Annotated in this window: 53 protein-coding genes (1 of these 53 only partly in view); 24 read left to right on the plus strand and 29 right to left on the minus strand. The window is 60.4% G+C overall.

The window, feature by feature from the left end; genetic code table 11:
- The coding region (locus ACILSI_RS15165) for a hypothetical protein (protein ID WP_395722736.1) at window positions 1-268 on the plus strand (268 nt) is incomplete at its 5' end.
- A gap of 118 nt (window positions 269-386) precedes the next feature.
- Here ACILSI_RS15165 and ACILSI_RS15170 read toward each other — a convergent pair.
- The 7 genes from ACILSI_RS15170 to ACILSI_RS15200 form a co-directional block, all read right to left on the minus strand.
- Window positions 387-1,778: a hypothetical protein gene (locus ACILSI_RS15170; protein WP_395722737.1), complete on the minus strand. Its 1,392-nt coding sequence runs from the start codon at window positions 1,776-1,778 to the stop codon at window positions 387-389.
- The gene (locus tag ACILSI_RS15175) at window positions 1,775-3,502 is read right to left on the minus strand and encodes a hypothetical protein (RefSeq protein WP_395722738.1); all 1,728 of its coding nucleotides are present in this window, start codon (window positions 3,500-3,502) and stop codon (window positions 1,775-1,777) included. Before ACILSI_RS15175 ends, ACILSI_RS15170 begins: the two co-directional genes overlap by 4 nt.
- A gap of 85 nt (window positions 3,503-3,587) precedes the next feature.
- Complete coding sequence (locus ACILSI_RS15180) at window positions 3,588-5,042, minus strand: DUF3987 domain-containing protein (protein WP_395722739.1); 1,455 nt, start codon at window positions 5,040-5,042, stop codon at window positions 3,588-3,590.
- Window positions 5,039-6,049 carry a hypothetical protein gene (locus tag ACILSI_RS15185; RefSeq protein ID WP_395722740.1) on the minus strand — a complete coding sequence of 337 codons (1,011 nt, stop codon included), beginning with the start codon at window positions 6,047-6,049 and terminating at the stop codon, window positions 5,039-5,041. Before ACILSI_RS15185 ends, ACILSI_RS15180 begins: the two co-directional genes overlap by 4 nt.
- A gap of 97 nt (window positions 6,050-6,146) precedes the next feature.
- Complete coding sequence (locus tag ACILSI_RS15190; RefSeq protein ID WP_395722741.1) at window positions 6,147-6,335, minus strand: helix-turn-helix domain-containing protein; 189 nt, start codon at window positions 6,333-6,335, stop codon at window positions 6,147-6,149.
- A 188-nt stretch (window positions 6,336-6,523) separates the two neighbouring features.
- A complete protein-coding gene (locus ACILSI_RS15195) occupies window positions 6,524-7,345 on the minus strand; it encodes a hypothetical protein (RefSeq protein WP_395722742.1) in 822 nt (273 codons plus the stop codon).
- Between the two features lie 24 nt (window positions 7,346-7,369).
- Window positions 7,370-8,779, minus strand: a complete 1,410-nt coding sequence (locus tag ACILSI_RS15200; RefSeq protein WP_395722743.1) for a tyrosine-type recombinase/integrase — start codon at window positions 8,777-8,779, stop codon at window positions 7,370-7,372.
- A 492-nt stretch (window positions 8,780-9,271) separates the two neighbouring features.
- Here ACILSI_RS15200 and ACILSI_RS15205 point away from each other — a divergent pair, with 492 nt between their 5' ends.
- The 5 genes from ACILSI_RS15205 (at window position 9,272) to ACILSI_RS15225 (ending at window position 13,784) form a co-directional block, all read left to right on the plus strand.
- Complete coding sequence (locus ACILSI_RS15205) at window positions 9,272-9,712, plus strand: response regulator transcription factor (RefSeq protein WP_395722744.1); 441 nt, start codon at window positions 9,272-9,274, stop codon at window positions 9,710-9,712.
- Window positions 9,713-9,734: 22 nt separating this feature from the next.
- Complete coding sequence (locus tag ACILSI_RS15210; RefSeq protein WP_395722745.1) at window positions 9,735-11,081, plus strand: hypothetical protein; 1,347 nt, start codon at window positions 9,735-9,737, stop codon at window positions 11,079-11,081.
- 212 nt (window positions 11,082-11,293) lie between these two features.
- Window positions 11,294-11,956: a polyphenol oxidase family protein gene (locus ACILSI_RS15215; RefSeq protein WP_395722746.1), complete on the plus strand. Its 663-nt coding sequence runs from the start codon at window positions 11,294-11,296 to the stop codon at window positions 11,954-11,956.
- Complete coding sequence (gene ispE / locus ACILSI_RS15220; protein ID WP_395722747.1) at window positions 11,953-12,792, plus strand: 4-(cytidine 5'-diphospho)-2-C-methyl-D-erythritol kinase; 840 nt, start codon at window positions 11,953-11,955, stop codon at window positions 12,790-12,792. The genes ACILSI_RS15215 and ispE overlap by 4 nt, the downstream gene beginning before the upstream one ends.
- 245 nt (window positions 12,793-13,037) lie before the next feature.
- Entirely contained in the window at window positions 13,038-13,784 is a 747-nt protein-coding gene (locus ACILSI_RS15225; protein ID WP_395722748.1) for a HesA/MoeB/ThiF family protein, read from the plus strand.
- Between the two features lies 1 nt (window position 13,785).
- Here the strand turns inward: ACILSI_RS15225 and ACILSI_RS15230 are convergent, their stop codons facing one another.
- The 3 genes from ACILSI_RS15230 to ACILSI_RS15240 all read right to left on the minus strand — a co-directional run bounded on the left by ACILSI_RS15230 (window position 13,786) and on the right by ACILSI_RS15240 (window position 15,894).
- The gene (locus tag ACILSI_RS15230; protein WP_395722749.1) at window positions 13,786-14,157 is read right to left on the minus strand and encodes a Dabb family protein; all 372 of its coding nucleotides are present in this window, start codon (window positions 14,155-14,157) and stop codon (window positions 13,786-13,788) included.
- A gap of 61 nt (window positions 14,158-14,218) precedes the next feature.
- Complete coding sequence (locus ACILSI_RS15235; RefSeq protein ID WP_395722750.1) at window positions 14,219-15,394, minus strand: aminotransferase class I/II-fold pyridoxal phosphate-dependent enzyme; 1,176 nt, start codon at window positions 15,392-15,394, stop codon at window positions 14,219-14,221.
- Between the two features lie 20 nt (window positions 15,395-15,414).
- Window positions 15,415-15,894: an Lrp/AsnC family transcriptional regulator gene (locus tag ACILSI_RS15240; protein ID WP_395722751.1), complete on the minus strand. Its 480-nt coding sequence runs from the start codon at window positions 15,892-15,894 to the stop codon at window positions 15,415-15,417.
- Between the two features lie 97 nt (window positions 15,895-15,991).
- Between ACILSI_RS15240 and ACILSI_RS15245 the strand changes: the two genes are divergently transcribed.
- Together ACILSI_RS15245 and ACILSI_RS15250 are read left to right on the plus strand one after the other, a co-directional pair.
- The gene (locus tag ACILSI_RS15245; RefSeq protein ID WP_395722752.1) at window positions 15,992-17,329 is read left to right on the plus strand and encodes a CCA tRNA nucleotidyltransferase; all 1,338 of its coding nucleotides are present in this window, start codon (window positions 15,992-15,994) and stop codon (window positions 17,327-17,329) included.
- A gap of 141 nt (window positions 17,330-17,470) precedes the next feature.
- Window positions 17,471-18,961 carry a DUF1501 domain-containing protein gene (locus ACILSI_RS15250; RefSeq protein WP_395722753.1) on the plus strand — a complete coding sequence of 497 codons (1,491 nt, stop codon included), beginning with the start codon at window positions 17,471-17,473 and terminating at the stop codon, window positions 18,959-18,961.
- Between the two features lie 69 nt (window positions 18,962-19,030).
- Here ACILSI_RS15250 and ACILSI_RS15255 read toward each other — a convergent pair whose 3' ends face one another.
- On the minus strand, window positions 19,031-20,158 hold the full coding sequence (locus ACILSI_RS15255) for a Gfo/Idh/MocA family protein (protein ID WP_395722754.1): 1,128 nt from the start codon (window positions 20,156-20,158) through the stop codon (window positions 19,031-19,033).
- A 217-nt stretch (window positions 20,159-20,375) separates the two neighbouring features.
- On the opposite strand from ACILSI_RS15255, the gene queA reads away from it, so the two are divergent.
- Complete coding sequence (gene queA, locus ACILSI_RS15260; protein ID WP_395722755.1) at window positions 20,376-21,356, plus strand: tRNA preQ1(34) S-adenosylmethionine ribosyltransferase-isomerase QueA; 981 nt, start codon at window positions 20,376-20,378, stop codon at window positions 21,354-21,356.
- 9 nt (window positions 21,357-21,365) lie between these two features.
- Here the strand turns inward: queA and ACILSI_RS15265 are convergent, their stop codons facing one another.
- The 3 genes from ACILSI_RS15265 to ACILSI_RS15275 form a co-directional block, all read right to left on the minus strand.
- Entirely contained in the window at window positions 21,366-22,136 is a 771-nt protein-coding gene (locus tag ACILSI_RS15265) for an SDR family NAD(P)-dependent oxidoreductase (protein WP_395722756.1), read from the minus strand.
- A gap of 159 nt (window positions 22,137-22,295) precedes the next feature.
- On the minus strand, window positions 22,296-23,312 hold the full coding sequence (locus ACILSI_RS15270; protein WP_395722757.1) for a carbohydrate kinase family protein: 1,017 nt from the start codon (window positions 23,310-23,312) through the stop codon (window positions 22,296-22,298).
- Between the two features lie 4 nt (window positions 23,313-23,316).
- On the minus strand, window positions 23,317-25,152 hold the full coding sequence (locus ACILSI_RS15275) for a hypothetical protein (protein ID WP_395722758.1): 1,836 nt from the start codon (window positions 25,150-25,152) through the stop codon (window positions 23,317-23,319).
- Between the two features lie 247 nt (window positions 25,153-25,399).
- Here ACILSI_RS15275 and ACILSI_RS15280 point away from each other — a divergent pair, with 247 nt between their 5' ends.
- The gene (locus tag ACILSI_RS15280) at window positions 25,400-26,686 is read left to right on the plus strand and encodes a Y-family DNA polymerase (RefSeq protein ID WP_395722759.1); all 1,287 of its coding nucleotides are present in this window, start codon (window positions 25,400-25,402) and stop codon (window positions 26,684-26,686) included.
- A 30-nt stretch (window positions 26,687-26,716) separates the two neighbouring features.
- Here ACILSI_RS15280 and ACILSI_RS15285 read toward each other — a convergent pair whose 3' ends face one another.
- The 4 genes from ACILSI_RS15285 to ACILSI_RS15300 all read right to left on the minus strand — a co-directional run bounded on the left by ACILSI_RS15285 (window position 26,717) and on the right by ACILSI_RS15300 (window position 31,016).
- Window positions 26,717-27,442 (minus strand): PEP-CTERM sorting domain-containing protein, encoded by a 726-nt coding sequence (locus tag ACILSI_RS15285; protein WP_395722760.1) that lies wholly within the window; start codon window positions 27,440-27,442, stop codon window positions 26,717-26,719.
- Between the two features lie 354 nt (window positions 27,443-27,796).
- Window positions 27,797-29,869 carry a TonB-dependent receptor gene (locus tag ACILSI_RS15290; protein WP_395722761.1) on the minus strand — a complete coding sequence of 691 codons (2,073 nt, stop codon included), beginning with the start codon at window positions 29,867-29,869 and terminating at the stop codon, window positions 27,797-27,799.
- A gap of 90 nt (window positions 29,870-29,959) precedes the next feature.
- Complete coding sequence (locus tag ACILSI_RS15295) at window positions 29,960-30,577, minus strand: RNA polymerase sigma factor (RefSeq protein WP_395722762.1); 618 nt, start codon at window positions 30,575-30,577, stop codon at window positions 29,960-29,962.
- Window positions 30,552-31,016: a periplasmic heavy metal sensor gene (locus tag ACILSI_RS15300; RefSeq protein WP_395722763.1), complete on the minus strand. Its 465-nt coding sequence runs from the start codon at window positions 31,014-31,016 to the stop codon at window positions 30,552-30,554. The genes ACILSI_RS15295 and ACILSI_RS15300 overlap by 26 nt, the downstream gene beginning before the upstream one ends.
- Before the next feature lie 349 nt (window positions 31,017-31,365).
- Here ACILSI_RS15300 and ACILSI_RS15305 point away from each other — a divergent pair, with 349 nt between their 5' ends.
- The gene (locus ACILSI_RS15305) at window positions 31,366-32,007 is read left to right on the plus strand and encodes a response regulator (protein ID WP_395722764.1); all 642 of its coding nucleotides are present in this window, start codon (window positions 31,366-31,368) and stop codon (window positions 32,005-32,007) included.
- 6 nt (window positions 32,008-32,013) lie between these two features.
- The gene (locus ACILSI_RS15310) at window positions 32,014-33,327 is read left to right on the plus strand and encodes an ATP-binding protein (RefSeq protein ID WP_395722765.1); all 1,314 of its coding nucleotides are present in this window, start codon (window positions 32,014-32,016) and stop codon (window positions 33,325-33,327) included.
- Here the strand turns inward: ACILSI_RS15310 and ACILSI_RS15315 are convergent.
- From ACILSI_RS15315 to ACILSI_RS15345, 7 genes are all read right to left on the minus strand, one after another.
- Window positions 33,299-34,021 (minus strand): DUF2490 domain-containing protein, encoded by a 723-nt coding sequence (locus ACILSI_RS15315; RefSeq protein ID WP_395722766.1) that lies wholly within the window; start codon window positions 34,019-34,021, stop codon window positions 33,299-33,301. The genes ACILSI_RS15310 and ACILSI_RS15315 overlap by 29 nt on opposite strands.
- A 31-nt stretch (window positions 34,022-34,052) precedes the next feature.
- The gene (locus ACILSI_RS15320; protein WP_395722767.1) at window positions 34,053-34,739 is read right to left on the minus strand and encodes a carbonic anhydrase; all 687 of its coding nucleotides are present in this window, start codon (window positions 34,737-34,739) and stop codon (window positions 34,053-34,055) included.
- Between the two features lie 62 nt (window positions 34,740-34,801).
- Window positions 34,802-35,734, minus strand: coding sequence for an SPFH domain-containing protein (locus ACILSI_RS15325; protein ID WP_395722768.1), 933 nt, complete (start codon window positions 35,732-35,734; stop codon window positions 34,802-34,804).
- 52 nt (window positions 35,735-35,786) lie between these two features.
- Entirely contained in the window at window positions 35,787-37,622 is a 1,836-nt protein-coding gene (locus tag ACILSI_RS15330) for a SulP family inorganic anion transporter (protein ID WP_395722769.1), read from the minus strand.
- Window positions 37,623-37,677: 55 nt separating this feature from the next.
- Complete coding sequence (locus ACILSI_RS15335; protein WP_395722770.1) at window positions 37,678-39,360, minus strand: SulP family inorganic anion transporter; 1,683 nt, start codon at window positions 39,358-39,360, stop codon at window positions 37,678-37,680.
- A gap of 2 nt (window positions 39,361-39,362) precedes the next feature.
- Window positions 39,363-39,881: a hypothetical protein gene (locus ACILSI_RS15340; protein WP_395722771.1), complete on the minus strand. Its 519-nt coding sequence runs from the start codon at window positions 39,879-39,881 to the stop codon at window positions 39,363-39,365.
- On the minus strand, window positions 39,878-40,600 hold the full coding sequence (locus ACILSI_RS15345; protein ID WP_395722772.1) for a class I SAM-dependent methyltransferase: 723 nt from the start codon (window positions 40,598-40,600) through the stop codon (window positions 39,878-39,880). Before ACILSI_RS15345 ends, ACILSI_RS15340 begins: the two co-directional genes overlap by 4 nt.
- Before the next feature lie 171 nt (window positions 40,601-40,771).
- Between ACILSI_RS15345 and ACILSI_RS15350 the strand changes: the two genes are divergently transcribed.
- A complete protein-coding gene (locus tag ACILSI_RS15350; RefSeq protein ID WP_395722773.1) occupies window positions 40,772-42,166 on the plus strand; it encodes a sigma-54-dependent transcriptional regulator in 1,395 nt (464 codons plus the stop codon).
- 52 nt (window positions 42,167-42,218) lie between these two features.
- On the opposite strand, the gene ACILSI_RS15355 is transcribed toward ACILSI_RS15350, so the two are convergent.
- Together ACILSI_RS15355 and ACILSI_RS15360 are read right to left on the minus strand one after the other, a co-directional pair.
- On the minus strand, window positions 42,219-43,691 hold the full coding sequence (locus ACILSI_RS15355; RefSeq protein WP_395722774.1) for a SulP family inorganic anion transporter: 1,473 nt from the start codon (window positions 43,689-43,691) through the stop codon (window positions 42,219-42,221).
- A gap of 146 nt (window positions 43,692-43,837) precedes the next feature.
- Entirely contained in the window at window positions 43,838-44,758 is a 921-nt protein-coding gene (locus tag ACILSI_RS15360) for a LysR family transcriptional regulator (protein ID WP_395722775.1), read from the minus strand.
- Between the two features lie 76 nt (window positions 44,759-44,834).
- Between ACILSI_RS15360 and ACILSI_RS15365 the strand changes: the two genes are divergently transcribed.
- The 9 genes from ACILSI_RS15365 to ACILSI_RS15405 all read left to right on the plus strand — a co-directional run bounded on the left by ACILSI_RS15365 (window position 44,835) and on the right by ACILSI_RS15405 (window position 54,294).
- Window positions 44,835-47,039: a peptidase domain-containing ABC transporter gene (locus tag ACILSI_RS15365; protein ID WP_395722776.1), complete on the plus strand. Its 2,205-nt coding sequence runs from the start codon at window positions 44,835-44,837 to the stop codon at window positions 47,037-47,039.
- Window positions 47,036-48,316: an HlyD family secretion protein gene (locus ACILSI_RS15370; RefSeq protein ID WP_395722777.1), complete on the plus strand. Its 1,281-nt coding sequence runs from the start codon at window positions 47,036-47,038 to the stop codon at window positions 48,314-48,316. The genes ACILSI_RS15365 and ACILSI_RS15370 overlap by 4 nt, the downstream gene beginning before the upstream one ends.
- A 203-nt stretch (window positions 48,317-48,519) precedes the next feature.
- Window positions 48,520-49,875: a TolC family protein gene (locus tag ACILSI_RS15375; RefSeq protein ID WP_395722778.1), complete on the plus strand. Its 1,356-nt coding sequence runs from the start codon at window positions 48,520-48,522 to the stop codon at window positions 49,873-49,875.
- Between the two features lie 21 nt (window positions 49,876-49,896).
- The gene (locus tag ACILSI_RS15380; protein ID WP_395722779.1) at window positions 49,897-50,907 is read left to right on the plus strand and encodes a 2-hydroxyacid dehydrogenase; all 1,011 of its coding nucleotides are present in this window, start codon (window positions 49,897-49,899) and stop codon (window positions 50,905-50,907) included.
- 351 nt (window positions 50,908-51,258) lie between these two features.
- A complete protein-coding gene (locus ACILSI_RS15385) occupies window positions 51,259-51,492 on the plus strand; it encodes a hypothetical protein (RefSeq protein WP_395722780.1) in 234 nt (77 codons plus the stop codon).
- A gap of 47 nt (window positions 51,493-51,539) precedes the next feature.
- Complete coding sequence (locus tag ACILSI_RS15390) at window positions 51,540-51,857, plus strand: hypothetical protein (RefSeq protein ID WP_395722781.1); 318 nt, start codon at window positions 51,540-51,542, stop codon at window positions 51,855-51,857.
- On the plus strand, window positions 51,854-52,333 hold the full coding sequence (locus tag ACILSI_RS15395) for a hypothetical protein (RefSeq protein WP_395722782.1): 480 nt from the start codon (window positions 51,854-51,856) through the stop codon (window positions 52,331-52,333). The genes ACILSI_RS15390 and ACILSI_RS15395 overlap by 4 nt, the downstream gene beginning before the upstream one ends.
- Window positions 52,330-52,905 carry an RNA polymerase sigma factor gene (locus tag ACILSI_RS15400; RefSeq protein ID WP_395722783.1) on the plus strand — a complete coding sequence of 192 codons (576 nt, stop codon included), beginning with the start codon at window positions 52,330-52,332 and terminating at the stop codon, window positions 52,903-52,905. Before ACILSI_RS15395 ends, ACILSI_RS15400 begins: the two co-directional genes overlap by 4 nt.
- A 48-nt stretch (window positions 52,906-52,953) precedes the next feature.
- Window positions 52,954-54,294, plus strand: a complete 1,341-nt coding sequence (locus ACILSI_RS15405; RefSeq protein WP_395722784.1) for a hemolysin family protein — start codon at window positions 52,954-52,956, stop codon at window positions 54,292-54,294.
- 5 nt (window positions 54,295-54,299) lie between these two features.
- Here ACILSI_RS15405 and ACILSI_RS15410 read toward each other — a convergent pair whose 3' ends face one another.
- Both ACILSI_RS15410 and ACILSI_RS15415 read right to left on the minus strand, forming a co-directional pair.
- A complete protein-coding gene (locus ACILSI_RS15410; protein ID WP_395722785.1) occupies window positions 54,300-55,235 on the minus strand; it encodes a sodium:calcium antiporter in 936 nt (311 codons plus the stop codon).
- A gap of 21 nt (window positions 55,236-55,256) precedes the next feature.
- A complete protein-coding gene (locus tag ACILSI_RS15415) occupies window positions 55,257-55,697 on the minus strand; it encodes a universal stress protein (RefSeq protein WP_395722786.1) in 441 nt (146 codons plus the stop codon).
- 187 nt (window positions 55,698-55,884) lie between these two features.
- Between ACILSI_RS15415 and ACILSI_RS15420 the strand changes: the two genes are divergently transcribed.
- Both ACILSI_RS15420 and ACILSI_RS15425 read left to right on the plus strand, forming a co-directional pair.
- Window positions 55,885-56,151: a DUF2934 domain-containing protein gene (locus ACILSI_RS15420; protein WP_395722787.1), complete on the plus strand. Its 267-nt coding sequence runs from the start codon at window positions 55,885-55,887 to the stop codon at window positions 56,149-56,151.
- 35 nt (window positions 56,152-56,186) lie between these two features.
- Window positions 56,187-56,451: the beginning of a universal stress protein gene (locus ACILSI_RS15425; protein ID WP_395722788.1), read on the plus strand. It continues 656 nt past the right edge of the window; only the first 265 of its 921 coding nucleotides appear in the window; the start codon lies at window positions 56,187-56,189; its stop codon lies off the right edge, out of view.

Raw genomic sequence — 56,451 nt, forward strand, 5'->3', positions numbered from 1 at the left:
CGTCACCGGCTTGTCAGAGTATTCAATCGGCAGGTTCACCATTCCGGTGATTCTTGCAGACTCGTCAACTCCCTGCCTTGAAGGGCTCTCCGGTTCTTTGCTACTGTTCTATTGCATGATCCGGGTTGAAGACATGCCCGCAGATAGTTTTGAAGGGAGATTCGCCGGTATGCTTCCACCCAAACCCGCCGATGAGAAAACACGGCAAATGGGAAAAATGTTGCTTGAGGCGATGGGCGTGAAGGTGACACCTTTGAAGGGGCGGTGATGCGCGGTGGTGGGCATTGGGCGCGTTGGCAGTGCCCGTCAGTGGCTTGCGCGGCACTGACGTTGAATTGGGTATATTGCATGCGCTGACACGCTGACAAATCCCCTCATTCCTTGACCTAGGCGGCCAAAATCAGCTTTCCATCCTGAGTTTCAGTGATCTCGCCTTGGGAAAGGAGATATCTCAGGGCTTCATCACGATCCCTGGCAGTCATTCGGTGAAAATGCCTCTGCAATTGACGCCGGAGAAGCGGTCCGTGCTCGCGTAAGCAGTCCAAAATGCCCCATGGAAGCTCAAGGTCAGTGAAGTCAGGAGTGTCAGGAGGCCCTTCAACCCAAGATTCCTCCATCAACTTCTCAAGCGCATGGCAATGCTCTTGCAGCATCCATGTCGTGAGGATGGCGGCTTTGTAGATCAATTCTTCGCGGACATGTCGGGGTTCCTTGTCCGAGGGGCAGGGGGTGGGACCTTGGTGGGCTTGTGCCTGTGTCAGATGCCAGTCGTGGAGCAGAAGATGGTACATCCTGGGCAGCAGGCCTGGCGTCCAGTCAAGCCATGGATGCAGTGGGTCTGGCACGAACTGCATTGCCTCAAGAACCTGCTTCGAGAACGTCTCCGCAATGCCATGGTATTCCAGCGTCATTTCCCTGGCAGGCGCGCCAAGGCGGAGAGTGAACATTAATTTGAGCCGATGCTGCCACGCCGTCACCTCGGGAACATCGTTGTTCGGAAATCTCCGGGGAGTGCCATTCATGCGGTGGATCAGCAATGGCGGCGGATTGTCCAGACCCCGGTTCTGCGGGTTGAAAAACGCCCTCTTCAACGAGGCTGATTGTGTTTGCCACAAACAAAGCAGGCTAGCCTTGAGTGCAGGACTGCGGGGGCAGGGCTTCAAGTGCCTGCCCTGCCAGCTCAGCCTCAGCAGCAAGGACAGATGACGCTGCATGTCCGGCTTCAGACGGGGCCATTCCTCAATCGGATCGCCCGCACCTTGGATCAAGGTCGCAGCCCGGTCCGGAGAACGCATGATCATGTCCTTCAGCAGATGCACATCAACCGTTGCACTCATCTGCTCCACCGGTTGTACATCGACGGCCTGCTCATCTGCGAGGCTTGGTGCTGTGCCCGTCGGGAGGGCTGGTCTTCGCGTTCGTGACGCGGGCTTTTGACCAGACTTTTGTGCCACTCCAGGCATGGTGCGCAGCCTGCTCGCGTACTCGATCCAACCGCGTCCTATGCAGGACAATCCGTCGCCAGAGCCCATTTGGTCAGAAATGGCCACGAAATTGAACCCGGGCGATTTGAAGGCGGTGCCGTCGTCCATCATGGTGGATTGCCCTGCTGCCGCGGCTAGATGAGCCAGGCCACAGGCGGCAACCGTCTCAGGTGCGAGTCCAAAGACCTCTTCGCTCTTGGCGGTCAGTGCCCGAAGTACAGGAGGCAGGCAATCGAGGATGTCATCGTAACTATGCCAGAAATCAAAGCCGAAGGGAGGTATGGGGGGAGTCATTGGGGGAGTGTCAGGGTGGTGGGTGAAGACGAGGCAAGGGAGTCTGTTGGGTTCGCGTCGCGTGAGACCAGGCCATAGCGGTGATGTGTGTCCTGCTGGACGCGGCCGCGTTGCATGAGCAGTTCAAGACCGGGCATCAATTCGGACTTGCGCTGGTTGTTCGAGGCGCGCTGAATGTCCCGGAACGTCAGCGGGCCTCTGCGGCTCAACACGCTAAGGATGACGGCACCTTGTACACGAAGGCGTGCTTCCTGCGCCTTCTCCCTTGCCTGCTTCAGCGCACGCTGTTGCGATTTGAGGGCGTGCAGCGCCAATCTGGCAGCACACATGTCGTAATGAAAAGGATGCTCTTCGCTCGCAAATTGTATCAGCACCCAAAGCAGGCGCTCGAACAGATCATGAAATTGTACCAAGTAGGAGCGGTCATGTACATCGGCCTGGTCGATACGGTCCAGGATCTTGCCCCTTAGTTCGCGATAGCTGTTCACCTCGGACCGAGGCAGGGCTATCCGGCACTGGTTCTTGAGCGTACCGTGGCAGCGCAGGTCCAGCAGCTTGTGCAGTATCAAAACGTACTCATCCCGGGCTCTTGGAACTTGCTGGATGGACGTCTGTCCGGCCTGGAGACCTGTACAGCTCCAAAGCAGGCACTGCCGCAGCACGTCGTTCCAGGAACTTTCGGCCCGTGACACAATGCTTCCGATCCGCTCGAGATCGGTGCTGCCCCACAGGCTTGTACGAGCGGTGGCAAAAGTGCCATGTCCTTGATGGGGATGCAGCGGAGGGAACCGCATGTCCTGACCGTGCAGCAAGGCCGACAGGCGCACAGCCTGCTCTTCCTGCTTGGATGAGAACAAGTCCACACGACCGAACATGCCTCCTACCGGCATGTACAGGAACGCCTCCCGGTGCAATGACTCCTGAAGAAGTACGGGCACTTGGTTGATCTCAAGCCGCTCCGCGAACAGGGAAGGCAGATGGTTGATCCCGGGAGTGCCTGCTGCCCAGGGGGTATCGGTACAATCATTGCCCCATGACTCCCCCAAGCCGTAGTAGTTGAAGTTTTCCAAAGGAATGTCCTTCATTGCGAGGAGTTTCTCCTGAAACTCTGTCAGTTCATGGGCACGCATCTCCATCGAGTAGTGGAACTCTGGGCTATGAATTTTGTCCAAGCTGGCAGGAGCAACACCAAAGACGTGATGGTCGATGACAAGACGGTTGTGTCCGGCGGCCCGCTCACGAATCATTTGTACACGTGCGCGCAACGGTTGTACAAGGCTGGCTGGAAACGCGTGTGTTGTACTGCCTCCGTCATCCAACTGCAGTACACTCAACCCGGGTCTCACGAGTTCCCCATCCGGAGTGACGAATCCTGCATGCGGACCTGCGATGTTGCCCAGCATGGCGGCGATGGCCAGCGTCACGTCGTACGGATGAAGCCGGAGGTCGCCCGCAATACTGTCCAGGACCGGGCCGCAGGTCGGCGGTCGTTTCTGCGCAGGTGGTTGGCTTTGTGTTCCCGCTTGTACAACGGGAACAGACTTAACAGCAGTATGGGTGGTGGAGGACTCGGATGACATAATCTCATTCGGATGAGAGAGTTCGAAGCAATGCACACATGCGTGTGATTTTGGTTCGCAAAGTTCGGAGCAATCGAAACGCTGACAATAAACGCTCCGGGTCCGCTGACGCGCTGTCAACAACACGCTGTCATTTTTGGTCATGAGGAATGATGGGCGCATCTCCAAGACTGCATTTCGCAGATAACGCAGATTTTGGCATGGGGCATGTCGTGACTTGATCATCCATTTAAAGCATGACAACGCCCTGCGAGGGGCGCCCGGGCCCTTGTGACTTCAGGTCCTTGATCACCAATATGTCCGGGTGATCCTGTGCAATCTTTTGAATTTCAGCCTCTTGGAAATGATGGCGGCGGCGCATGTCGCGCAAGGAACAGCTTTGTTCAGGTTTGCGTCGTAATACATCCACAAGAACTTCGAATCGTTCATCACGCTTCTTTTCACGTCGTGCAGTCAGAAGCAGAAGCTGCTGCGTGGCGAACCAGTCCATGAGCTGGATGGCTTCACGAGCAGTATCGATGGAAACGATTGCATTGGGTTGCCCATGCTGTTTAGCCGCAAGGAGAACCAACATGATGCGCCAGGTTTGTTCGACCCACCGCGCAGCGAAGATGTCCACGTCTGCCAGGTCACCCCCAGGAGTCCTACGCTCGAGCAAGCATGTGTTAAAGTTCGCCATTAGTTCCACGACCTCTGGCAGACAAGAAAACACATAGGGCGTGGGCTGGAAGTAAGAGGCGCTTGCTAACCAGGTGACAAGTTCTTGCCACGCATGCACGGCGGATTGGTTGATAGGAATATCCGTCCTTATTTCCTGATGTATAGAACTGACTTCAAAGAAAAAGGTGCGTGCCAGCAGGCCGCTTTCACTCATGCCGTCTACAGAGAGAAGTTGATCCAGTAGCTCGGGCTGGACTAGCCATAGCAGACTAAGGCATGGATTGTGCAGCACCGTGTCGGGGCGCTGGATGCGGCTGAGCTTGTAATAATCCCCAGTCCACAGCGCGACGAAAACATCCTCATCTGTTTTGGCATTGTAGCGCCCCATCAGGGCATTGATGCAGCCACGTGCTTCCGCACTTGCGGACGCGAGGGTTTCCCTGTGGCTGAGACTTACCAACTGCACAATCTTTTCACGCGTAGCCTCTCCAAAAACCAGGCAAGGCTCCTGGAGTCCGCGCTCCAACTCTACGAGTTGCTTCTCAATATCCGTGAGTTCCTGCAGGCTAGCTTCGGACGTTTGAGGGTGTTTTGACGCCTGCTTATGCAGGGTGTCCTGCCTCTGCTTAAGCATGCGGATCTTCGCTTTGAGACCGGGCAGTACATTCTCACGCCAATTCGTCACGAGACTCTTCTCGTAATCCAGAAAGGGTTGTGCGACCCGGTTGAAGACAACGCTTTTGCCGGTGCCGCTTCGCGCAGCTCCCAGTACAAACAAGTTTCCTCTCACGCGATGTCTTCCGTTATGAAGTTCGACCCCTGAGCCCAATGCCATGGACAATGTGCCAAGCATGCATGCTCCCGGCAGCGCTTCTCCCACGCCGTCAACGCGGCAAATTTCGCGCAGATAGTTCTGCGCAACCGGCGGCAAGCACTTAACCGGAAAGGGCTTCTCCTCATTCCCCTCAATGCCAAAATCTGCGAAATCTGCGTTATTGCCGTTGTTTGAAGAGGTCGTGTTCATATGAAAAGAAAGCGGTAGGGTTCATGTGATCCCGGAAGGCGGGAGGTCAGATCGTTAAGATCGTTGGCTGGCGTGCCATCCGGGCGCGTGATGCCGGCGAACGATGCGCGGCTTACCTTGCAGCCAGCCTTTTTGAGCTGAGGAAGCCATTTGATGAGACCATCCAATCCCGAGGAATCGTTATGCGGATAAATGCGCACATGCTTGCCGCGAAACAGTTGCAGCGCCCTCGGGTCGATACCGTGACGACCCGCATTGGCCCCCAGCATGGCGACGGGAAGAACATTGCGGAAGCCGAAACGGAGGAGGAAGTGATACGCAGCAAGCAGATCCGGCCCGCCTTCCAGCAACATGACTGATGTGATGAACGGGTGCTGTTGCAAAAGCGCAGATCCCACTGGCCAGGCCTTCTTCGATCCCCGGATGGTGTGGGCCTTTCGCTCTGAAAGGGAGCCAAACGCCGGATACCAGGCACCGGACAAGGTACGCCCCTCCGCGACACAACCTGCGGAATCGGTCAGCAGCCAGGAAGGTTCTGTGCAAACTTTCGCCCGGCGAAGAATGCCGAGGCTGACAGTCATCTGCAACGCTCCGACATCAATCTGACGAAGCGACGCGATCACTTCCAAATCTGTGGGAGTCGGGTCCCAGACTTGTGGAAGTGCGAGGCCCTGTTCGGACTCAGTGTACTTCTCGTCCTGTACGGCGATCCGCCGACCTTCCGCATTCTTCATGAAAAAGCCATAAGCTTCCTTTTCACTGCTCTTCCGCCATGCAGCCACGAAGTGGACGACATCGTAATTGTAGCCGCAGACGAAACAGTGGATGCGGGTCATGTTGCGATAGATGCTGCACGACTTCTTTTGATCGTTGTGCCTGTGGCGGTGATGCCAGGGACAACGTACATCACCGTCGTTTGCGCGAATGGAGTCCTTGGGGACTCCGAGAAGCCGCATCAATTGCGGCAGGGGCAGGGCACTCCGTGCCCTTTCGTATTGGGTGTTCATATGGTGCTTTTGGTTGCACCGCACCCCTTCCATGTTAGCTTCTGATGCCTTCCAAAGCACAGAGAGTCGCAACCCGAAAGGGGGGGCGGCTCTTTTGCTATACTTTGGATTCGGCTTCGAAACGTGCGATCTCCTCGGGGGAGAAGCGAACGCTTCTGCCGATATGATGAGCGGAAAGCTTGCCGCTTTTGCGCCAGCGTCTGATTGTTATTGGGTCAACCTGCCAGCGCTTTGCGAGCTGCTTTGGGGTAAGAAGGGGATCGAACTTGGGGTCGTCATGTTTCATGGCGACGCCTAATATTCACATGGATGCCGTCATGACCACAGTGGATGCCTGTTTGAGACAAGAGATTGGTAAGGAGTAGCATAGCATGGCAACTCCTAACCCTCGGCGGATGACAGGCGGCCTGTGGAGATTCAAGCGTTACTCATTTACCGCTTCGTTCGAAATGGTGTCCTCAAAGCCCCCGCGTGTTAAAGCGTGGCCAGACCCGCAATCTTCAACTGTTCAGACCAAAAGGTCTTGTTCCGGTCCCTCAATTTCTTCTCCTCCTTCATCTTCATTGTTGCTGTCATCGTCTTTTTCTTATCCATCGGAATATTCTTCATCTTGAGAGATGGGTGCAACTCAACTAGACGGTCTTTCAGCTCTGACCGAGTGGGCGCTCGCTGCAATTCATTTGCCAGTGCGAGTAAAACGTCGACTGCTCTTGTTGCCAGCGGCACTTTTTGGCTTCCTGATTTCTGATCCAACAGTTTAATCATTTTTAAACGAGGTTCTGGTTCGAAAGGACCTTGCAACTGCTTAACAGTTCGTGACATGATTTTTAGAAATTCTTTCCCTTCCAAATCCCAGTTGATACGGCGTGCCCACTTGCGATTGGCCTTCCTCTGAATGGCACGAATAGACAACTGTAGTTCATAAACAAACACTGCACAGGTCCGCATTGTGAAAATACAATCGACCCTTTTTTGGGTGGATATTTGATAACCAAATTCATTTTCATAGTCCTGCGGATCCATGGCAAGACCTAATGCGCCTCCGTTGGCTATTAGGTATCTAAGTTTGCCAGACGGGACGATGAACGCCATGTCCAGCGATTGTGCCAGCCGGCTGAATGATCTGCCTGCTTTTATCCGACAATAGATTGCGTCCAGTTCCGGCGCTCGGTGGGCCGTGTAGCATTTTGGGACGGTTTCTTCATAGATGCCCTTGGAGCTCTTGGCGGTGGGTGAGAAATACAGCACTCTTGGCAGCCCCGTCGGTACACCTGGTCGATTGTATAGCCATTTCATGGGTTTGTGTTGGGGATGAGTGTGTCAGTCGCTTTTTTCTCGCGCGGTTGCGACCGAATCCTCTAGTGCTTGCGGTCTCTTCAATAGTGTTCCAAGCCTCGCAGTGATTCGTTGCTTCTTGTCCGTGTAATAGGCGGCAGTGGTGCTGATTTGCGCGTGCCTGAGAACGCTCTGCGCGGCGAAGATGCCCTGGCTGCTGGCCAAGATCGCACCGAGCTCCTTGCGGAGTTCGTGAAGCGGCTTGCGCGCGGTGATGCCCTGTTTGCGAAGCCATGCGTATAAGGTCTCAAAATGTGGCTCGCAGCGGTAGTTCACACGGCTGGTCTCGTGCTTGGGCTTGCGGGTGGATTCGATGACGAACGCCCCGCTGGCTTGTGCATTCCAACCCCGGAGCAAAGCCAGCAGTTCGGCATCAAGGTCAATCTCTCCGGAACTGTCCTCACTTTTGGGCTGGAAGTATTCGGTGCGCTCAATGCGGACGACGCCCTTGCCAAAATCAACCTGCGCCCATGTGAGCAGGTCGATCTCACGTTTTCGCAGCCCACAGAGGAGGCCGAGGTAAAAAATTTTGAGCGGTTCACCTGCCAGTTCAGCCTGGGCAGCCTCGATCAGGTCAACGGCGTTGATTTTGCTCTGGTAGGTGGTGTTGCCCTTTTTGGGAAGTTCCACTCCGGCAAAAGGTAGCGGATCCGGCAGAACAAGTTCAGCTATCGCAAATTTCCGTGCCTTTGGCGAAAAGAGCGATCGTGCGCATCGGATCAAAGAGGCGGCAGAGTTTTCTGCTCGCCTGCGGGCGTCCGGGGCACTGCCCGCCCTTCCGATGTACTCCAACTTCCAGCGTTGGACTGCGGCGGCGGATAACACTGAGAGGGGGAGGGTATCAACCTTGGCGATCCAAGCGGCACGTCCCCCAGCACGATAGTCGAATCGGGAGAGGAACACAGGCCGACGTTTCCGGTCGCACTTGGGTTGCCCCTGAGAGTCGAGAGCGGGTTGGTCACCGATACCTTTGATCTCAGCGGCGATTTGCCGCAGGCATTGCGCATAGGTCGTAAATGTCGCAGGTCGGAATTCAGCAGTGGACTTTACCGCCTCAAGCCATGCGCCAAGAGGGGCCGCCTTCTTAATTTTCACCGACTCGGGTTTGTGCTTGGCAATCGCGGCATCCCATCCCAGCGCCACAATGTCCCCGAAGATTCTTGCTGATTTGGCGGCGGCGGCATTTTTGTTGGCGGTGCGGAGCGGGAAAGACTCCCGACGTCCGCTGACCTGAATCTTGCAGGAAAAGTAGGTGCTCCGTGGGTCGGTAACGAGCTTGCCAGCCTGGAGCCAGTATCGTGTGTCACCCTTGCCGATCGCTTTTGTCGGAGTGTCGGACTCGGACATTAATCGGACACTTTTTGGGTTCATCCCTGATGTCGAATGTTTGCTCATGTTCGCGCCAGATGGTGCTGTAATCCTTGATCTATAAGGCTTCAAGGCGATTATGAGCGAACATGGGCAAACTTGCTGAGACACGGAATGATGAAACTACGGATCAGAAGGTTTCAGGTTCGAATCCTGACGGGTGCGCCACTCAACCAAGCTTGTTGAGTTTTCTTTGCAGGCAGCATTAAGCAGGGCATGAACTGCCATCTGATCTTTTTGGAAAGATGCGAGATCTACCCGAGCACAGACCCCTAGATGGAACATCGTTAGCTCTCGAGCGTGTTATGAACTTTGAGGCGGAAAAGCACTGCACACCTGAACAAGGCACATGAACAAGCTGCGGATGCCCCAAGAGCCAATTTCCCCAGCAATGTTGGCGATGAGGAATGAGCCTTTTGCGTTTTCTATCTCTGCCTGATGAGAAAGGATGCGCCGCAGCGCGATCATCTAGCACCTTCGTTCAATTTCGCCGCTGTCCGGGCCGGTGGATGATCGACTGTGATCTCGAGTCCTCCGCCTCTTATTGCTCTGCTTGATGACGAAGCCCAGATGCTGACCGCCCTCGGGCGTTTGCTGCGCAGCCAGGGCTTTGCCGTCGCCGCCTTTCAAACCGGGGAGGCCCTGCTCGCCGCTGAAGAGGGAAACGAGTTTCACTGCATCATCATGGACCTCCACATGCCGGGGCTTGATGGCTTTGACATGCTCAAAGCGCTCAGCACACGGCCCGTGCATCCACCTGTGATCATCATCACCGGCCACGACGAGGCGGGGAACTGCGAGCGCGTCAAGGCCCTGGGTGCCTGCGCCTATCTGCTCAAGCCCGTGCCTGCGGCCCCGCTGCTGGGAGCCATCCTGCGCAGCCGGACGGAGACATTCGCAGGCTCTCCTCCGGCCGTGTTGAACGATGGTTCAATTTCCGACCTCTTGGTTTCAGTCTAATGACACCCACCCCGCTGCCATCATGAACACGAATTCCATCCTGCGATCCGCCCGCGCTCATCCGATCTGGCGCGAGGTCTTTTGTCTTGCGCTCCTGGTGGGGCTGGGTTTTGCCGTGGATGTTCAGAAGACGGGCAAACCTTCCGCTCCCACCTCGCGCACGCCCCTTCCGGCCGGGAGCAAGGGGGAGGTGGCTGTTGAAGATGAGTGGACCGCCCGCATCACCCCTTTGTTAGAGGAGGACGATATGGAACTCCGCCACCTGCGCCTGGCGGAACTGGGCCGCGAGATGGGCCTCAGTGATCCGCAACGCGGCTGGCAGCTTCATCTCGAAATCTTCGACTTCCTGCCGGATAAACAAGTTTTTGGCATGTCCTTGCTCCGCGCCTGGGGCCGAAAAGGCCCGCAGGGGGCTCTTGCGGCCTGTCAGAACATTCCCGAAGGGGAAAGCCGTGCCTCGGCTTATGCGGAGGCTCTCGAAGGCTGGACGAGGGAAGCGCCCAAGTCCGCCGGAGATTGGGCCGTTCAAAATCTCTTCGGCTCCTACCGCAGGGCTGCCATTGCCCGGATCGGCAAGGTATGGGCTCGTACGGAGCCTCTCGTGGCGGCGAAGTGGGCGTTGGGGCATTCCAATGAGTCTGATAAAATTTTCGCCCTCACGGAAGTCATCGAAACCTGGGCGGGAAATCACGCCCGTGACGCCGCCGAATGGGCCGTCAAGCTGCCGAAAGGAAACCTGCGTGATCTTAGTCTCTCTGAGGCTGTCTTGAAATGGGCGGATGATGCTCACCGTCCAGCCGCTGAGTGGCTGATGAGCCATCCTGAAAACATCTGGCTGCTACCGCGTGCGGTGGCGAGGTGGGGACGGCAAGATCCAGTCGCCGCTGCTGCTTGGCTGAAGCAGGTCCAGGACGAATCACTCGTCCGGGAAGCCAAACTGGCCATCGTCAGTGAATGGGCTGGCTACAACCCGAAAGCCGCGCTGGACTGGGCACAGGCAAACCTGACCGGCGATGAGCGTGAAACCGCCCTGGGACAAGTGATGGAAATCTGGGGCTCGGATTACCCGCTGGAGGCACTGGCCTGGACCCGAAAGATCAAGGCTGAGAATGAGCGTAGCATCATGCTGGAGAGCCTCTTCGAGACTTGGTGCCGGACGGACTTGGACAACGCCAAGCTGTGGGTGAAACAGCAGCCGGCCGGTCTGGAAAAAGACCTGGGTACCGAGCAAGTGGCCAGCATGCTGGCCGCCAGCGACCCGCCCGCCGCCCTGGACATGCTCCTTTCCCTGCAAAACAAGGCACGCCTCCAGCAGAGTCTGACGCAGCACTTTCAGGATTGGAAGGAACGTGAGGCCACGGCGGCGTAGCGCTGGCTCAAGCAGCATCCGGCGGCCGTCGAGCTGATCAAACCCTGAAGTCGTGCGAGGCTGCCTCCTGTGTTTAATCGGGGGGGATCAAACGAGGCATCCGTGCAAGTGAACGCGCCGGTGAAACTGCCCGAGGGTCCGAATGGCATCTGCAATCCAGTCTCTTGCCTCAACAGCCTTGCCTCCGGCGTCATCCCCGGCTTGGATAAGCCATGTCCTGGATGACCTTTCCCGCCCTTGAGGCGCTGCCCGGTTTTGCGCACCGTTTCACGCTGCGGCATGCGGAGATCGATGTGGACGCGGAGCGTTCGGTGGTGGTGGAGCGGTTGTGGGCCTGGCATCGGGAGCAGGTGGAGGAGATGGGCTTCCAAGGCTCAGCCTTGTGCATTGCCGAGCAAGTGCATGGCTGCGAGGTGGCGGTGGTGAATGTCCCGCAAAGCGAGCTGGCGGTTGGCGCCGACGGTATCGTTTCCAACACTCCTGGCCTCGTGATCGGCATCTATGTGGCGGACTGCTGCGCGGTGTATCTGGCGGATGCGCGCACCGGGGCGTTTGGCGTGGTGCATTCGGGCAAAAAAGGCTCCGAACTCGGCATCACGGCGCGGGCCATTGCCTTGATGCAGCAGCACTACGGCACGAATCCGGCTGACCTAGTCGTCCAACTCAGCCCGTGCATCCGGCCTCCGGCCTACGAGATCGACTTCGCGGCGCAGATCCGGCAGCAGGCGCTCGATTCAGGCGTGCCCGCCGGGCGGGTGCATGACCCAGGCGTTTGCACGTCTTCGGATTTGCGCCGGTTTTATTCCTACCGCATGGAAAAGGGCCGCACTGGGCGCATGCTCGCGCTGCTGGGCCGTCAAACTGATCCGCGATGACTTTTCATTCTCCTGCCAAAATCAATCTCTGGCTGCGTGTCCTGGGCAAACGTCCGGACGGCTTCCATGAGGTGCAGACCCGCCTGTGCCGACTGGCGCTGGGCGACCTCGTCGAAGTCGAGCATCGCGGCGCGGGCACGGACGTGCGCCTGACCTGTTCGGAGCCGAGTGTGCCGCTGGATGAGTCGAACCTCGCCATGAAAGCTCTCCGTGCCTTCGAAAGCCGCACTGGCAAACAATCCTCCTGGCGCATCCATTTGGAGAAGAAAATCCCCGCCGGGGCAGGTCTCGGCGGCGGCAGTGGCAACGCGGCCACCGTGCTGAAGGCCTGCAACGAACTCACCGGAAATCCGCTTTCGCTGGCACAATTGATCGAGCTGGGGGCGCAGATCGGTTCGGATGTGCCGTGCTTTCTTCTCGACACTCCGGCGGCGGATGGCGCTGGACGCGGCGAGCAGGTGACTCCGGCGGAGTTTCCCTGGCAACTGCCGCTGGTGCTGATCAAGCCGCCGTTTCCCATTCCCACGCCTTGGGCTTACAAACGTTGGGCGGGCTCGAAAGAAATTCCCGGCGTGCTTTACACGCCACAGCTCTGCCCCTGGGGAGCGATGGTGAACGACCTGGAACGCCCGGTGTTTGAAAAGTACCTGCTGCTGCCCACGCTTAAAAGCTGGCTGCTGGAGCATGGCCAGGTCCGGGCCGCGCTGATGTCCGGCTCTGGCAGCACGATGTTTGCCGTGACCGAGACACCGGCACAGGCTGCTGAGATGGCCGAAATGGCCCGCGAATGGTGCGGGGAGACCGCCTGGGTGCAGACCACCACGACCGCCGGTTGATCCGTCAAAAAAAATTGGGGCCGGACGGCTCCCGATTCCGTCCGGCCCCTGGTTTGATCAACCTCAACTTAATCCTGCGGTGAGGCAGGGTTTCAGTTAACAACCAATCACTCTCAAGACCCAGTCTATGGAGGGCGGTTAAGAGCCCCGCACGAACTGTTCATGCCTGTTAGTGCGCATCGTTGGACGAACGTTGAAAAATGTTGAGAAATACTTCATCCCTCCGTTTGTCCTGGCTGAATTCCATGTCTGATCTCCCTGCTCTCACCTCTGAAGAACAAGCCGTTTACGAATGGCAGATGTGGGTGCCCGGCATGGGGGAGGCAGGACAGCGCAAGCTCAAGGCCACGTCGGTGCTCATCTCACGCGTGGGCGGTCTGGGGGGGCTGGTGGCGCTTGAACTGGCTGCTGCGGGCGTCGGCAGGCTTATCCTGGCGCATGGCGGGGAGTTGCAGCCCTCAGATCTGAACCGTCAGCTTCTGCAAACCCACGATCACATCGGCAAGCCGCGCATCGAATCCATCGTGCGCCGCCTGCGGGAGCTGAATCCGCGCTGCGACATCGTCGGCGTGCCGGAAAACGTCAGCGAGGCCAATGCGGATGCCTTGGTGGCGCAGGCGGATCTGGTGGTGGATGCAGCGCCCATGTTTCAGGAGCGGCTGGCGCTGAACGCGGCCGCCTTCCGTGCCCGCAAGCCGATGATCGAGTGCGCCATGCACACGCTGGAGGCTAGCGTGACGACCTTTGTGCCCGGCAAGACCGGCTGCCTCGCCTGTTATGTGCCCGAGGTGCCGCCGACCTGGAAGAGACAGTTCCCGGTCTTCGGCGCGGTGTCTGGCACAGCCGCCTGTGTGGGAGCGATGGAGGTGATCAAACTGATCACTGGCCTCGGCACGACCTTGCAGGGCGAGATGCTTTCGATGAATCTCGCGACAATGCAGTTCCGCAAGGTGCGTCTGCCTCGTCGCGATGACTGCGCCGTTTGCGGCTGACTTATTTCGCGACGTAGTCGAGGACGCAGACCTTGTCGAGCTGCGGCTTGAGCTTGGAAACGAACTCCTGATGTGCGGCGTGTGGCAGATAAGCATCGAGCCCGGCCTTGTCGGCAAAGGTCACGAAGAAGCAATGCGTGAAACCGTCATTCAGGCCTTCAGGGCTGACATTCGTGCCCCACTCAAAGGCTTTGACGGTGTCGATCTTCTTGGCCAACTCGATGAAGGCCTGCTCCAAGCCTTGCACCTGTTCCGTCGTGGCACTGTCCTTGAACTTGAAGAACACAACGTGGCGGTAAGGGGCGTCGGCGGCGAGGGTGGCGGTAGTCATGGTGAAAACGAGGGCGAGAACGGCGAGCAGGGTGGATTTCATAGGGGCGAGGATGGCAAGCGTGATGGGATGCGTCAATGGTCGGGAAGGGAGGCTACGCGTGTTACTTACCGCGCACCTCATTGACGAACTCCTCCATCAAATCCATCGCCTTCGCGATGAGTTCGGGCGCGGTCGCGTAACAGCAACGGACAAAGCCTTCGCCGGCGCTGCTGAAGGCGCTGCCGGGGACGACGGCCACGCTTTTCTTCTCCAAGAGTTGAATGGCGAAGTCTTTGCTGGTCAGGCCGGTGCTGCGGATGTCCGGGAAGACGTAGAACGCGCCGCCGGGGTTGAAGCAGTGCAGGCCCATGCCGTTGAGGCGGCTGACGATGAGGTTGCGGCGCTGCTCATAGCTCTGGCGCATATCCTCGTAGGCGGTTTCACCCATTTTCAAAGCCTCAATGCCGGCTACTTGGCTCATGATCGGGGCACAGAGCATGCAGTATTGATGAATCTTCATCATCGCCTCGCGCAGTGGCGCTGGAGCGCAGGCGTAGCCGAGACGCCAGCCGGTCATGGCAAAGGCCTTGCTGAAGCCATGCAGCAGCACGGTACGCTCACGCATGCCTGGGTATTCGACGATGCTTTTGTGTTTGCGTCCGTCGTACAGCAGTTCGCTGTAAATCTCATCGGTGAAGACCAGGAGATCGTGCTTCACGGCCAGCGCAGCGATCTTTGCCAGTTCCTCCTCCGGCATGATGCCACCCGTCGGATTCGTGGGGAAGTTCATCGCGATGACCTTCGTCTTCGGCGTGATTGCCGCTTCCACATCGGCGGCCATGAGCGCGAATTCGTTCTCTTCACGGGTCTGCACCACGACGGGCACGCCGTAGGCCATCTTGATGCTGGGCGAGTAGCTCACATAGCACGGCTCATGATAGATGACTTCATCTCCCGGATTCAGCACCGCACGGAAGGCGATGTCGAGCGCTTCGGATACACCGACGGTGACGAGGATCTCCGTCTTCGGATCGTAAGTGGTGCGGAAGTGCTTGGTGACGTACTCGCTGATCAAGATGCGCAGCGATTCGAGGCCAAGGTTAGAGGTGTAGCTCGTCTGGCCTTTTTCAAGCGAGCGGATCACCGCCTCACGAATCGGCCATGGGGTCGGTTTATCGGGTTCACCAACACCGAGCGATATGACATCGCTGCGGCCGATGACCAGTTCAAAGAAATCGCGGATGCCGGAGCGCGGCAGGTCGCGAATGATGTGCGAAATTTTGTTGTCGTATTCCATGACCTCGGGTTCCTCTCCACTCACGGACTCACCGGCAGGCGCTCCTCGTCGCCGCCATCATTCGACAGGAACCCGTTTTCTTTGTACGCCTTCAATTGAAAGCGCGTGGCCGTGGACAGCACGCCACCGAGGGTGCTGAGCTTTTCGGCCACAAAGGTCGCCACATCGAGCAGGTCCTTGCCCTCCACGATCACCGCGAGGTCATAACCGCCGCTCATCAGGTAGCAGTCGCGCACCTGATCGAATTTTGAGATGCGACGGGCCAGACGGTCAAAGCCGCCATCGCGTTCTGGAGAGATGCGCACTTCGATCAAGGCCGTCACCCGCCGGTCCCCTGCCTTCAGACGATCCACCACCGCGCTGTAACCCAAAATCGTGCCATCGGCCTCCGCTGCCGCGATCTGCGCGACGACGTCGGCTTCCGAGATACCCATGGCGAGGGCGATCTCCTTGGGAGTGCGGTTGGAGTTGTTGCGAAGCAGTTCGATGAGCGGGTCCATGATAAGGGCCGCGATTGTAACGCGAGAGCGTGGTTTGAACAGCGGAAACCCGAAGGAACCTTGCACTTTGAGCTGGGAGCGATGAAACATCGCCGGTATGCGCCAAACCGCAGTCCAGATCATCGAAAAACTCACCCAAGCAGGCCACACCGCTCTGCTGGCGGGCGGTTGCGTGCGGGACATGCTGCTGGGGCGCGAACCGAAGGACTACGACGTCGCCACCAGCGCCACGCCGGAGCAGGTCATCAAGCTCTTTCCCGGCGCCCAAACGGTGGGCGCGCATTTCGGCGTCGTCATCGTGCGTCTGAACCATGAGCATGTCGAAGTCGCCACCTTCCGCAGCGATGGCAGTTACAGCGATGGCCGCAGGCCGGACAGCGTGGCCTACTCCACGCCGGAACTCGACGCTCAACGCCGCGACTTCACCATCAACGGCCTGTTCTTCGATCCACTGACGGATCGTGTCATCGACCACGTCGGCGGTCAGGTCGATCTACGCATGGGCCTGCTGCGCGCCATTGGCGTGGCAAAAGATCGTTTCGAAGAAGACCATCTGCGCATGCTTCGCGCCGTGCGATTCGCCACGGTGCTCGGTTTTGACATCGAGCATGCCACTTGGGAATCGATCTGTGGCTTGGCCGAAAAGATCAAGAGCGTCAGCATCGAGCGCATCCGCGAGGAGTTCGTCAAAACCATGCTCAGCCCGAACCGCGTGCGCGGTTTCGACCTGCTGGTGAACAGCGGCCTCATGGCGCAGTTCCTGCCGGAAATCCTCGCGCTGCAAGGCTGCGAGCAGCCTCCTCAGTTCCATCCCGAGGGGGATGTCTTCATTCACACCCGTCTCATGCTCAGCCTGCTGCCCGCCGAGGCCTCGCTGCCTTTGGTCATGAGCGTGCTGCTGCATGACATCGCCAAACCCGCCACGCAGACCCGCGACGCGGACACCGGTCGCATTCGTTTCAACGGCCACGACAAACTCGGCGCCGAGATGACCGGCGATATCCTGCGCCGCCTGAAATTCCCCAATGACGTCATTGAGCCCGCTGTGGTAGCCGTGGAGAACCACATGGCCTTCATGAACGTGCAAAAGATGCGCACCGCGACACTGCGCCGCTTCATGGCGCGTCCGTCGTTTGAAGACGAACTGGCCCTGCACCGCGTCGATTGCCTCGGCTCCAACGGCTTCACGGACAACTACGACTTCCTCGTCGCTAAGAAGCAGGAGTTTGCAAGCGAGCCGCTGCTGCCCCCGCGCATCCTCGCCGGGGCCGATCTTATCGCCCTCGGCTGGCATTCCGGCAAAGCCATGGGCCGTCTTCTGACCACGATCCAAACCCTGCAGCTCGAAGGCACCCTCAAATCCAAAGAAGACGCCCTTGCCTGGGTTTCCCAGCACGCGCCCGTGCCGGATGTGTTTGAGAGCGCGGAGGAATGATTGGAATGAGGAAGCCATGCGTACCGACAACGTGCGCCAGGCCGTGCCGCAAACGCATCCATCGCAGCGGCGTCGAATCATAGCCGAGGCGCGGGCTGGCTGGGAGTGCTAGTTCCGGCGCGCATGCTGCGTTATTCCCACATGCATCCTGTTGAGCAGCAACTCCTCCTCAAACGCCGTGAATTCCTTGCCACCAGCGCCAATGGTATCGGTGCGCTGGCCTTGGGTGCCTTGTTGACGGAGGAAGGACTCATCTCGCGGGCCTCGGCGATGGATTCGAGGGGAGTGATTGACCCGTTGACGCCGAAGGCGGGGCATTTTCCGGCCAAGGCGAAGAACTGCATCTTCATCTTCTTCGAGGGCGGGCCGAGCCAGGTGGATCTGTTCGATCCCAAGCCGAAGCTCAACGAATTGAACGGCCAGGCTCTGCCAGAGAGCCTGACGAAGAATGTGCGCTTTGCCTTCATCCGCAAAGAAACCGCGAAGCTGATGGGCAGTCCGCGCAAGTTCGCCAAGCACGGCCAGTGCGGCATGGATTTCAGCGATCTGCTGCCGCACATGGCGAAGCATGCCGACGACTGGCTCATGATCCGCAGCCTGCACACGGATCAGTTCAATCATCATCCCGGCCAGCTCGTGTTGCATTGCGGTCGTGCTCAGTTTGGTCTGCCGACAATCGGTTCGTGGCTGAATTACGGCCTCGGCAGCATGTCGCGCAATCTGCCGGGATATGTCGTGCTCAGCGCCGGTCGCGGCACCAGCGGCGGCGCTTCACTGTGGCAAAGCGGCTTCCTGCCGAGCACTTACGCGGGTGTGTTGTTCCGCAATCAAGGCGAGCCGGTGCTCAATTTGAAAAATCCTCCCGGCATCCCGATGAATCTTCAGCGCAAGGGGCTCGACACGCTCATGGAGCTGAATCAAAGCCGCTACGAGCATCTGCGCGATCCTGAGATCGCCAGCCGCATCGCCGCGTATGAGCTGGCTTTCCGCATGCAGTCCTCCGCGCCGGAATTGATCGACCTGAAGGACGAAAGTCCGCAGACGCTTGAAATGTACGGTGTGAATCGCAAAGATCCGCCGATCAAGGCTTCGCGCGGCGGCGGTCCGGGGCAGTATCAAGCCTTCGCCAAGAACTGTCTGCTGGCGCGGCGTCTCGTCGAGCGCGGCGTGCGTTTTGTCAGCCTCATGCATGCAAGCTGGGATCATCACAGCGACCTCAACAACGAACTCAGCTACAACGCCGGCATGGCCGACCAGCCCATCGCCGCGCTGCTGAAGGATTTGAAGCAACGCGGCATGCTGGAGGACACGATGGTCATCTGGGGCAGTGAATTTGGCCGTACGCCGCTTGGTGAGAATCGTGGCGGCAATCCGAACGCCACCGGGCGTGATCACCATCCTTTCGCCTTCACCATGCTTGCCGCCGGTGGTGGCATCAAAGGCGGTCAGATCTATGGCGAGACCGACGAAATCGGCTGGAGCATCGTGCGCGATCCCGTGGACCTGCACGACTTCCACGCCACGCTCTTGAATCAGTTCGGCTTCGATCACCTGCGCCTCACGCATCGCTTCCAAGGCCGTGATTTCCGGCTCACGGATGTGGCCGGACGCGTGATCAAGGAATGGATTTGAGGCGCTGTTGTAGAAGAACGCGTGAGCGTTCCTCCGAACGTTGGAAGGCTCACGCCTTCTTCTACGGACTCACCCGAGCGTGAACCCCGGCAGCTTCACGATCTTGCCACCCGCCAGCGCGGATTGATGGGCGCACAGGCCCACGCAGGTCCAGTTGGCAGACTGCGCGGCATTCGGGAAAGGCTGGCGCTTTTCAGCGAGGGCGTTGGCGAATTCATTCGCGAGATGCGGATGACTGCCGCCGTGGCCGCTGCCTTGCGTGAAGCTGAGGTGCGTCTTCTTGCCGAGATCATAGACGCCCTTCGTGGTGAAGCGGCGGATCGGTGCTGGCAGACGCTTGGCAAAGTCGGGAGCCTTCACGAACTTCGGAATCTTGTGCTCCGGCAGTTTGGCGCGGTGCATCACGAGCGGCTCATGCTCCACGAGCGGCCATTCGATGGAGACCTTGTCGCCATACACGTCGATACTTTCGCGATACTGGCGGGCGGTGTCGAACAGGCTGCGGATGATGCGGGCGTTCACATCGGTGCCCTTGAACTTGATGTGCGCCGTTTCGACGGCAAACGGCGAGCCGTAGCACTTCTGCAATTCATTGCGCACGGTGCCGGAGCCGAAGCAGCTCACATATTCGGCGGGTTTGCCGATCAATCCGGCCACCGGGCCGACGCAGTGCGTGGCATACCACATCGGCGGCAGACCGGGCCAGTAGTTCGGCCAGCCGTCCATGTCCTGCTGATGCGAGGCCTGCACAAACTGCAGCTTGCCCAGCTTGCCCTGATCGAGCTGCTCCTTCATGAACAGGTACTCGCGAGCATAGACGACGGTCTCCATCATCATGTACTTGAGGCCGGTCTTTTTGACGAGGTCGCAGATCTTTTTGCAGTCCTCGATGCTGGTGGCCATCGGCACCGTGCAGGCGACGTGCTTGCCCGCTTTCAGTGCGGCGATACTCATCCAGCCGTGATCGGGAATGGGCGAGTTGATGTGGACGGCGTCGATGGTCGGGTCCTTGAGCATCTCCTTGAAGTCCGTGTAGCGCACGTTCACGCCGAAGGCGTCGCCGATGGCGTTGAGCTTCTTCGGATCGCGCTGGCAGATGGCGTGGCAGTTCGTGAGCGGATGACGCTGCCAGATGGGGATGAATTCCGCCCCGAATCCGAGGCCGACGACGGCGATGTTGAGCTTTTTGTCAGGCATGATGTTGGTTGGTGAAGTGGTGCGAGTTTATAGGCGGGACCGGCGGCGGAAGGGAAGGACAAAGTTTGGGCCTGATCGGACGGTGGTTGAGATGTCAAGGAATGGTCAAGAGGGTCAAGCGTCGTAGTTACCAGCGGCTCGATCCTGTACCATGCTTGACGGCGCAGCCTTGACCAAGCTTGACCGTTGACAGCGTGAAGGCCAAGCTCGCAGCTTGATGCTGACCGCCGACTTCGACTACCACCTGCCGCCTGAACTCATCGCCAGTGAACCGCTGGTGGATCGTTCGGCGTCGCGGATGATGGTGCTGCATCGCGGGTCGGGGCAGATTGAGCACCGGATGTTTCGGGACATCGGCCAGTTCATCTCCGCCGCAGCCGGAGACCGGCTCGTGTTGAACGACACGCGGGTCGTTCCGGCCCGTTACTTCACGAATCACGGCCACGAGGTGCTGCGGCTGGAGCCGCTGACTCCCACCCGCTGGCGCTGCATGGTGCGGCCGGGGAAAAAGTTCCGCATCGGCCACTCGGTGCCGATTGGCGAGGCCACGGGCACCGTGGTCGAGATTCTGGAGGAGAACGGCGACCGCATCATCGAGTTCGACCGCGTGGTGGATGAGTCCAAGCACGGCCACCTGGCCCTGCCGCACTACATGGGCCGCGAAGACCAGCCTGCGGACCGCGAACGCTATCAAACCGTGTTTGCGCGGCAGGAAGGCTCCATCGCCGCGCCCACGGCGGGCCTGCACTTCACGCCGGAGGTGCTGCAAACACTGCCGCACTGCTTTGTGACGCTGCACGTCGGCGTCGGCACCTTTCAACCGGTGAAGGTGGAAAACATCGCCGACCACAAGATGCACTCCGAGGTCTATGAAGTCTCGGAAGCCACAGCCCTGGCGGTTCAAAGCGCCAGACGCGTCATCCCCATCGGCACCACCGCCATGCGCACCTTGGAGACGGTTGCCCGCGATCACGGTCGCGTCATCGCCACCCGCGGCAGCACGGACATCTTCATCCATCCCGGCTTCGAGTTCAAAGTCGCCGGTGGTTTGCTCACGAACTTCCACCTGCCGAAATCCACGCTCATCATGCTGGTCAGCGCCTTCGCGGGGAAAGATCTGACGATGCAGGCCTACGCCGAGGCCATTCACGAACGCTACCGCTTCTTCAGCTATGGGGACTGCATGCTGATCGTGTGAATTCGCTCCTCACAGCACATTCACCGCCGCGCCGCCATCCACCACGATGCCCTGGCCGGTGATGTAGCTGCCGGCTTCGCTGGCGAGCATGAGGGCCGGGCCGGCGAGTTCGCGGGGTGCGGCCCAGCGTTTCACGGCGGTGCGGTCGGCGAAGTATTGCTTCTCCTCGTCGTTGAGCAGCTTGCCGGGCATGTCGGTGAGGAAGGGGCCGGGGCAGAGGCAGTTCACGGTGATGCCATAAGGGCCGAGATCGAGCGCACTGGCACGAGCGAGGCCGATGAGCGCGGCCTTGCAGGCGCAATACACGTTCCGCTTCAAACGTCCACCGACGCCGAGCACGCTGGAGATGTGGATGATGCGACCCCACTTCCGCGCCTTCATGCCGGGCACCACGGCGCGGGTCAGGCTCATCACAGCGGTGAGATCCACCTCGACGTTGCGATCCCAGACCTCGTCGGTGATTTCATCAATGGCCTGCGGGTTGTTGATGCCGGCGTTGTTGACCAGGATGTCGATCTTGCCGAGGCGCTTTTCAGCTTCGACGGCCAGCGCTTTGACCGCGGCACGGTCGGCCATGTCCGCCACCATCCACTCCACTTTGACGCTCAACCCCGCGCCGATTTCAGCGGCGGCGGCTTTGAGCTCGTCCGCGTTGCGGCTGGAAATGAAGACATCGGCACCTGCTTCGGCGAAGCCGCGGGCCATCGCCTTGCCGAGACCTTTGCTGCCGCCAGTGACGAGTGCTGCTTTGCCGGAGAGATTGAAGAGGGGTGAGGACATGCGCGGGGTTTAGCATGGCCGCGCGGCGTGTGCGACAGCAAAGTAGCCATCTTGCTCCGCAAGATGAGCTGAGTGCAGCCGCTGACACACGGCGGCCTCGAAATTCAGCAGAGGGACGTGCCGATGCAAGCCGCAGGCTCGTCTCGCGGAGCGAGACGGCTACCTTGCTTCGCCAAAACCCAGCTCCTCCGCCAGCCTCAAACACTCCGCGACGGGCCGTAGGCCTTGCGAGGGCGTGGGATGCGTGAGGCAGGCGGCGGCGGTGCACACGGCGAGCTTCAATCGCTCGGGCACCGGCCAGTTCTCATGCGTGCCATGCAGGTAACCCGCCGCAAATGCATCGCCCGCGCCGGTGGCTCCGGCGATGAAGCCTTTCGGCAGCCGCAACGAGGGCTGATGATGCACGTCCCCGTTTTTCTCCGCCACCACGGCCCCGGCTTCGAAGTGGATGATGACCTCGCGCCGCACCCCCTTCGCGAGCAGCGCCCGCGCGGCCTCCTGGATGGCGTCAAGGCCGGGCAGGGTGCTCTTGAGGTCGCGTTCGAGGACTTTCCCGGCCTCGATCTCGTTCACGATGAGATAATCGGTGAAGGGCAGGGAGGCCTCGGTGATCTGGCGGAACTGCGCGTGATCCGCGCTTACCAAATCGACGCTGGTGAGCAGTCCGGCCTGCTGCGCGGCCTCCAGCACGCGGCTGGCGATGCTGCGCCCATCCTCGAGCAGGCGGTCCATCTCACTGAGCAGCATCAGGTAGCCGAGGTGGAAGATCTTGGCCTGCGTGCGGCTGAAGTCGAAGTGCGCCTCCCCCAGCACGGCATTGGTGCCGAGTTGATGAAAAAACGTGCGCCGTCCGGTGCTGGTGACGGTCATGGCGTCCGTGTAGCTCGTGGGCGCGGCGTCGGTCTGGTGCAGTTGTGTCGTGTCGATGCCTGCGTCACGGCAGTCGCGCAGCATCCAGTCGCCATTTGCGTCCTTGCCCACCAGCCCCGCCGCCTCCAGCGGATAGCCGACGCGCATCGCGGCCAGGTCCTTGAGCACGTTGTAAGGACCGCCGCCATTGGAGGAGGTCTCGCTGCGGATGAAGGTAAGCATGTCCTGCTCCGGCCAGGCGTCGATGAGCTTGACGTGGTCGATGATGAAATTGCCGCCGGCGATAATTCCTGTGCGTGGGGTCATGAGATCAGGGCTTAATGCGTTCGTAGTGGCCGACGGCTTCGTCGATGAGGGTGCCGTCGGCCTGGGTTTGCTTGAGGTTGTAGTCGATGCGGTCCGGTGACACCAACCGACGGATGCCGTTGATCTGGGTGCCGGGCTTGGGATGTGAGCTCTCGGCTTTCTGGGACCACACCTGCCCGGAGGCGTCCCAGGTGGCCGTGAAATGGGTGGGGAGCGCTGTCGGAGATGATGCACGCTCAATGTAGTGCCCCTTGGCGGCATCGTAGGTGGTGAGGCTGGTCGTCGTGCGGGCGGGGAGGGTGAGCTTTTGACCGTTTCGCTCCTCGGTGGACTCTGGCATGACGAATTCCCGCCAGAGGCCGTTGCCGTCGTTTTTCCAGAAGCAGCGGACGATGCTTTTGGAGGCAGCCCCCTTCATCGGCCCGGAGTCCCAGAAGACGCGCCATTCGCCTATGAAGGGGGCTAGCGCGCGCATGGCATCACTGGGTTTCACTTCACCAGCGAGTGCGGTGTAGTCAGCGGCGACGATGTCAGGAAACTCGAAGGTCTCCTCCAGTTTAAATCGTTTGGCGATGCTGAGATGCTGCTCCCACTGTTCATCGCGCTGGTGATGGATGAGATACTGGCGGTCGTCCCCGCATTCGATGGTGATGCTGAGGGAATCCGCGCCGATATCCAAGGCGGTGATTTTACCGCGAAACGGCGACAGGTCGCGCAGTTCGAGGAGCGTGCGCTCCTTCTTATGCAAGCTGGGGGTGATGGTGTTGGTCGTTGTGATGCTCATGCTTTGCGTCCCCATTCCGGCCGGGGAGCTGTTTTGGGTGGTGGTCACCATTTGTACCGAGCCAGGGTTTGACGTGATTGGAGTGGCCCTCGGGTGGGACGCCACCATGCGCTGGTAGCTGCCGCGGGTGGTGGAAAGCACCACGCCGGAGGCATCGAGGGCAGTGGTTTTCCAGTCGATCCGGTCATCGTTGGTGAAGGTGGCCGTGTTGAGGCGGGTGACGCCCGGATCGGGAGAGGGCAGGCGGGTGGTGAAGGTGCGGGTGGCCGCGTCGTAGGTGCTCTCCGTGGCGGGCTGGTCCCGGTCCCGAGGAGGGGTGGCAAGGTAGCGACCGGTGGCCGGATCAGCCGTCACGATGGCCACGTCGATGAGCGGTGGGTCGGCACTGCTGTTGTCGAATAGGATCTCGCGCCAGAAGCCCTGGCCGTCCGCTTTCCACACACAGTTCAGGGAGATGAAGCAGCCGGTATCGCCCTCCAGCGTGCCACGCCATTCGCCGATGTATTGGCTCAGGACGGGATCGCGCTGGGTCGTTTCCGAGGTTGATGGTGCAGGCTTCAAACAGGCGGGGAATTCATAGCTCGTGCCGGGTTGCAGCGCCGCGACGAGCTGCCGGGCCTGGTCGCGCCCCTTGCCGCCCTCCTGGCGGAAATGCAGTCTGCGGCCGTCGGCGCAGAGCAGAAACAGGGAGACGCGGTTTTCTTCAATGCGCAGGTCATCCACGAGCGCCCGGAAGGGCGGCTGTTTTTCGAGATCGAGCAGTCGTGCCAGCTTGAAAGACTTCGATTCATCCGTCGGCAGGTTGAAGCGCTGAGGAAAGGAGTACACACAGCCGACCTGGAGCTGCCGGAAGGCCTTCCGGGCTAGTGCGGACAGGCTTCCCGACTGCATCAGGGTGTGCACCGCCCCGCCACTGGAAACCGTGATCTTCAGGCTGTCGCTCGTCTCGGTCTTGGCGGTGACCGTGCCTTCGTAGGGCGTCTGAGGCACGCCAAACGGCAGCGTCTGAGCGGCGGCGGGTATGGTGAGGAGCAGGGCGAGGGCGGGGCACTTCATGGATGGGCAAGGCGCGGTGCATAACGCTCGCTGGAGCGCGTGAGCTTCACGGGAGCGTCATAAAATGTGAGAGATGGCACGCCTGTGCCAACGCAGGGGAATGAAATGAAGAAAGCTTTAGGTCGGTGTTGGCAGCGGCTGCGCTTCTCTTGTGCCGATGAGCGCGGTGGGCTGGCACAGCGCTGAGATGTTTGCTGGATGAGTTCTATTGAACAGTATTCAGTTTGAGGCATGAGTGGGGGATTCCATGCCTGTCTCAACCTCCAGTTCTGCCCCTGCTCCGCTCGTGGACTGGCTGTTCCTCGATCTGAACAGCTTTTTTGCCAGTGTGGAGCAGCAGATGCGGCCGGAACTGCGGGGAAAGCCGGTGGCGGTGGTGCCGGTGGACACGGACGCGACCTGCGCGATTGCGGCGAGCCAGGAGGCCAAGAAGTTTGGCATCAAGACGGGCACGAACATCGGCGAGGCGCGCCGCCGCTGCCCGGAGCTGATCACGGTGATGGCGGGCCACGATGTGTATGTGGAGTTTCACCATCAGGTCATCACGGAGGTGGAGCGGCATTTTCCGGTGCATGTGATCTGCTCGATCGACGAGATGGCCTGCAAGCTGGACGAGCCGCGTCGCCCGCTGCCAGCGGCGGTGGATCTGGCGCAGCGCATCAAACGCGGTCTGCGGGAGCGTGTGGGAGAGTGCATCACCTGCTCGGTGGGTCTGGCTCCAAACCGTTTCCTGGCCAAAGTGGCTTCGGACATGCAGAAACCGGACGGTCTGGTGGCACTGCTGGCGGAGGAACTGCCGGGAAGGTTGCTGGAGCTGGAGTTGCGCGACTTGTGCGGCATCGGTCGGCGCATGGAGCCCAGGCTGCATGCCTGCGGCATCCGCACGATGCAGGATCTGTGGGAGGCGGAGCGCGAGACTCTGCACCGGGCCTGGGGCGGGGTGGGCGGGGATCGGTTCTGGCATGCGCTGCATGGCGGGCCTTCGGAGGATGATCCGCCGGCGCAGCATCGCACCCTGGGGCACAGTCATGTGCTGGCCCCGGAACTGCGCACGCCACCGGAGGCGGGCATCGTGGCGCGGCGCCTTCTGCTGAAGGCGGCCAGCCGCCTGCGCCGCATGGAGTACCGGGCCACGTACTTGCACCTGAGCGTGCGGACGGAGGACGGTCCGCGCTGCGAGGCGCAGGCGAAGTTTGAGCCAGCGTGCGACAGCATCGTGCTGGCGCGTGTGCTGGCGGAGCTGTGGCAGCGGGTGATGCAGCAGGCCCGCTGGCAGCGGGTGAAAAAGGTGTCGGTGACGCTGATGGGGCTAGAGGCGGAATCGCGGCCGCAGCAGCTTGATCTGTTCACATCTGGAACTGAGGAGGCTTCACGTGAACGGCGTGAGCATCTCAGCCGCGTGTTGGACGAGATCAATCAGAAGCGGGGCCGCGATTCGGTGGTGATCGGCTTCACGCCGGACACCGTGCGCACATTTTCAGGCACGAAGATTGCCTTCACGCGGATCCCTGACCGCGAGGAGTTTCAGGAGTAGATGTGGCCGGGTGTTGCGGCCCGTTTTTGATCAGAGCCGCCGACGGCGGATGATGGTCGCGCCGAGTGCGGCGGAGAGAACGAGCAGGGCGGAGCCGGGCTCCGGCACGGGTGCGCAGGCACAGGCCTCCACCGAGATGAGGTAGTAAGGATTGCTGTTGCGGGCGGTTGCCAGCCCCTTGCCATTGTCGAGGTCCGCGCCCAAGGCGAAGCCCTTGACCTGCGCGGAAGGGCCGATCAAGGCGTCGAGATCCAACTTCCAAGTATCAACCTGGAAGAACGGGTTGTAGCTGGCATCGAGCGGGTTGCTCGAGGTGAGCAGGGTCATGGCGTTGGCGTCCAGCATGGCCTGGGCGTCGAAGGTGCCGAGCAGGGTGGCACCGGTGCCATAGATGGAGAGCATCGGGGCGACACGGCCTGGGTCGAAGCCGCCGGTGAGCGAGTTCACGCCGAAATTGCCGAGGCTTACGCTGAGGCCGTCGCTCAATACGAGCTGGTCGAATTGAATGAACAGGCCAGTGGATTGGGTGGGGGCGGCGCCGGTGTACAAACCGATTCCCGTATGGCCCGTGTCAGGAGAGAGCACGCCGATGCCGCCGGGGAAGGCATTGTCCACGTTCAGATTGGTGCCTGCGATGGTGGCTGCTTGAAAAGGGTCCGGGCTGCTGGTGGGGTCGATGCGATACATCCCCGCGATGCCGTAGGTCAGACCGGGAGGTTGTCCCAGAGGGCGGTAATAGGGGTAGGGGTTCGACACCAGGGTTGTGACCGCCTGGCTCTGGGCTGCGAAAGCCAGCAGGAGGAAAGCGGCGAGGGGGAGGCAACCACGGCGGCCTTTGGAGGCGGGAGTTCCGAGGAGCTCAGAAGCGGATCGCGCAGGGGGTGATGTCGTTTTCACAACTCAACCATGCGACAATTCTGAAAAATGAGCAAAGTCGAGTGTGTCAGTTGTTTGTCTGGAAGATGTTTTCAAAATGCAAGCATGGCGGGTTCCTCGGGGTGAGGTTTCACGACATGGTGCTCACAGATTCAGGCTCTCAGATCCGCCTTCAGGCGGATTCAAGCCAGGATGGGGGCAAGACCGTGATGGCCCCGCGTCTGTGGCGCATCATCAGAACCGCCAGGTCACCGACACGCGCAGCATGCGGGGCTCAATGGGGTGGATGTGTCGGTCCTCGACGGGGGCGGCCTCGGTGGCGAGCTGGCTGGAGTAGAAGTACTCGATGTCGTTGTCGCTGCGGTTGAGCAGGTTCAGGCAGTCCACGGCGATCTCCCAGTTCTTGCGACGATAACCCACGCGTGCGTTCACCTGGAAGGATTCCAGCGCTTGAATGTCCTGGGTCTCGTTCAACGGGCGGCGGCCGAAGTAGCGTCCTCGCAGGGAGCCGAAGAAACCCTCCGCTTTGCCGAGCGTGATGCCAGCATTGATCGTGTAGGGGATCGAGCCGGGGATGTCCTGGCTGGGAGGATTTTCCGTGCGCAGATGCGCGTCCGTCCAGGTGCCCTCAAAGTCCACCATAGCCCAGTCGGTGGGCCGCCAGTAGCTGGCCAGTTCCACGCCGTAACGCTGCGATCCCGGCCCCGGTTCGGTGTTCCCGGCATCGCCGACGTAAATCAGCTCCGAATCGCTGCGCAGCAGCCAGAAGGAGAGTGTGTTCACCAGTTTGGAGATGGATTCGTTGCGGATGCCGAACTCTGCACCGTAGGTGCGCACCAGCGGGTCAACACGGTTCGCTCCACCACCTGTGGCGGGATCGGTCACGATGTTCACGCCACGGGCGTCGTTGCTGTGAAAGCCGAGCCCTCCATTCAGATAAAATTCCGTGTCCGCCCACGGGCCGAAGATCACGCTGAGCTTCGGGCTGACGATGCCCTTCGAGAGCGTGCCCGCGTTTTCCGGCAGCGTGCTTTGCTGCACGTCGGAGTGGATCAAATCTCCGCGGACGCCGGGAATGACGCGCAGCCAGTCCAGCGGTTTGAACTCGAACTCCGAGAACAGGCCGTAGCTGGACTGAAAGATGTCATCCTTGCGCACCACGTTGAAGCGGTCGCGGCTCGTGGTGTTGTAGAGGCCGATGCCATTGATCCATTCGCCGCGCAGTTGCACGCCGAGTGTGAAGCGTTGCTCATGGCCCAGCGCGTCAAAGCGCCAGTCGCGGGCAAGCTCGCCGCCGAAGAACCAGCGCTGGTCCTGCTGCTCGAACTGGTCCCCCAGCAGATCCCCACGGGCCAGGCTGTTTTGGAAGTAGGTGAAGTTGGAGAACAGGTCGAGGTCGTAGTAGCCGGCGTAGGCGCTCGTGCGCGTGGTGGTGCGGCCTTCCTCATGCGTCCAGTCGAAGGCCAGGCTGTAGCGGCGTGAGTGGCCGCCGTTGGTGGCATCCATGAAGCCAAAGCGGGTGGTGGTGCCGTCGTCGATGGCGCGTTGCGGCACCTGGTCGGTGGACATCCAGTCGCCCTGGTAGCCCATGGCGGTGATGTTGATCTTGTCCGTGCCGTCCTCCCAATGCCAGCGCAGCAGGCCGTTCCAGCGTGTGGCGTCGGAGTTCAAGGCCCACGGGCCGTTGTAGAACTGATGCTCCAGCGCCATCGTCAACTTTCCTTCTCCCGCCTGGATCGTGTCTGCGATCAGTGTGCGGGAGAATTCATACTCGCCCCAGGTCGAGGTAAGAATGCCCTGCGGTAGTTCATCCACCAGCTTGAAGCGCGCCGCGCCCGAGGAGCTCAGATCGCCATGCTGCGCATAATAATTGCCCTTCCAGTACTCCAACTCGCCCACCAGTTCAGGGATGATGAAATTGATGTCGGCATAGCCCTGGCCGTGCGCGTGATTGCGGAAGTTCACCGGCATGCCGTCGAGGTAGATGAGAAAATCCGTGCCGTGGTCGAGGTTCGCCCCGCGCACGAAGAACTGGTTCGCCTTCCCGTCCCCGCTGTGCTGCGTGATGATGACGCCGGGGATGCTCTCCAGCATCTCTCCACGGCGGGAGAAAGGCCGTTCCAGCAGCTCCTTGGTGCTCGTCTGTCCCTTGGACGCCGAGGTCGCGGTACCGATCAGGCTCTCCGCCTTGCCTTCAATGACGATCTCTCCCAGCTCGGTGGGCTGTGGCTCGGCGGGAGCCTGCGCGTGCAGAAAAATCGGCAGCAATACGACGGCGGAGACGGGGAGCAGACGGGGCAGGGGCATTCGGGAGGAGTGGTTGTCGCCTTTTGGGACGACAGGACTGCGGAGACCCCACAAATTGCCCGCTGTGAAAACCTGCGGAGCCCGAAAGGCTCAAGGAACTTCATTCCACCACTCCACAAGCATCTGCCGGGCGCGGTGTACGCGGCCCTCCACGCCGCGCACCGAGCAGCCCAGGACTTCCGCGCATTCTTTTTGGTTCAATCCCTCCATCGCGACGAGAATCAACGCTGCTCGCAGCTTTTCAGGCAGCATGGCCAGTCCACGGTCGAGTTTCTCCATCTCACCACGCAACTCCGCGCTTGTGCCTGGGCAAGGCTTCGGGCAGGCGGGAGGCTCCGCGATTTCGTCCAAGAGGGTTGTCTGGTCACGCTGACGAATGACGCGGCTCTTGGACCGGTCACGGCACAAATTCAGCGCGATCTGATACAGCCATGTGGAAAGTCGCGAGCGCCCCTCAAACTCTGGCAGCGCCTGCCAGGCCCGCACAAACGCGTCCTGACACACCTCGCGCGCGTCTTCGGTGCAGCGCAGCCAGCGGCAGCAAAAGGCGAACACCCGCTGCTCATGACGCCGCACGATCCATTCGAACGCCGCCATGTCTCCGGCCTGCGCGGCGCGGATTTTCAGGGCTTCCAGGTCGTTCTCGGACGCGGTGGCATCCGGCGGCACAGTCAGCAGGAGGTCAAGGCTGGCGGGCAAGGCTGTCATGGGTCCATTCCACCAGTTTTTCAGCCTGTGCCGGCCTCAGGTAGCGTTTCATCGCAAAGAAATGATCCAGCGTCAGGCGCTGTAGATCGCCCTGGCTTTTGTTGAGCCGTTCCAAGGCTGATTTGAGCCGCGCATCGTTCACATTGGTCGCGCCGATGGTCGTGGCGAGTTCCGCTCCTGCGGTGCGGATGTCGTTTTTGAGACGCGTGCGCTCCACCTCGAACTCCGCCTCAATGGGCTCCAGTTTCGCATGCTGCTCGGGTGTGATGTCGAGATGCTCGTGCATCCAGGTGTGGAAATCTTGTTCCTCATGGTTGTGCGCATGACTTTCACCATGCCGATGCAGCGCCCAGTCGGTGACAAGCCACGCCGCCACGCCAGCCAGCACGCAGGAAAGCAACACCGAGAGCAGCATCCATTGGAGTCGTGAGGACATCATGGCGTTCCTTCTTGAAACAACGACATCACCGGCGGCCTGGAGTGGGTCTTGTCACGAGACGCCTGGGACCATCCTACCAGGCACGCCGCTCCCAGGCCTGAGGCTGTGGTCGCAATCAACAGCCACCTCACAAACGAACGCCAGCGTCGGGCACGGACGTCGTCCACCCGCACCCGCGCCATGATCGCGCTCTCCAACGGCGCGGGGGCCGTCGGTGGCGTGGCGGACGCGGCGTGCCTGAGCACACGGCTGAGGTCGGCGTGATTCATCGGCGGACGATGAAGCCGTTCATCGAAATGTCCCGCTGTTTTTTGATCTTTGGCCTGCCTCGCCTACGTTGGCATTCATCATGCCCACCAAACAGACCCGCATCCTTCTGGCCGATGATCACGGTGTTGTTCGCAACGGTTTCCGCATGATCCTCGCCGCGCAGTGGGACATGGAAGTCGTCGGCGAGGCCTCAAACGGCCGCGAGGCGGTCGAGATGGCGGAAAAACTCACGCCTGATGTCGTGGTGATGGACGTGACGATGCCGGAGCTCAACGGCATCGAGGCCGCGCGGCAGATCACGAAGCTGCTGCCCAAGACCCGCATCCTGGCTCTCTCGATGCAGAAAGACGGCGTGTATGTGCGTGAGATGCTTCGTGCTGGCGCGAAGGGGTACCTGCTCAAAGACTGCGATGAAAAAGAGCTGCTGGCCGCCGTGCGTGGCGTGGCCGTGGGCAAAGGCTGGCTCAGCCCCGAGGTGAGCGACGCGGTGCTCGATGATTACCGCAAACACGTCACGAATCCCATCGACCTGCTCTCCCCACGCGAGCGCGAGGTGTTGCAGATGATCGCCGAGAGCAAGACCAACAAGGAGATCGCCACAGCCCTCGGTTTGAGTGTGTACACCGTCGAGGCGCATCGCGGACGCATCATGGAAAAGCTCAATCTGCACTCCATCGGCGAGCTGGTGCGCTTCGCGATCCGCAATGGTCTCATCGATTGATCCGTCATGCGTTTCACCGTCTTTCGCATCACCGAGAGCAACCTGCTGCGCGTGCTGGCGCTGGGGTTCGTGCTGGTGATGACGCTGCTCGGCGCGGCAGGGCTGATCGCGGTGCGGCAGAGCCAGCGCATCCGCCAGAGTGTGGCGGCGCTGGCGCGTGATCAGCTTCTCATCGCACGGCTCGTGCATGACGTGCAGATGGAGGAAAATGCAATGACCGAGGTGCTGCATCAAATCGCACAACTTCAGCCCCGGCAGCCGGATCATGCGGCGTTGCTCCGAGACCTGGATGAGAGCGACCGCCAGCTCGCCCGCCTGTCTGTGGAGGCGCGGGCGGCGGCGGGGGAGGCGCTGTGGCGTGATCTGGAGGCCAGCGTCAAAGCCTTCACGCGTGAGGCGCATCGCGTGCTGGAGACGAACGCGTCCGTGCCGCGTGAAAATCTGGAGTCACTCTTCGAACATCACGACCACGTCGTCGCACTCGTGAACAAGCTCATCCAGGCCAGTTCCGGCCGGCTCGCGGCGGCGGAGCGCGAGATCGAGCGGCAATCGCAGGAACTCGGCGATGACGCGGCGCTGCTGCTCGGCGCCAGCTTCATCCTGGCGGCCATTTGCGCCCTGCTGACGGTCGGGTTCACGCGCAAAAGCCTCAAGCGCATCCGCTGGCAGTCCGACGAGCTCAACCGCGTCTCCTGGCACATGCTGCAAACGCAGGAGGAGGCCGCGCGGCGCTTCTCGCATGAGCTGCATGATGAACTCGGCCAGTCACTCGCCGCCGTGAGGTCGAATTTAACCAAAGGTGCCACACGCGATCTTGATGCGCTTCGCACGGACTGCCTGCATCTCGTCGATGAATCCATCGCCAATGTGCGCGAGCTTTCCCAACTGCTGCGCCCGGTCATTCTCGATGATTTCGGCCTCGAAGCCGGCCTGCGCTGGCTGGCGGAAAAATTTGCCCAACGCACCCGGATCAAGGTGGACTGTGACTCGACCTGCCCCGGCCGGTTCGCGGACGAAACGGAGACGCATCTCTTCCGCATCGCCCAGGAGGCGCTGACCAACATCGCACGTCATGCCGAGGCATCTCGCGTGACCATCCAGCTCGCTCTCGAAGACAGGCACATCCGTCTCAGCATCGTTGATGACGGCAAAGGCCTGCCTGCCGAGGAAACCGAATCTCCCCCGAGCCTCGGCATGGTCGGCATGCGGGCGAGAGCACGACAGTGCGGTGGTGAATTGAATGTGTCAGCCGCGCAGCCTCATGGCGTGCGCATTGAGGCCGTGGTGCCGGTCAAAACCGAAGCGGCCACTTCGACGTGAGCCAGACGCTGACGGTGTGATTGTTCTCCCACACCGCGCCGCCCCGGCGCTGAACGGTTTGCTCCATGAAGCCGATCTCAAGCTTGGTGGTGTCGTTCAACTGACGCCCGATGCCGATGAAAGCGCGGTTTTGGTCGAGGTAGTTCATCGAGACGTTGGTGCCGAAGTTGAAGAAGACTTCATCCCAGAGAGCGAGGTACCATTTTTTGTCATCGCTGAGCGGGATGGTGGTGCGCAGCATGTAGCGGATGCGGTTTTCATAGCGCCAGTTGGTCACGTCGCCGGTGAGGGCACTGACCTCGCCGATGCGGCGTTGTTCGAGGCGGAAACGATGAACCCAGTCGAGGCCGAGCGCCTTGTGGGTGATGGCGGCCTGCTCCCAGAAACGATGCTCGGGGAAGTCCTGCGGGACGCGGATGTCGCCATAGGGATAGGTTTCGACCCAGGCATAACCGGCAGAGAGAGTCAGATGGGGGCTGATGGTGTAGTTGAGGCCGGGGCGCAGCAGGAGCTGCTGCCAGTGCTCGCCATAGTCGGAGCGGCGGAACTGGGATTCGAGATGCAGGCCCCATTTGGTGCCGAAGAGCGGATGATCGCCGACGTAGTTGAGCCAGAGGTTGCTGTTGGACTCGGTGTGATCGGCAGCGGAAGCGACGCGAACGAGAGCGATGAGGCAAAGCAGGGCGTTTTTCATTGGTCGAAAGCGTGTTGGCGGAGGCTCATGATCAAAGCCAGGTGATTCGGCCTGTGTGAAGGTCATACACGGCACCCACAATTCTGACAGCTCCCGCACGCACCGCTTTGGCGAGCGCAGCGTCATTTCGGGTGAGTTGGCCCATGACCAGTTTCACATTGGCGGTGACCGCCCGGGCGATACGCGATTCACGCGAGCCGTGGGTGCCCGCCTCCTGAACGGCGGGGCGGATGTCTTCGACCAGCAGCTCGATGTGCCCACCCGCTGGCTGATGCGAATCCATCACATCAACGGCCGCAGTGACAGCGCCGCAGCTTTCGTGACCGAGAACGACGATGAGCGGCGTCTTCAGGTGCTCCACCGCATATTCGATGCTGCCTAGAGTGGCGTCATCGGCCACATGGCCGGCCTCACGGACGACAAACAAATCACCGAGGCCCTGATCAAAGACGATTTCCGGCGGCACGCGTGAATCAGCGCATGCAAGCACGGTGGCGATGGGATGCTGCCCTTGCGCGAGCTGATGGACACGCTTCCCGCCCTGGTCGGGATGCTTTTGCATGTGGCTGGCAAAGCGTTGGTTCCCTTGCTTCAGGTTGGAGAGCACCTGCGTGGCATTTGGCATGACCGGTGCCTGGGGTGCCGTGGCAGGCCGCTGCGGAAGACTGCAACTGGTGACAATGAGGAGGAAGACGAGAACTGGGATGGAAAGCTGCATCCCAAAGTTTATGAGGTCACATCTTTAACCTGTAAACAAAGATTCTTGCCAATGCCCCCCTCTCACGAATGCGCCGCTCCTTCGAGCGAGCGTTTGTCGAGCGTCTTGAGCGCCTGCATCTGCTTGATGGTGCGCTCCATGCCTTCGTTGGAGCCGTCGAAGAACATGACGTTGCCTTTGCCGTGCTCGGCGACGTATTTCATGCCGTCGAGCCACATGGTGAAGAGCATGAAGCCGGGAGGAACGTCGCCTGCCTGCATGGTTTTGCCAGCATTGGCGAGACCTTCGGCGACTTGCTCGCGGAAGCGGGCGTTGCCGGCACCTTTGAGTTCGGAGGCTTCTTTTTCGGCCTCGGCTTTGACGCGGATGGCACGGGCTTCGGCCTCGGCGGCGCGGGTTTTGATGAGGTATTGGGCCTGGGCTTCGTTTTCGGCGGCGGCCTTCATGTTGTTGCTGCTGACGACCTGCGACATGGAGCGCATGATGGCTTCGTCAAAGGAGATGTCGTTGATCTGGAGGTCGAGAAGGTGGAAGCCCCAGCTATTGAGCGCTTCTTCGAGGTGATCCTTCACGGCACCGATGATTTCGGAGCGAAGCACGAGAATTTCGGCCTGCTTTTTGTTCGCCACATAGGAGCGGATGCTGCCCTCCACGCTGCGGACGAGGGTCTGCATGAAGCTCTTTTCGTCGATGAAGCGGAAGGCGATCTTCTTGATGGTCTCTTCACCGGCGTCCTGGGCGGAGTACACGATGAGCGATTTGAAGTTCACATAGGCTTGGTCGAGCGAAATGGCTTCGAATTCGAGTTCGATGGACTGGTTCTGCGTGGAGATGCTTTTATAGACACCCTCAAGCAACGGCAGCTTGAAGTTGAGGCCCGGCAGCATGAGGCGCTGGTATTTGCCGAAGCGGGTGACGACTCCCACATGCCCCTGTTTGATGACAGAGGCGCTGAGGAGGATGAGAACGATGAGGATGACGGCGGCGGGGATCATGGGACTTGATTATGTTGGATGTTTTTTGGAAAGGCGATGTCTGGAGATGAAATCAGGCGGGAAATTCGGAGGAGTGGTGCTCAAGGATGAACCAGCCGGTCTTTTCCTTTTTGCAGACGAAGGAGTAGCGGGCGGGCACGCTGATGAGTTCCTTCTTGCGCTTGAAGGTGAAGACGTATTTGCCGGACTGGATGTGGATTTCCTTGTACTGGCGCACCTCGCCGGTCTCGAATTTCACATGCACGTCTTCCAGTTCAAAGAGATGCTCGAAGTAGCCTTTGATCTTGTGGTGGCCTTCACGCAGCTCCTTGGCGAAGGTGCCCCAGAGCAGGCCGTTCATGTCGTAGCAGCCGACGACGGCAGGCAGGCTGTGATTGTTGACGCCAAAAGCCCAGTCGTTGATGAACTCGGTCAGGTTCTTCTTGTCGGCGGCATTGTGGCTGATGGTGCTGAAGCGCAGGCCGCCGATCTGCTTGTCCTTGTGAACGAGCATGGTGTCCGTGCTGCGCGGATCGACGTCCTCGCCAAATTTATGAGCGAACTTTTTCAGAATCTCGATCAACGGTATGTGGTCGTGGCGGAAGATAACGAAGTTGATGAACAGGTGCACCACGAGCACAATGATCAATGCTTCCATGATACCCACGACGTAGGTCAGGATGCCGCAAAACAATGCCAGTAGCAGCGCATACGGACCGTGGGACGCGACATGCACCAATCCTGCGATCATCCGCCAACCAGTAAAAACCATCAGCACCGCGAGCGCGAAATACGGCAGGTGAGCCAGCCAGTGCGGTTCGATCAAGAAAACCAAGAGCACTAACGCGGTGAACAGGTTGGAGACCTTGGTGACGGCACCTGCCAGGGCATTGGTGGCGGAGGCCTGAAGTCCGTCGAGGTTCGTCATGCCGCCGAAGAAGCTGGAACCGAGATTGGCGAGCCAGATCGTGAAAAGACTGTTGTTGGAGTTTGCCGGGCGTCCGAGTGGATCAAGTTTTTCGATCGCAGCATTGCTCAGCACCTGCTCGATCACATCGATCAAGCAAAGCATAAACGCATAGGCGATGATCTCGACCAGCATCTTGGGAGGCAGAACATTGAAATCTGGAATCGGCATCGCCAGCTTGATGGGTGAAAGCTCAATGTGGAGCATCGGCACCTCCATGTAGATGCCGCAGACGACGCCCAAGACGATCACTGCGACATACGGAACGGCAGGAAGCTTGGCCTTGTACTTCCCGAACAGATGCAGGAAGAGAATGAGAGTGGCGAGCGAGAGCCCCATCATTTTGATCCGCTCCATGCTCATCCACTCGTGACCCTCGCCCAGAATGCCGTAGGTGTAAGGCAGGAACTTGAGCGCCGTCTTGAGTCCGATACCCGCGAGCAGGCCTTCGACCAAATAGACCGGAATCACCTTCATGACGAAGCGCTGAAGATTGAACTTCCATGCGACCGCCTGCATGATCGAGGTGCAGAAAATGAGGAAGGGCATGTTTTCCATGCCGAATTTGTGGACGCAAAATGCCAGCACGGGTGCCAGGCCCGCTGCGACGCCTGGCGTGCCGACGTAGTTGCCCGGCTTGAACAGGAAGGTGACGAAGCCGATCACGCAGGCGAAAACCACGGTGAGCAAGCCAGTCTGAATCGGATACTCCGACATGAGGCAGATGCCGACCGTGAGCGGCACAGCGACCAGACCAGTGACCGTTCCAGCCAGCGCATCGCGACGCAGATTTTCGAGCGTGAAGATGGCTGGCTTCTTCGCCTTCTCCGCGATGAGGAGATCACTCGCGAGCGGCTTCTTCCGCTTCGGCGGGTGCGGATGATAATCAACCACCGAGGCTGTAGTCGGATGAACGAGGGCGGGTTCGGCGGTGTGAGACATTGATGATACTAACCCGATCCACGCCTCGAAACGCCATCCCCTCCGCAGGGTAAATTCAGCCCCGGACAGGGGGAGTTGCTTTCAGAATCTCCCGTGCCCGCTCGATGGCGGCTTTGAGGCTTGGGCAGATGTTCTCCCCGCCGATGTGCTGATGGAAATCGGCCTGGGTCATGAGTTTGGCAGGCTGCGACCGCATGCCGCAGAGGATGAGGTGGCGGCCTGAGGCCACGAGGCGTTCAGCCAGGTGCTCCAGCGCGTGCAGGCCGGTGGCGTCGATGGCGGTCATGTTGCGCAGGCGCAGCAGGACCACCGCTGGGAGTGTGTCGAACTCTTCTTCGATGACGCTGAGTTTGTCCGTGGCACCGAAGAGAAACGGGCCATGAATGCGGTAGGCGGCCACGCCTTCGGGCAGCGGGTTCATTTGCAGGCTGTGGGAGAAGCCGGCCTCGACGTACTCCGGCGTGACGCGGGCGACGGTGGTGGAGCCGGTGACCTTCACAATGTAAAGCAGCGCCGCCATGACCATGCCTGCCTCCACTGCCACAGTGAGGTCCGCCAGCACCGTGAGGCTGAAGGTGATGAACCACACGGCGATGTCGGCCTTGCTGAGCTTGAGGATGTCCGGGATCTCGGCCCACTCGCCCATGTTGTAGGCCACCATCATCAAAATGGCGGCCAGCACGGTCAGCGGGATGTGTTTTGCCAGCGGTGCGGCGACGAGCAGGATGAGCAGCAGCGTGAGCGCGTGAATCATGCCTGCCACGGGGGTCTGTGCGCCGGAGCGGATGTTTGTGGCTGTGCGGGCGATGGCTCCCGTCGCTGGCAGGCCGCCAAACAGCGGCGACATCACGTTTGCCACGCCCTGCGCGAAGAGTTCGACGTTCGGCTTGTGCTTGTCGCCCGACATCCGATCCGCGACGACGGCGGAGAGCAGCGATTCGATGGCTCCGAGCATCGCCACAGTGAGCGCGGGCGAGAGCAGCGGCAGAATGAGATCAAAGCGGAAAGTCGGGATGGCAAACTGAGGCAACCCGGCGGGAATGCCGCCAAAGCGGGTCTCGATGGTCTCCAGCGGCAGATGAAAGCCCCATGCGATGGCTGTGCCGAGCAGCAGCACGACGATGGAGCCGGGCACGCGCTTGATCCACTTCATGAACACGATGAGCACACCGAGAGACAGGCACGAAACCGCCGTGGCTGCGGGCGAAAGCGTGCCCCAGTGCTCAAAAATCGCCTCCATGCGCCCGAGGAACTCGCCGGGTACCTTGTCGATTTGAAGACCAAAGAAGTCCTTGATCTGCGTGCTGGCGATCAACACCGCGATGCCGTTCGTGAAGCCGATCACCACCGGCCGCGGGATGTATTTGATCGCCGTGCCGAGTCCTGTGAGGCCCAGGATCATGAGCAACACGCCCGCGATCAGCGTGCACATGTAAAGGCCGTCAATGCCGTGCTTTGCCACGATTCCGGCCACCACCACGACAAAAGCCCCCGTCGGTCCGCCGATCTGCGTGCGCGATCCTCCGAGCGCTGAGATCAGGAACCCGGCGATGACTGCCGTGTAAATGCCCGCCTGCGGCAGCACGCCTGAGGAGATGGCAAACGCCATCGCCAGAGGCAGGCTGACAAGGCCGACGGTAAGTCCGGCGATGAGGTCCGCGATGAATTTCCTCAGGCTGTAGTCCCGCAGGCTCAAGATGGACTTGGGCATGAAGGATTCAGAGCGGGAGGATTTCATGGCTAGGCGATGGCTTTGATTTTGCGTTTTCGCGGCTGCGGCTTGGGCGCAGACTCCTCTGCGGCAGGCGGAGGCGCTTCTTGAGGCTTCGGATCTTCGGGAAGAATGAAAATGCTGCAATTGCCGCAGACCTGCAGGGCCATATCATCCCGGCGCAGATCGGAGAGCTGGCCGCTGGGCAGTGAAAGATGGCAGCCGCCACAGGTGCCGTTGCGCACCTTGGCCGCGCCACGCCTGCCTTTGGACACACGGAGGTCGTAGTGATGAAGAATGGCGGTGGGCAGTCGCTCGCGAACGCCTTCAGCCTCCAGGGTGAGTTTCTTGAACTCCGACGACTTGGCATCCAGGCGGCGTTTGGTGGCGTCCAGCTCGGTGAGCTGGACGAGATCTTCGATGAGTGTGGCGATTTGTTTCATGGTGGGTTGGCGTTTGGAGCGTGCTGCGGGTTGTGGGAGTGTGGCGGGTGGAGATTCGGTCATGGGACGGTGGAAGACTTCCACCCAGGAGAAGCAGGACTTCATGCGATGGCAAAATTGCCGCCGCCCATCAGGGAGGAACTGCTGTGATCATCCGGCTGGCTGGCAGCAACCCGGGCGTGGTCTGGAGCCGGGTGTTTTTTCACCCACAGCTTCAGTTTCTCGTTGAAGGCGGTTTTCACGCAGGCGTAGCAGTCGGGAATCTCCGTGCTGTCGCCGCAGTAGGTGACCACGCGTGTGGCCATTGGCATCCGCATGAGCTGCTGCTGCACATGCGTCGTGTAGTCGGTGTAAAGTCGTGGCTCCAGCTCCACGTCGTAGTCGATCCTCAGCGAAGGCAGGATGTTCTCCTCGAACGGATTGAAGAGATAAAAGGCGTCGAAGTCGCGGAAGCTCACGTCCTGGATGTTGCCATGCACGATGTTCACACGCGAGACATCGTGCTTTCTCACCACGTCCTGAGCGATCCGCGCCAGCTTCCCCCGCTGCTCCACGCCGGTGAACTGACCTTTCGTCGCCGTGGCGCCGATGATGCAGAATTTTCCGGGGCCGCAGCCGATGTCCAGCACGCGTGTGCCAGGCTCCACCACGAGAAGCTGCGCGGCGGTGCGGCAGACGTGAACCGGACTCCAGTGGCAGATGGACAGCCTGCCGATGGCCTCGGGATAGACCTGATCAAAGTCCTGGTCCTTGTGTGAATGCAGAAACTCGCTGTCGGACTGGATGCGGGGGGATGAAGTGCGTTGGAAGGAGGATTTAAGCATGGCAGTCTCTGACAATGCATTTCAGGGGCCAGGTGGCCTTGCTGACGCTCCAGCCCTTGTGGCTCAAGGCTTCCAGCCGCATGCCTGTTTGGGGATGATTTTCGAGAAACAGGCATTTGTGCAGAATATGCACTTGAGGTCTTAGCCAAGTGCAGGCTTTGTTCGCGGCACATGGAACTCTCCAACATCCACATCCTCGTCCTGGATCGCGATGCGGCCTCCGCTCGCGTCATTCGTGATGTTTTAGCCAAAGTCGGCTACAAGGTCTCCGTGGCCTCGCACGAAAGCGACGCGCTGAACCTGGCCGCCGGCGAGTTGTTCAACGTCGTGGTCAAATCCTTCGACGCTCAACGCATCGACGCGGTCGCACTGATGGAAAAGGTGCGTGGCATCACCCCGGACACTCAGTTCATCTTCCTCAGCGACAAAGGCACCATCCACACCGCCGTGGAGGCCATGCGCAAAGGGGCTTTTGATTACATCTCGAAACCCATCTCACCGGCGCTGCTCCTCGAGTCGGTGCGCAAGGCGCTGGATCATCAGTCGCTCGTGGCCGAGGACCAGCAGATCAAACAGCGCCTGCGCCGCCGCTCTGATCCTGACATCTTTGCGGGCAGCAGCGCTGCGATGAGAGAGATCAACCGTCTCATCCGGCAGATCGCACCCACCGATGTCACCGTGCTCATCGAGGGAGAAAGCGGCACAGGCAAGGAGGTCGTCGCGCGTGCCATTCATGAAAAGAGCCGCCGCAAAGCGCAGCCCTTCATCGCTGTGAACTGCGCCGCGTTGCCTGAGAACTTGATCGAGGCGGAGCTCTTCGGCCATGTGCGCGGTGCCTTCACCGGAGCCGTCGGCGACCGTAAAGGCCGCTTCCAACTCGCCCAGGGCGGCACGCTCTTCCTGGATGAAATCGGCGACCTCTCACGCAAAGGCCAGGGCGACCTCCTACGCGTGCTGGAAGACGGAACCTACCGCCCGGTGGGCAGTCAAAAAGTCGAGCGTGCCACCGCCCGCATCATTGCCGCCACGAACAAAGATCTGGAAGCCGAGGCCGTTACCGGCGGCTTGTTTCGTGAGGACCTGTTTTACCGTCTCAACATCGTCTCCATCTGCATGCCGCCGCTGCGCGAGCGGGCGGAGGACATCGCGTCGTTGGTGAAAACCTTCACGGACCATTTCTGCACCAAGCACCGTCGGCGACCGAAGAAATTCAAAGCCGAGGTGGTGAGCCTGTTTCAGACCTTGCGCTGGCCGGGCAATGTCCGGCAGTTGCGTAATCTCGTTGAGCGTCTCGTGGTCACCGTGCCTCATGCCGCCATCGGCCTGGACGATCTGTCGCCCTCCATGCACCAGGGCAAACGCGAGCCGCACGCCATCGCCATTCAGCCCGGCATGACGCTCGCCCAGGTCGAGGCCGAGCTCATCCGCCAGACGCTGCTCAAGGTCACCTCCAACCGCGAAGAAGCCGCCAAAACCCTCGGCATCAGCCGCCGTGCCCTGCAATACAAGATCCAGCGCTACAAACTCGACAAGCTGCCAAAGCAAGTCGGCCGCTCAAAACCTTGAGACCCATGAACAAGGCCGGTCAAGCAGGCAAAGAGCAGGTTCAAGGGGAGGCTTACTTCGCTGTCGTGGGCAGCGATTTGCCCCTCCTCGGCGTGCCGTCTTTGGCGGGCTTGTACCATTCCTCGTGGGTCTCGTCGATATCGACGTGGCCACCGGTTTTTTCGTGGTTTTCACGCCAGCCGTGCAGGGCTTCAAAGGCGGCGTGGTCGATGAAATCGACGGCGAGGTCGATGTCCACGTTGTGGCCGGGAGGAATGGAGGAAAGCTCGCCGTTCAGCCTCGGCACGGAGGCAAAGGTGAGCGTGCCGCCGATCTTCACATGCCATTTGCCCTCGCGCTGCTCCATCTGCACGTCCGTGTTCGAGAGACGGCGCAGCAGGAAGAAGACGCTGAGGCCCAGGCCGATGCCGACACCGGCGAGGAGATTCACACACGTCACGCCGAGCACGGTGACCCAGTAGATGAGGATTTCGTTATGCTTCGTTAGCTCTTTGATGTGGTGCAGGTTCACCAAATTGATACCCACATGCACCAGCAGGCCCGCCAGCACCGCCAGCGGGATGCTTTCGATCAAACCACCGAGAAACAGCGCGAAGAGCAGAATCCACACGCCATGAAAAATGGCCGACCAGCGGCTGGCACCGCCCGCGATGATGTTGGCGGACGAACGCACGATCACACCGGTGATCGGCAAGCCGCCGAGCAGGCCGGAGACGAGATTTCCCGCGCCTTGAGCGCGCAGTTCTTTGTCGAGATTGGAGCGCACGCCGCTGTGCAGCTTGTCCGTGGCCACCGCGCAAAGCAGGGACTCGATGCTGGCGATGATCGCCACCGTGAGCACGGCGGTGATAAACGGCCCCCAATGCGCAGGCGGGGCGAGTTTCGTTAGCTCAAACGTCTCCGGCATGTCCACACGCTTCACGTCCATTTTCATCACGATGGAAACGACCGTGCCTATCACCACCGCCACGAGCGGCCCAGGGATGGCTTTGAGCGCAGGTGCCTTCAGCTTTTTCCACACGATGAGAATGGCGATGGTGAGGAAGCCGAGGATAGCCGCCTGCGTGTTCACGAGCCCGAGCTGCTTCGGAATGCCGAGCAGGTTCACCACGGGCGAGCTTTGAGGCGATCCGCCGAGCACGACGTGGATCTGTGCCAGCGCGATTGAGATGCCAATGCCCGCCAACATGCCGTGAACCACGGACGGCGCGATGATCAGCGCCCCACGCGCCACCTTGAACCAGCCGAGCAGCAACTGCACCACGCCCGCGCAGGCCGTGATGAGGCACATCGTTTCCCAGCCAAACTGCTGTACCAGCCCAGCCACCACCACCGTCAAACCCGCCGCCGGTCCCGAGACCTGGAGCGGCGACCCCGCCAGCAAGCCCGTGACAATCCCACCCACCACCGCGCCGATAAGCCCGGCGATGATCGGAGCCCCCGAGGCAAACGCAATCCCCAACGAAAGCGGCACGGCGACGAGAAAGACAACTAGAGAGGCGGGGAGGTCGCGACGGAGGTTCATGAAAGATGGGTTGGTTTAGATTGGTGCAATTACCTTCTCAAAGACATAGAAGATGCAAATGAGATCTACATCTATCCCTTCGGCAGGCTATTCTGACTGCCATCTTGGTGGATGGGAGTCACACATTTCGCAGGGATGTGAACCACTTACTTCGTCCCCGGCTTCGCTTTAAACACATCCTTCGACTCCCCAGCGATCACCGCCAGCGCCGGATGCCGCATGGCCCGCTCCAAGGTGATGAGGTAGCAGGAAAAGCCGCAGCGCACCGGACGACCGACTGGCTTCAGGCCGTAGCGATCCACCGCTTCATCCAAAACAGAAGCCGCGATGGGAGCGATGCCCATGCCGTCCGATGCTGCCGTTTTCATCAGCGCGGCATCATCAAACTCCGCCACGATGTGCGGACGGATGCTGTGAGAGTCGAACCAGCGATCTAGCTCGTGCCGCCAGGCTGTGCGGCTGGCGGGAAGGAGGACAGGGGCGTCTTTGAGTGACGCGGGGAAGTTCGTGCTCAGCTTTTTGGCTAGGGTCGGCACGGCACAGAAAACGACGGGAGATTCGCCGAGCAGGTGATTGAAGGCCTTTACCGGCATCGAAGAAGGCGCGGCCTCGTCGGACAAAACGACATCAAGCCTGCCTGCCGCCAGCGAGCCAAGCAATTCCTGCGCGTGACCTTCCGCGCAGGAGAGCTGCAAATTGGGAAAGGCCTTGATCGCCGGACGGATGAGCCGCCAGGCGACGAGTTTCGGCAGTGAATCGGTGATGCCGATGTTCAGGCGCAGATTCCGGGCGCTTCCCTGTCCGTGCAGCGACCTCACCATCTCCGTGCCGAGGGAAAAAATCTCCGCCGCGCATTCCATCACGAGTCGCCCCTGCACGGTAAGCTTCAATCCACGCCCCGTGCGGTCAAAAAGCTGCTCGCTGAGACTGGTCTCCAGTGCTTTGATCTGGGCGCTGATCGTTGGTTGAGAGAGGTTTAGCCGAGACGCTGCGGCGCGGAGGCTCCCAGCACGAGCGACTTCCCAAAATAGGCGCAAGTGGTGGTAATTGAGGTGAGGCTCATTCATGAGATATTCTCGAATCAATGCTTTGAAACATCGAAATCGTCAAAGTATCATTCTGCGTCACAATCCGCACCTCCCAATGCCCCCTATAAACACATTGCCATCTACCAGCCTGCTTGCCCAGCTCGCTGCCATCACTGGCAGCGAATATGACCATGAGCGGGCTCGTGTGGCGGTGCAGAATGCCACAAGGGTTGAAGCCGACCCTTTGGCTCAGCTCGTCGCGGCGGCTGCTGAGGTCTATATGCATGTTTCCCCGGTGCGGCTGCCGCTGGCGGAGGTGGTGTGGCGGGCGCATCACGACATGCCGGTGGTGATCTGGTCAGACAAAGATCAGCGCTGGGTGGTGGTGACCTTTGCGGGCTGGTTCCGCGTGCGCATCGCGGACGGGGATCATCCCACACATCGTCTCACCTTGAGGAGGAGCGAGCTGCTGCGCCTGCTGGGGCTGCAAAGCATGAATGATGTGGTCGAGGCTGGCATCGTGCATCCTGAGCGTCCGGCGCACGAGATGAGCGTGCATGCGGCTGTGGAGCAGGAGGCTCATACGCATGGCTCTGATCATGGCAACAATCACAGCCACACGCCACATGTCAGTCCCCAGCGGCGTTTCTTCCGTCTGCTGAAGGCCGAGCGTGGCGACATCGTCACTCTGCTGATCTTCTCTGTGTTTGCCGGTTTGCTTTATCTGGCTGCACCGCTGGCAGTGGATGCCGTGGTGAGTAACCTAGCCTTCGGCGGGCAATCTCGGCCGTATGTGCAGGCCATCGTGATCCTGGCTTTTGCGCTTTTTGGTGCCTTGGGGCTTCAAGCGATTGTCAGCGGCTTTCAATATTACATATCTGATATCATCCAGCGCCGCATCTTTGTCCGCACGGCGGCGGACCTCGCCTACCGGCTGCCGCGTGTGAAAGCGGAGGCGCTCGATGATGTGCATGCGCCGGAGTTGGTGAACCGCTTCCTTGATGTCGTCACGGCGCAGAAGAGCACCTCGCTGCTGCTGCTGGATGGCATCAATCTCGTCTTCGGCAGCCTTATCGGCATGCTGCTGCTTGCCCTTTATCATCCGGTGCTGCTGCTCTTTGTCGCCGTGCTGCTCGTGCTCATCGTTATTTTCACCTGGCTGCTTGGCAAAGGCGCGGTGGATACCTCCATCGCCGAATCACGCATGAAATACGATGTGGTGAACTGGTTTGAGGAGATCGCTGCCTTTCCCTTCCTTTTCAAAGGCCCCGGCGGCTACAATCTGGCCTACGACCGTGCCAACCAGCTCGCCACCGAGTATTTGAACCGCCGCTCCGGCCACTTCCGCATCGTCATGCGGCAGATTGTAGGCCTGCTAGTACTCAGCGTGATCGCCAGCGCCGCGCTGCTGGTGCTCGGCGGCTGGCTCGTTGTGAGCCAGCAGATCACACTCGGCCAGCTTGTGGCCTCGGAACTCATCATGGGCACCATCGTGGCCTCCATGGCAAAGATGGGCAAAAAACTCGAAGCCTGGTATGACGCCATGGCCGCCATGGACAAGCTCGGCCACATCTTCGACCTCGAAATCGAGCGTGAGGACGGCGAGCAGCCCACCACACGCGAGAGCGGCGCGGCGGTGAGTGCTTGCGAGATCTCGTTCGGCTACCACGAGCCGCTTTTCGCCAAAAAGAACTTCACCGTGACGTCAGGCAGCCGCGTCGCCATCATCGGGCCGCATGGCTCGGGAGCCAGTTCGCTTCTGGACATCCTTTTCGGCCTCCGCCAGCCCACGGAAGGGCACATCAGCATCGACGGCCTCGATTTGCGCAGTTGGTATCTGGAGGCGCTGCGTGAAAGCGTGATGCTGCTGCGCCGCAATGAAATCGTCGATGGCACCGTCATCGAAAACCTGCGTCTGGGCCGTGTCGATGTCGGTCTCGATGAAATTCGCGCTGTGCTGGAGCGCGTGGGCTTGCTCGACGTGCTGCTTCATCGTTCTGAAGGGCTGAATCTGCGTCTGAAGGTTGGCGGCGCTCCGCTCAGCGGCAATCAGCGCACACGCCTCATCCTCGCACGCGCCCTAGTGCAGCGTCCGCGGCTTCTGCTCATCGACGAACTCTTCGACAGCCTCGACGACGAATCCTTCAAGCTGCTCGAAACCGCCATCCTCGATCCTTCGCTCCCCTGGACCGTCATTCTCGCCACGCGTGATCATGACGTCACGAAGCGCTGCGATCAGATCATCGAGCTAGCGCCTTGTCATTTGAACGACGGCACCGCCTCGCACTCAGAAACACAACGCTTGCAATCCCGCTCATGAGCCACGCCTCCACTTACTCTGTGCCATCGCTGCCCGCGCTGAGCCTCGCTGGCAGCGCGAAATTCACGCGGATCTTCAGCCGCCTACTGGTGGTGGCCTTCATCGCCTTTGTCATCGGCATCATGTGGCTGCCATGGCGGCAGTTTGTCTCAGGTGCGGGCCGCGTGATCGCCTTCAATCCTCTTGACCGCCGCATCAATATTGAAGCGCAAGTCGCGGGGCGCGTGAAGCACCTGCACGTCAATGAGGGCCAGCGTGTGAAGAAGGGCGAGCTCATCGTCGAGATCCAGGACAACGACCCGAATCTCCTCAATAACCTCAAAGCACAGCGCGAGGCCATCGAAAGCCGTCGCGACTTCGCCAATGGACGCGTCGAGTCGCTCACCGCGCAGATCACACAGCAGGAACTCGCCAAAGCACAGGCCATCGACGGAGCGGAGCAGCGAGTCGCCGGTGCCAAGATCGCCGCCGAGACCTCGCAGTTGAATTACAACCGCACGAAGGACCTCTTTGAGAAGAAACTCGAGTCTCAGCGCAACTTTGAACTCGCCACACTCTCGCGGGACTCGACCATCGCCGAGCTGAAATCATCCGAGGCCGCCCTGAAGCGCACCAGCAATGACTTCGATGCCACCATCGCCTCTACCCACGCCTCCAAAGGCACCGCCCTGAGCGAGGTGGCCACCGCTGAGCGCGACCTCTCGGTTATCGACGTGCAGATCAATCAAAACCTCCGGCAAGTCGTCGAGTCGCCTCGCGATGGCATCGTCCTCGCTGTCGAGGCCACCGATGGCACCTACCTGCGGCCCGGCTCGCTCATCTGCGTCATCATTCCTGAAACCGACAGCCGCTTTGTCGAAATCATGGTCGATGGAAATGACATGCCTCTCATCCATCCGCGTAAAGACGGCGAGTCCGGCAGCCCCGTTCGTATCGCCTTTGAAGGCTGGCCCGCCGTGCAGATGATCGGCTGGCCGCAGCTCGCCATCGGCACCTTTGGTGGCGAAGTCGTCTTCGTCGATGCCACCGATGACGGCACCGGCAAATTCCGCATTGTCGTTGGCCCCCGCGACGACATCGTCGATCGCGGCGATGGCAACGGCCCCGTTACCGTCGGCTGGCCTGACAAAGACCGCTGGCTGCGCCAAGGAGCCCGTGCCAACGCCTGGGTCATGCTCAACGAAGTCCCGCTCTGGTTTGAAATCTGGCGTCAGATCAACGGCTTCCCACCCGTGGTGAGCGACAAGGAAGGCAAACTCGATCCCACGAAGAAATAATGAACTCGGCAAGCTCTGGCACTCAAACCACTCGGCAGCGCCCTGGAGTGCTCAAGCCCTCTGGAGCTTTTCGCGCGACTAGCGACGTTCGAAAGCGCCGGAGGGCCGGCGCACTCCAAAACGCTATCGCGATCGCCACGCGTCTGATCATTTTCCAATTTTCATTTTTCAGTTCTCATTCTTCAATTCTGGAAGCCGCCGAAATGCCCAAGCCACTTCTGCTTCAAGAAGTGCTGGCTTCAGTGCAGACGCAGTATCCGCCTTACCTCGCCGCGTTGATCGAGCAGGACATCGCGAACGGGCGTGTTCGGCAGGCTCAGGGCGCTTTCGACCTCAATCTGAACTCCGGCGGCACGATGAATCTGGCCGGTTACTACGATGGCAAAACCGGTTACGCCATGCTGGAGCAGCCGCTGCCATTCTGGGGCGGCAGCGTGTATGGCGGCTACCGCTTGAGCAGCGGCTTCCTGCCGAACTACAACAAAGAGCGCACCGGCGTCGATGGCGAGGGCGTGCTCGGCTTTCGCATCCCGCTGTTACGAGATGGCACCATCGACCGCCGCCGCGCCAGCCTCTGGCAGGCGCAAATCGACCAAGAACTCGCCGATCCCATCATCCTGAGGCAATACCTCGACTTCACTCGATCCGCCACGCTCAGCTACTACACTTGGCTCGCTGCCGGGCAGCGCCTCAGCATCACTGAAGAGCTGCTTCGCATCGCCAAAGACCGCGATAGCGCCATCGCTGAGCAAGTGAAGAAGGGTGCGAGCGCCCCCATCGTGCAGATCGACAACCAGCGCCTCGTCGTCAGCCGCGAAATCGCCACCGTGCAGGCCCTGCGGCGCTTTCAGGCCTCCGCCATCGAGCTTTCGCTCTTCTTCCGCACCCGGGAAAAAGCCGAGCCTATCATCGCCGAGCGAAATCGCGTGCCCAAAGCCTTCCCGCCGCATCCGCGCCTCGATGAAAGCCAGCTCACCGCCGACATCGCCAAAGCGGCTGTTTTTCGTCCCGAGATCCGCCGCATCGAACTCCTCGTCGAGAAGGTCGAAATCGACCGCAAGCTTGCGAAAAACAACCTGCTGCCGAATCTCGACATGGGCATCGAAGCAGGTCAATTCCTCGGCGGAAACCGACCACGAGACATTGAGCAAAACGAGGTTGAAGCCAAAATCGAGTTCAAACTGCCGCTGCAGCGTCGCGACGCCAAAGGCCGCATCGACGTCGCCGACGCACTCATCGAACGCCTCAACAATGACAAGCGTTTCGCCCGCGACCGCATCGCCGCTGACGTGCGTGACAGCTATAGCGCCCTCCTCGCTGCCTACGACGCCCTCAAGATGACACGTCGAAATGTCGAACTCGCCCGCCAGCTCGAAGCCGCCGAAAACGAGCGCCTCAAACAAGGCGCAACGGATTTGCTCGCCCTCCAGATCCGCGAGCAGGCCACCTTCGACGGACAGGTTCTCGAAGTTGAAGCCCAGGCCGATTACTTCCGAGCCCAGGCCAACTACCGCGCCGCCATCGCCGCTGATGCTCCCATAAACCTGACAAGGCGATAACAGGAATACTTTATGATTAGTATGAAGCCGGTCCTTGCCGTTACTTTTTACGACACGAAACCTTATGATCAGAAAGCCTTTCTGGATGCTGCGGTCGGTGAGCAAGGCATCAAGGGGCATTTTTACGACTTTCGCCTGAGTGCAGAAACTGCGGCTTCGGCGGCGGGATGCGAGGCGGTTTGCGTGTTTGTGAATGATCGCGTGGACGCGGCCTGCGTCGAGGTGCTCGCGGGGCTGGGTGTGCGGCTCATCGCGCTGCGCTGCGCGGGGTTTAACAACGTCGATCTCGCCGCGGCGAAGGCGCATGGCATCGCCGTGGTGCGTGTGCCGGCCTATTCGCCGCATGCGGTGGCGGAGCACACGGTGGCGCTGCTGCTCACGCTGAACCGGCAGATCCACCGTGCCTACAACCGCGTGCGTGACCTCAATTTCTCGCTGCACGGACTGGTGGGTTTTGATGTGTTTGGCAAGACCGTCGGCATCATCGGCACGGGGAAGATCGGCCAGGTGGCCGCCGAGGTCTTTTGCGGCTTTGGCGTGCGTCTGCTGGGCTATGATCCGTTTCCAAAACCGGAGTGGGCCGCCTCCTGCGGGCTTCAGTATGTGTCCCTCGATGAACTGCTGGCGGCGAGTGACATCGTGAGCCTGCATCTGCCGCTCACGCCTCAGTCCAAGTATCTCATCAACGAGCAAACCGTGTCCCGCATGAAGCGTGGAGCCATTTTGATCAATACGAGCCGTGGCAAGCTCATCGACACCACTGCCGTGATTGATGCCCTGAAGACCGGGCACCTCGGTGGCGTGGCGCTTGATGTGTATGAGGAGGAGGAAGGCATCTTCTTTGAGGATCACTCCGGTCGTCCGCTGCAGGACGATGAACTCTCGCGCCTGCTGACCTTTCCGAACGTGCTGATCACTTCTCACCAGGCCTTTCTGACGCATGAGGCGCTGGCGCAGATCGCCAGCACCACGCTCGACAATCTTCAGCGCTTGCGGAATGGCGAGACGTGGAAGGAAGGCAGCCTGCTGTAAGAGTGCGATCTCTCAAAGTCGCTGAGTGAAGCAATGCGTGCCACACCGGGCATGCATTCGACCAAATGAACGGTCGAGGGCAGTCTCCGACACCATCTTCATCGGTGCATGACGCCAATGTGTGCCAATCATCTGCGAGACTTTACATAGATCTTAGCCTCCAAACGAGGATGCTGCAGCAAGAGGTCAATCAAAGCTGCAAAACCCAGACCAGTTCAGTCGTCTCAGATGTCACTGGTTGATTTCTCCGGGATTTCTTGAGGGATGGAAACACCTGCGGGGTAGCACCTGATGAGCGCGACTAACCGCCGCTCTCATCAAAACCAACCAACCTAAAACACACACCCAACCATGAAACCTACCCTGCTTGCGATCCTCGCCGTGACTACCCTTGTCTCGTGCAACGCGCCTTCCGTGCCCAGCCTCACGCACACCTACAATGGCAAGCCCGTGCTCACTCGTGCCAGCCATCCCTCCGGTGGCAGGATGACCGAGGTGGACGGCGTTTACCTTGGCCGCCGCTACTATCATCCGCCAGGAGCCAAGACGGGACTCGCCTGGATTGACGTATATGGTCAGCGCTGATCCATGCGGCTGCCTGCTTTCACCCCAAAACCAACCCTGCACCTGCCATGAAGCCCAATGATCCCGATCCACTCGATGATCTGCTCGCCCAGTGGCAGGCACCGCAGGCCGAGACGCCGCCAGAATTCCGTCGCGAGGTCTGGCGGCGCATTTCCGCCGCTGAATCCGAACCCGGTTGGATCGAAAAACTCGCCTGGTGGCTCCTCCGGCCAAAGCGCGAGGTTCTCATCGTCGCCGCAGCCGTCGTCATGGCCGTTCTGTGGGGCCTCACGCATCCACCGGAGCCAGAGTTCACGCCGCATGACGCCTACGTCATGTCCGTGAGTCCCTTTGATCCGCATCACCTCAATGGTCGCTACCCATGACACCCGCCGGACGCATCGCTGCTTTTGTTTTTCTGACCGTCGCTGCCGCCGGAGCCGCTCTCTGGGCCACGCGGGAGAGTCTGCGCCCTCGCGAGAGCCCGCAGGAGGTCGGCCTCCGCTGGCTGAAGACCGCGTATCACCTTGATGATGCCACCTTTGAAAAAGTCAGCGCCCTGCACCGCGACTACTTCCGCCAGTGCGACAAGATGTGCCGCCAGATCAACGAGGCCGACCGGCCCCTGCTCTGGCGTGCCCGGCATCGCAGCAACCGCCAGCCCGGCGAGTTCGACGCGCAGTTCACCCACGATCAAATCGTCTGCGGCGAATGCGAAAAGGCCGCCACCGAGCACCTGCGGCAGGTCGCCGCCCTCATGCCGGGCGAGACCGGCCAGCGCTTCCTCGACGACATCCTGCCCGTGATGCAGCAGCAGCGCCGCGTGCATGACGAGAACCTCTCCTCCAACATCCGCCGATGAGCAGCCCCGCTCGTGACGAGCTCGATGCCGAACTCATGCGCACCCTGGCCGAGGGCGATGACCTCGCGTTGAACTGCCTGATGGATGCCTGGAGCCAGCCGCTCATCAGCTACCTCATGCGCCTTACCGGCAGCCACGCCACCTCGTGTGATCTGGCGCAGGAAAGCTTCGTCCGCGTTCACCGACACCGCTTGGAGTATCGTACCTCACAAAAGTTCTCCACCTGGCTCTTTGCCATCGCCACGAATCTCGCCCGCAACCATGCCCGCTGGCGCTCCCGCCATCCCGAGATCCTCACCGAGCCTGAGAACCTCCGCGAGCTGCCCGTCGCAATCACCAGCGCCTCACCCGATGAGCAGGCCGCTGCCAACGAACGTCTCGCCGCTTTGCAAAAAGCAATCGGCGAGCTGCCGCATGACATGCGCGAGGTCCTCATCCTCTCCACCTGGCACGGTCTCAGCCACGCCGAGATCGCCGGCGTGCAGGACACCACGGAAAAAGCCGTCGAAGTGCGCCTCTACCGCGCCCGCAAGCTGCTACGTGAGATGCTCGGCGAACATCTGGCCTCATAGCATCGAAGGCGTGGGGAAGAGTCTTGAGTGCCGTGATTTGCGAATAGCATGCTTATCGCCATCTTCAGCCAGCCATTCATGACCGAACTCCTCCTCATCCTCCTCCTGCTCATTCTGAACGGCATCTTTGCCATGGCGGAGATCGCCATCGTGTCGGCGAAGAAGGCGCGGATGATGGAGCGGGCGGAAAAGGGCAGTGGCGGAGCCAAGCTGGCGCTGAAGCTGGCGGAGAATCCGGAGCGCTTTCTGAGTACGGTGCAAATCGGCATCACGCTGGTGGGCGTGCTGGCGGGGGCGTTTGGTGGGGCGAGTCTGGCGGGCTATGTGACGCCGTGGCTGAAGGGGGTGCCTTTGCTGGCCGGGCATGAGGAGCAGATCGCGTTTGGGCTGGTGGTGGCTTTTATCACCTACTTGTCGCTGATCATTGGCGAACTGGTTCCGAAGAGTCTGGCGCTGCGGAATGCGGAAGGCATCGCCTGTGTGATGGCGGGGCCGATGGACTGGCTTTCACGGGTGGGGAGTCCGCTGGTGTGGGGGCTGGAGCTGAGCACGCGGGCGTTGATGCGTTTCTTTGGCAAATCAGAAGCGCCGAGCGGCCCGACGACGGCGGAGGTGGAGGTGCTGCTGCGTGAGGGACTCATCACCGGCAATGTGCGCCATGAGGAGAGCGAGCTGGTGGAGGGCGTCTTTGACCTGCGGGAGCTGAAGGCGGAGGAAATCATGCGCCCGAAGCCGAAGGTGATTTTTCTGCATGTGGACGACACGGCGGCGAGCGCGGCGGAAGAGCTGGGCGATGGCGTGCGGCAGGTGGTGTTTCCAGTTTATGGAGAAACCCGCGATCATGTGGAGGGGATGGTGTCCCTCCGGGCCTTGTTTCTCTCCGTGGCTGCCGGGAAGACGCAAAAGGTGGGCGAACTGATGCGCGAGCCGGTTTTCGTCTCCGACAATCAGCCGGCGCTGACGCTGCTGGAGGAACTGCGCAAGGCCTCGCACCACGCTGCGATGGTGACGGACGAGTTTGGCATCGTGCGAGGCATGGTGACGATCGAAGATCTTGCGGAGGAAGTGGTGGGCGACCTCAAATCCAACCGCCCTGACGCTTCCCATTGTCCGCAAGTGCGTGAGAACGGTCCGCAAAGCTGGCTGGCCGATGGCATGGCCGAGATCGACACCGTGAACGCCACGGTTCCTGGATTTGAGGCGGTGACAAACGCCGAGGCCGACGCCTTCCAAACCCTCGCCGGCTTCATCATGCAGCACCTCGAGCGCCTGCCGCATGAAGGCGAAAAATTCACCGTCGGCGGTTTCGAGATCGAAATCATCGACATGGACCGACAGCGCATCGACAAGGTTGGAGTGAGGCTTCTGCCAGCCGCTCCAGCCTCGTAAACCATCTATTGGGCGGCCGTTTGCCGCATCGTGATGGCGATGAACGCGACGTAGGCCAGTAGCAGCGCAAAACCCCGCCAGCGGCCAAGATGTCCGGCGCGGCCTGGCAGGATCAAAAGAGTGCTGATGAGGCCGAAGGCGAGGCTGGGCAGGATTTCAGGCAATTGTACCGCATACGGCTGGATCATCGCCGCCACCGCCGCGATGAAGAGCACGCTGAAAATGTTGCTGCCAAGGATGTTGCCGACTCCCACATCGTGATGACCCCGGGCACGGGCGATGAGGGTGTTGGCGAGCTCCGACGTGCTCGTCGCCGCCGCGACGACCACGGCCCCGACGATGAAGGGCGACCAGCCGAGCGCCTGTGCGATGCCTTTGCCGCCATGCACCACGAATTGCGCCGCCACGATGAGCAGGCCGAGGCCGAACAGCGTGGTGAGTATGGTTCTGGCCGGTGAGACGGTATCCGCGGCTTCCGGCGTGGCGGCGGCATGACGACGCGCATGGCGGGTGACGATGATCAGCCAGCCGAAGAAGCCCGGAAGTATGAACGCGGCATCAAAGAGCGAGAACCAGCCATCCATGAGCAGCGCATAAACCGCGCCGGGCACCAGCAGGCTGATGAACCAGTCCCGCCGCACGCCATCATCCTCCGCCTTCATGCCCGAGAGGGCCAGCACGAGGGCGAGCACCAGCGCCACGTTCACCACGTTGCTGCCGAGGACATCGCCAAGGGAAATCTCCGGCACGCCCTCCAACGCCGCGTGGATGGCGACGATCAGTTCCGGCGACGAGGTGCCAAACGCGGCCACAGTGACGCCGATGACCGCGGAGGGCCAGCGCAGCCACCGAGCGAGGCCCACGCCGCCGCACACGAAGCAGTCTCCGCCAAACCAGGCGAGAACGACGCCTGCAAGCAGCATCCCAAGAGAAGTGTACATGAACAAAAGGATGGCAGGAGGCTAACGCACTACTAGGACGCTGCATGGCGCATGGCGCACGACCTTCTCGGTCACGCTGCCGAGAAGAGCATGCTTCAGGCCGGAATGTCCGTGGGTGGGCATGAGGATGGCATCGACTTTGGCTTCGTCCGCAGTCTGGCAGATCACCTCCGCCGGGCGACCGTCTTGGACGAGGGTGCAAATGGTCGCGCCCTTGCCAAACGCCTCGGTCACCAGCTTTGCCAGGCTCTTCTCCGCCTCCGCTTTCATTTGGGCGTGCAGGTCGCTCGTCTGCACGCGGAGCCCCTGATACGCGGGCTCGGTCACATGCAGCAGGAGGACTTCGACGCCGGTTTTGCGATGCATCGCGGCAGCGGCATGGACGGCGGTGGAGGCGCATTCGGAAAAGTCCGTCGGCACCAGGACTTTCCGCCAGAGGTCAGGAGTGGATGGGGCATTCATGGCATCTCATGGATGCGCGAGCCGCGGGCACGCGGCAAGCCTGTGTCGTTCATTTGAATGTCACGGCATGCAGCCATTCTTGCGCCTCATTCGCCTATTCCTGCGCTTCTTGAGTCGAAAGCCAAGCACCGGTGTATGATCCTTGGGTGGGGCGCTTGCTGATCCTTCAACCCGAATGATTAACACCATGAAAACAGCCAAAAAAACCAGCCCTGCACCCAAGGCCGCGTCGAAGACTGTCGCCGCGACGGGTGCCATGTCAGTGAAGAAAAAAACCACCTCCGCCAAGCCTGTGCGCAAACGGTCGGCAGCGGTCGCAACGCCAACGCCGATACTGGCCACCGAGGTGGAAATCGCCACGCTTGCCTACTTCATCTATGAAAGCGAAGGCTGCCCTGCCGGGCGTGAGCTGGATCACTGGCTGGAGGCGGAGGCTCAACTGCCGGGCCGGTGAAGATCATTTCCCAAACATTGAGATGCAGCCCTTTCATGAGCACTAACCCTGACCTTCCCATGCACCAGCCAAAGTCATCCCGCTTTAGCCACATCCTGTCTCCGGTGGATTTCTCCAAACCTTGCCTGCACGGCCTTGCTGCGGCCGTGAGCCTCGCCAGACGCAGCGGGGCCAAGCTCACCCTGCTGCATGTGGTCAAACATTTGCCGCATGGCTCGCATGTGGTGCTGGATGCCGCTGGCCTCCGGCAGGACTGGCTGCGGGACGCACGTGAAAAGCTCGCGGAGTTTGTGGCGGCCC

It is taken from the genome of Prosthecobacter sp. (assembly GCF_044232965.1).
Classification (GTDB): Bacteria; Verrucomicrobiota; Verrucomicrobiia; order Verrucomicrobiales; family Verrucomicrobiaceae; genus Prosthecobacter.

Coding starts and splice junctions, on each gene's coding strand:
- ACILSI_RS15170 (WP_395722737.1), bottom strand. CDS start 1,778: ATGACTCCCCCCATACCTCCCTTCGGCTTTGATTTCTGGCATAGTTAC.
- ACILSI_RS15175 (WP_395722738.1), bottom strand. CDS start 3,502: ATGACCAAAAATGACAGCGTGTTGTTGACAGCGCGTCAGCGGACCCGG.
- ACILSI_RS15180 (WP_395722739.1), bottom strand. CDS start 5,042: ATGAACACGACCTCTTCAAACAACGGCAATAACGCAGATTTCGCAGAT.
- ACILSI_RS15185 (WP_395722740.1), bottom strand. CDS start 6,049: ATGAACACCCAATACGAAAGGGCACGGAGTGCCCTGCCCCTGCCGCAA.
- ACILSI_RS15190 (WP_395722741.1), bottom strand. CDS start 6,335: ATGAAACATGACGACCCCAAGTTCGATCCCCTTCTTACCCCAAAGCAG.
- ACILSI_RS15195 (WP_395722742.1), bottom strand. CDS start 7,345: ATGAAATGGCTATACAATCGACCAGGTGTACCGACGGGGCTGCCAAGA.
- ACILSI_RS15200 (WP_395722743.1), bottom strand. CDS start 8,779: ATGAGCAAACATTCGACATCAGGGATGAACCCAAAAAGTGTCCGATTA.
- ACILSI_RS15210 (WP_395722745.1), top strand. CDS start 9,735: ATGAACACGAATTCCATCCTGCGATCCGCCCGCGCTCATCCGATCTGG.
- ACILSI_RS15215 (WP_395722746.1), top strand. CDS start 11,294: ATGTCCTGGATGACCTTTCCCGCCCTTGAGGCGCTGCCCGGTTTTGCG.
- ispE (WP_395722747.1), top strand. CDS start 11,953: ATGACTTTTCATTCTCCTGCCAAAATCAATCTCTGGCTGCGTGTCCTG.
- ACILSI_RS15225 (WP_395722748.1), top strand. CDS start 13,038: ATGTCTGATCTCCCTGCTCTCACCTCTGAAGAACAAGCCGTTTACGAA.
- ACILSI_RS15230 (WP_395722749.1), bottom strand. CDS start 14,157: ATGAAATCCACCCTGCTCGCCGTTCTCGCCCTCGTTTTCACCATGACT.
- ACILSI_RS15235 (WP_395722750.1), bottom strand. CDS start 15,394: ATGGAATACGACAACAAAATTTCGCACATCATTCGCGACCTGCCGCGC.
- ACILSI_RS15240 (WP_395722751.1), bottom strand. CDS start 15,894: ATGGACCCGCTCATCGAACTGCTTCGCAACAACTCCAACCGCACTCCC.
- ACILSI_RS15245 (WP_395722752.1), top strand. CDS start 15,992: ATGCGCCAAACCGCAGTCCAGATCATCGAAAAACTCACCCAAGCAGGC.
- ACILSI_RS15250 (WP_395722753.1), top strand. CDS start 17,471: ATGCATCCTGTTGAGCAGCAACTCCTCCTCAAACGCCGTGAATTCCTT.
- ACILSI_RS15255 (WP_395722754.1), bottom strand. CDS start 20,158: ATGCCTGACAAAAAGCTCAACATCGCCGTCGTCGGCCTCGGATTCGGG.
- queA (WP_395722755.1), top strand. CDS start 20,376: ATGCTGACCGCCGACTTCGACTACCACCTGCCGCCTGAACTCATCGCC.
- ACILSI_RS15265 (WP_395722756.1), bottom strand. CDS start 22,136: ATGTCCTCACCCCTCTTCAATCTCTCCGGCAAAGCAGCACTCGTCACT.
- ACILSI_RS15270 (WP_395722757.1), bottom strand. CDS start 23,312: ATGACCCCACGCACAGGAATTATCGCCGGCGGCAATTTCATCATCGAC.
- ACILSI_RS15275 (WP_395722758.1), bottom strand. CDS start 25,152: ATGAAGTGCCCCGCCCTCGCCCTGCTCCTCACCATACCCGCCGCCGCT.
- ACILSI_RS15280 (WP_395722759.1), top strand. CDS start 25,400: ATGCCTGTCTCAACCTCCAGTTCTGCCCCTGCTCCGCTCGTGGACTGG.
- ACILSI_RS15290 (WP_395722761.1), bottom strand. CDS start 29,869: ATGCCCCTGCCCCGTCTGCTCCCCGTCTCCGCCGTCGTATTGCTGCCG.
- ACILSI_RS15295 (WP_395722762.1), bottom strand. CDS start 30,577: ATGACAGCCTTGCCCGCCAGCCTTGACCTCCTGCTGACTGTGCCGCCG.
- ACILSI_RS15300 (WP_395722763.1), bottom strand. CDS start 31,016: ATGATGTCCTCACGACTCCAATGGATGCTGCTCTCGGTGTTGCTTTCC.
- ACILSI_RS15305 (WP_395722764.1), top strand. CDS start 31,366: ATGCCCACCAAACAGACCCGCATCCTTCTGGCCGATGATCACGGTGTT.
- ACILSI_RS15310 (WP_395722765.1), top strand. CDS start 32,014: ATGCGTTTCACCGTCTTTCGCATCACCGAGAGCAACCTGCTGCGCGTG.
- ACILSI_RS15315 (WP_395722766.1), bottom strand. CDS start 34,021: ATGAAAAACGCCCTGCTTTGCCTCATCGCTCTCGTTCGCGTCGCTTCC.
- ACILSI_RS15320 (WP_395722767.1), bottom strand. CDS start 34,739: ATGCAGCTTTCCATCCCAGTTCTCGTCTTCCTCCTCATTGTCACCAGT.
- ACILSI_RS15325 (WP_395722768.1), bottom strand. CDS start 35,734: ATGATCCCCGCCGCCGTCATCCTCATCGTTCTCATCCTCCTCAGCGCC.
- ACILSI_RS15330 (WP_395722769.1), bottom strand. CDS start 37,622: ATGTCTCACACCGCCGAACCCGCCCTCGTTCATCCGACTACAGCCTCG.
- ACILSI_RS15335 (WP_395722770.1), bottom strand. CDS start 39,360: ATGAAATCCTCCCGCTCTGAATCCTTCATGCCCAAGTCCATCTTGAGC.
- ACILSI_RS15340 (WP_395722771.1), bottom strand. CDS start 39,881: ATGAAGTCCTGCTTCTCCTGGGTGGAAGTCTTCCACCGTCCCATGACC.
- ACILSI_RS15345 (WP_395722772.1), bottom strand. CDS start 40,600: ATGCTTAAATCCTCCTTCCAACGCACTTCATCCCCCCGCATCCAGTCC.
- ACILSI_RS15350 (WP_395722773.1), top strand. CDS start 40,772: ATGGAACTCTCCAACATCCACATCCTCGTCCTGGATCGCGATGCGGCC.
- ACILSI_RS15355 (WP_395722774.1), bottom strand. CDS start 43,691: ATGAACCTCCGTCGCGACCTCCCCGCCTCTCTAGTTGTCTTTCTCGTC.
- ACILSI_RS15360 (WP_395722775.1), bottom strand. CDS start 44,758: ATGAATGAGCCTCACCTCAATTACCACCACTTGCGCCTATTTTGGGAA.
- ACILSI_RS15365 (WP_395722776.1), top strand. CDS start 44,835: ATGCCCCCTATAAACACATTGCCATCTACCAGCCTGCTTGCCCAGCTC.
- ACILSI_RS15370 (WP_395722777.1), top strand. CDS start 47,036: ATGAGCCACGCCTCCACTTACTCTGTGCCATCGCTGCCCGCGCTGAGC.
- ACILSI_RS15375 (WP_395722778.1), top strand. CDS start 48,520: ATGCCCAAGCCACTTCTGCTTCAAGAAGTGCTGGCTTCAGTGCAGACG.
- ACILSI_RS15380 (WP_395722779.1), top strand. CDS start 49,897: ATGAAGCCGGTCCTTGCCGTTACTTTTTACGACACGAAACCTTATGAT.
- ACILSI_RS15385 (WP_395722780.1), top strand. CDS start 51,259: ATGAAACCTACCCTGCTTGCGATCCTCGCCGTGACTACCCTTGTCTCG.
- ACILSI_RS15390 (WP_395722781.1), top strand. CDS start 51,540: ATGAAGCCCAATGATCCCGATCCACTCGATGATCTGCTCGCCCAGTGG.
- ACILSI_RS15395 (WP_395722782.1), top strand. CDS start 51,854: ATGACACCCGCCGGACGCATCGCTGCTTTTGTTTTTCTGACCGTCGCT.
- ACILSI_RS15400 (WP_395722783.1), top strand. CDS start 52,330: ATGAGCAGCCCCGCTCGTGACGAGCTCGATGCCGAACTCATGCGCACC.
- ACILSI_RS15405 (WP_395722784.1), top strand. CDS start 52,954: ATGCTTATCGCCATCTTCAGCCAGCCATTCATGACCGAACTCCTCCTC.
- ACILSI_RS15410 (WP_395722785.1), bottom strand. CDS start 55,235: ATGTACACTTCTCTTGGGATGCTGCTTGCAGGCGTCGTTCTCGCCTGG.
- ACILSI_RS15415 (WP_395722786.1), bottom strand. CDS start 55,697: ATGAATGCCCCATCCACTCCTGACCTCTGGCGGAAAGTCCTGGTGCCG.
- ACILSI_RS15420 (WP_395722787.1), top strand. CDS start 55,885: ATGAAAACAGCCAAAAAAACCAGCCCTGCACCCAAGGCCGCGTCGAAG.